Source organism: Pseudomonas entomophila, assembly GCF_013523165.1.
Lineage (GTDB): Bacteria > Pseudomonadota > Gammaproteobacteria > Pseudomonadales > Pseudomonadaceae > Aquipseudomonas > Aquipseudomonas entomophila_A.
Genome location: NZ_JAAMQI010000003.1, coordinates 1 through 56,829, shown reverse-complemented (window position 1 = coordinate 56,829; position 56,829 = coordinate 1). Strand labels below are relative to the sequence as shown.

Sequence of the window (56,829 nt, the reverse complement as noted above, 5' to 3'; positions counted from 1 at the left end):
AGGGCTTCAACAAGGCCGGCGACCGTGACCGTGCGCCCGACCCGGCACGGCTGCGGCGCATCATCCGCCACCTGGGGCTGCTGCAGATCGACAGCGTCAACGTCCTGGCCCGCGCCCACTACCTGCCGCTGTACGCGCGCCTGGGCGCCTACGAACGCGCCGACCTGGACCGGCTCATGGTCGAGCGGCCCAAGCGCTTCTTCGAGTACTGGGGGCACGAGGCGTCGCTCCTGCCGGTCGACTGCCACCCCCTGCTGCGCTGGCGGATGGCACGCGCACGTGCCGGCCAGGGCATCTGGCGACCGCTCCGGCCCTTCGCCACCGAGCGCCGCGGCGAGGCCGAGGCCCTGCTCGCCCACATCGCGGCGCACGGGCCACTTGCCGCGTCGGACCTGGCCAGCGCTCCACGCCCCACGGGCATGTGGGCCTGGAGCGCCACCAAGCATGCGCTGGAGTGGCTGTTCTGGGCCGGGCTGGTGGCCGCCTCCCACCGTCGCAGCAGTTTCGAGCGGGTCTATGACCTCCCCGAACGCGTGCTGCCCCGGGCGATCCTCGAGACGCCGACGCCCCCTGCCGAAGCGGCGCACCGCACCCTGCTCGCACGGGCGGCCCAGGCCCTGGGCGTGGCGACCGCGGGTGACCTGCGTGATTACTACCGCCTGCCCGCCGCCGACGTGCCCGTGCCGCTTGCGCAGCTGGTCGAGGACGGCACCCTGACCCCGGTTCGCGTCCAGGGTTGGCGCCAACCGGCCTACCTTCACCGCGACGCCCGCGCGGGCCGGCGGCTGAGCGGTGCGACGCTGCTGTCGCCGTTCGATCCGCTGATCTGGCACCGCGACCGCACCGAACGTCTGTTCGACTTCCGCTACCGGCTCGAGATCTACACGCCTGCGCACCAGCGCGAGCATGGTTACTACGTCCTGCCGTTTCTGCTCGACGGGGCATTGGTGGCGAGGGTGGACCTGAAGGCGGAACGCCGGGAGGGTCGGTTGGTGGTGCGGCAGGCCAGCCTGGAGCCGGGGGCGGGCGAACAGGCTATGGAGGCGCTACAGGCCGAACTGCACCGAATGGCTGGATGGCTGGGGCTGGCGACGGTCGATTCGGCAGTGCTGGACATGCGGCGCTAGGGGCTTGAAACCCACCCTCCATCAAGCACCAGAACGTGCAAAGTATGTCGAGTGCGCCATGCGTGCCGATGGGCGCTGCACTGCGTTCGCCACATGCCTGTGAGACTAGATCGGTCTGGACGGCCCTGAACCCGTGGAAGCGTCGAGCGCTTCGGCCAACCGCACCTGCATCAGCTCCAGCAACGCCCGGACCCGCGCCGTCACGGAATGCCGGTGGCTGTAGGCACCGAGCAATTGCAGGGGCGCGGGGCGCAAGTCCAGGTGAACCTCCTGCAAACGCCCCGCCGCCAGGTCTTCCCGGCAGGGATGGGCCGCCACGATTGCGAAACCGAGCCCCTGCCGAGCACCGGCCACGGCCAGTTCCCCGCTGTTGACGCGGTAGCGACTGCGCACCGGCACCTTGACGATCTGGCCCGCCGCGTCCTGGAACTGCCAGGGCTGGCCCTTGAGCGCACTGAGGGTGGTGATGCACGGCAGCGTCTTCAGGTCGCGCAGATGGCGTGGCACGCCGGTCTTGGCCAGCAACGACGGGGCAGCCACCACGATGCTGGGCAGCGTGGCGAGTTCGCGGGTGATGAAGGCACTGTCCTCCTGGTGGCCGCGGTGGAAGACGATGGACAGGTCGACGTCCTCCCGCAGGACCTCCAGCCCGGTCATCCGCGTATCGCATTCAAGCTCGATGCCGGGGTGCAGGCTGCAGAATTCGGCGAGGATGGGCGCCAGCAGCCGGGGGGCTTCACCGGGCATGCATACCGTCAGACGACCCCGCAGCTCGCGCTGCACTGCGCCCAGTTCTTCCTGCGTGGAGAGCAGCGTGTCGAGCAAGGGTTTTGCCCGCTCGTAGAGCAGTCGACCGGCTTCCGTCATCCGCAGGTGCCGGGTGCTGCGCTCCAGCAGGCGCGTGCCGAGCCGGCGTTCCAGGGCAGCGACGTGGCGGCTGACGCTGGAGGACGGCATGGACAGAAGGCGCGAGGCGCCCGTGAAACTCTGCTCATCGACGACGGCCGCATAGACACGGACCGCGTTCAGATCGAGTGCATCGCGCATTGATTATCCCGCCTGAGGCATTAAAGCGTTCCATTTTTGCATGCTAGTGCGCGTCCTTGGCGAACTCTACCCTGTCCTTTACCCAAGGTGACACGTCGAACCCAGGCGTGCGCACCATCGACACGAGGAGAATTCCACCATGGACATTGGCATACTGGGCGGCGGCATCGCAGGCCTGAGCCTGGCGCTGGCCCTGCGCAAACAGGGTTACCACCCCCGGGTCTACGAGCGACAGGCAGGGCCGGCGACCTTGGGCGCAGGCGTGACGCTCTGGCCCAACGCGACCTTCGTGCTGGAGGAACTGGGCCTGCTGCACGACATCCAGGCCATTGCCGGCCGGCCGACCACCGTGCGCCGCCAGGATGCCGCAGGCCAGCCACTTGGCGGCCTCGACATCGGCCTGCTGAACCGGGCGATGGGGTACCCCACCTACACGGTGCTGCGCAGCGAGTTGCAGGCCGTGCTCCTGGCGCATGCGGCACGGGCGGGGATCGACGTGGCGTTCGGGCGCTGCGCGCTGGCCATCGAGCTGGACGCGACAGGCCGCGCCGTGGTCCAGTTCGACCAGGGCGCACGCATCCGCCCAGACCTGCTCATCGGTGCCGACGGCCGCATGGCCTCGGTGGCCCGTGCCTTCGTCGCGGGCGACAACACCCCCGTCTACCAGGGGTTCCTGAACTGGGTCGGCGTGGCGCAGGCGCCCCAGCCACTGGTGGACGACACGGTGATCCAGGACGTGTGGGGGATGGGCGAGCGCTTCGGTTGCGTGCCGATTCGACCCGAACGGGTGTATTGGGCGGCGGCGCAGGCACGCCCCCTGCAGGACGCCACGCCGGCTACCGGAGCGAGGGAAACGCTCGAGACGCTGTTCGCCTCGTGGCCTGAGCCGGTCTTGCACCTCATTCGGGCGACGCCCGAGTCTGCCATCCGGCTGATTGCGGTGCACGACCTGGAACCGTTGGCGAGCTGGAGCCGGGCGAACGTGCTGCTGGTCGGGGACGCTGCGCACGCGCCCTTGCCGACTTCGGGACAAGGCGCCTGCCAGGCACTGGAAGATGCGTGGCACTTGGCGCGGTGCCTGGCGCATGGCAACGGGGATCTGGAGACGGTTTTCCAGACGTTCGCGCACATCCGCGCGCCAAAGACCAGACGGCTGGCGGAACAAGGTCGGCGCTTTGCACAGGGGCTGTTCGCCACGGACCCGGAGCTGTGTCGACGGCGTAATGAGCAGGCCAAGGCGTCCGATCCTGTCGGTGATGTGCAGGCGTTGGCGGCCGGATGGGGACAGGGGCTGCCGATACTGGGTGGCATTGATGACGGGCCTGGGCAAGGAAGTAGCGTTGGCAGCCTGTATCGTCTGGGAGAATGAAGTGAATGCGGCAAGTTGGCCTGATCCGTCATACAGGGCTATACAAGGCCTCGTGAGCGCTTTCACGGCTTTTGCCACTACGATGTGGGTCCTGCGGGCCCACTTGCACTTGGCAAAAACCGCAGAACCTCACATGAAACACGACCGTCTACCCCACCGCGGCGGGTGTAGGAGCGGCCCCTGCGCCGCGATTGGGCCCGCAGGGCCCACAAAATCAGCCCCTCAAAACCTCAGACAAGCACGACCAATACCGCCCAGATGCCCTTCAAGTCACCAGGCAATGAAATCACCCCTCGAACAACCCGTTCCCGTCAGAACATTCCAGAAAGATCGACATCCACGCATCCATGATGTCCCACACATTCCTTTCCCGAGAAGGCTCATCCGGCTTTTCATGCCACCAGATAAAGACCTGGCCCGCCCAAGCCCCTTCGCCCAGCGCCAGGTAATCTCCAGCACCACTCGAGAAGAAACTCACCATGTCCGGAAGATCAGGATAATCGTCATCGCACAGATCCTTTATGGAAACGAAATCCTCGAGGTGCGAAGGCCCCATGGCACATCCGATATAAAATCCGAAGCCATCATGCAGGTCACGGTAAAAATCTCTCAACTGCTGTGGAAGATGGGCACACTTACCAAGTTCCGCATTGCCTGCCCCTAGCGGCGCCCCACCTATATAAAAGCTCAGCTCGTCTTCCTTGCTATAAACGTACATGAGATAAGGCTTGCCTTTTACCGCCACCACGGTCCCTAGCACGCATTGCTCGATCCAGGCGCACACCCAGGGCAGTTGCTCGGCATAATTGGCCCACTCGGCAGGCACACAGGATTTCTCGCCATCCGCAGGACCAAAATCACGCCACTGCCAGGGCGGTTCAAGCCCTGAAGGCAGGTCGGCAGGCGTGAAATAGACCTCGTATCCTTTCAACTCGTGGAGCATTTCCGACTTCTGTGACTCAGTCCACGTCATGCTGCATTCCTTACAAGGGTACGTTCTGCAAGCCTGGGGTCATGCACCTTGACCTGCTTCACGGATACACGCAGACCATCGTGCATCGCCCCATCGACACATCTCAAGCGACATCTCCACGCCAACGCATCTGCGCCCTCGCCTGCCCGTCGAAAACGAAGCGGTTCACGGCGTCCTTCAACTGTGGCAATGACACTGCCGTCTCCTCGCTGCGATGGCGAATCAGGGTGAACTGGTCTTGCCCAGGGAACAGCACTTCGATGACCTCGCCCGCGTAGTTCGTGATCTCGATAAAACCGCTGACGACCCCATTCAGGTTGTCGATTTCCGACAGCACAGTGGAGTACGTCATCAACGCACCTTCTTCATCCGTACCTGCACCCGTTGCCGGATTGTCGAAGTACACCCTGATCTTGGGAGATACGGGCCTGTTCCAGCGAAAGGGGTATACCGTGCGTCCGAGCATGGCCTTGAACTCATTCGCCGATTCGTCGCCCGAGAATTCGCAGCGGTGGATGGGCACGCAGAGGTACAGGCGTTCGCGCTTGGCGTCGAACCGACCTTTGAAGGTGCCGTGATAGGTATTGGGCAGCACCAACGCCTGCGTGAATCCATAGGGGTTTGCCGTCAGGTCGAACCTCGATACCCTGTCCTGACTGAAGTCGCCCGAGGCCTGACGGATCACGTCCATGGCGAACGCTCTGTCGACGATCGCTTCGGAGATCACCAGCAGGTCCCTCTCTGGCGTGCTTTTCAGGCAATGGTCATCGAATGTTTCGGCCAATCGTAATTGAAAGAAGTAATGACCCGCGTGCGTCTCTACATCTGAATAAGACTGCCGTATGTCCGCTTCATGGAACATGGTTCACCTCGCCTCCCTGCTGACCGGTTGCTGGATAAATCGACCAGTAGACCATTACGGTCAAGCGTGTCCACAGTCTGCTCGAAAGCGTGTCTGTGGATATTTTGGTCGAATGGATGATATAGCCGCCGAACCCCTTAAGCAATATTCGCATTTGTCGCCGGCAGCTTTAATCGAGCAAAGCTGCGCCTAGTGTTTTCACCCACGACACCAAGATAGTGCAAGAACATCACATTTAGAGCACACAATAATCGCTCTCACCTCGCGAATAAAGCGATGAATATCGCTTCCGGCCTTAGTGAATTATTTGCTTTTCAGCAATACCGCCAAATCAGAGAAGCTCATTTCAACATTCGGATACTCATCATCTTTAACAAAATATTCTAACAAAATAGTTTTGGATGAAAAATCGAATGTGAGGTAAACGAGGTTTAACCTAATGACCTTTCTATCAGTAGCTTTAATGTTATGCAGGATGAGACTCTTAATCCTCTGACTATTGGAGATTGACTCCTTCAAAGCGGCTATCAAATTTTCTTTCATGTTAAAACACTGACTCACAAAAACTATAGTTAGAAGGCAACTTCAAGCCACCCTCTTGCATCATTGAGTAACTTATGCTTTGCAGTTGACATTCCGCAAACGATCCTCCTACATCTTGGGAAGGCTTATATATCAGCCCTCTCTATTCTTGCAAGGGCTTACTAATCGGCGCGTATTGATAAAGGGTAACCCGTCGTTTAGCCCTATCTGATCCTGTGTGATGAATCGTACACCTCAGGTTCATTGTCTATCCTTCAATGAAGGATTATCCATACGCCCCCTCTTGCTGGGCTTTATCGATAAATAAGCTCTGTAGATCGCCCTGAATCTCCTCGCCATCGAGGAACAAAGCGAAATCCCCATCAAGGTCATTAGGAAAGTGAACGCCATCAAAAGCTCCAAAAATTGCAGAGGCGCTGTCTGCGATAACGACCTTCATAAAATTGATGATATCCATCTTCTGAGCATCGCTCAGCAAAGCCATCGCATTGCGCGCCAAACCGTAGGGATCTATGTTATTATCGGCAGGTTTGGTGAGCCAGTCTTTGTACTGGCGAAAATGCTCCCCAAACAACTCGGAAGAGATTGCGCTTATAAACTGCTCATCTTTACTCATAGCGGCTAGGCTCCTAGCTTTACATTTCTGGACACAGGAATTTGTTCATTTCGATCAAGTGCTTAACGCTGCATCTAAGTAAGCCTGGATAAACGCGACTTAGCCCTTTGATATCGCTCGCAAAATTTACTTATTAGTAAATATGCAATCTGGCATTACCATACACTCCACCAATGATTAAAACTCATTGATTCCACGATAACTATCATCGTACTTAACCATTGCATTGCCTGTAAGTTGAATTTTAACGCTGCATAGATCAGTGTTGCTGCAAGTAATTATCAACCAAAGCATAACCAGACACCCCCATTAACAGATGATCTTTATAACCGCTTATGTCTAAAGCCCGCACCGGAAACCCTTTTCGATAAAGAGTCCCAGCCATATTGAACTCTAATGCTTTATATTTTTCATCTGAAATAGTCCCACTCTGTAGTCGTGGCCAATCCCCTGACACCAAGCTCTCTACAGAAGTAAATATAACTGAAAACTCACCGTTGTAATCTTTGAATCTCAAATATTCTTTGCCTTCATAAACTCTAAAATCATTGCTTACTGATTTCACAGCAAAAGCAAAAATATTTCTAAACTTCTTACCTATGCCATCAGTGCCCAACCAGTATCTGAGCTACAGCAAATCGCCCATCCTTCACAGGAATTGCGAAATAGTCCCCTTGACAAAACCTGACATTATCTTCCATAAACCTATCCTTTTCATCTTGACCAGTGCACTTGGAAAGATAGCTTTACTCCAGCCAAGACTGTGACCTCCCATACCCTATAGTAGGTCTAAGTATCTAGCCCTATTCAAAACCCTTGCGCTTTCCTGCAGAATTCAACCTGCCATTTAGATCTACTTTTGAGCAAGAATCAGCCACATGAGCTTTTTGTATCTGAATGTCAGCTTTTTCGTTGCGACGGCCCCTTCGAACGTTGAGGACGCAAGCTTTAATTCCTTGTCTATTTCGGCATTCAAAATACAGCCTTTTGTTAAATTTATAAATCACCTACACTGAGGACAATTGCTTTTCTATTGGCAAACGGGTTTTAAAATTCTAGAAACGCGTCGTTTTCAATGAAGTATTTGAATGCTGTAAAATGGTCGTCGATGGTAGCGTCAGGGAGTTGCCGATTTGTATATTCAATCACGTCTTGTATCATGGAAGTCTCCAAGGTTTCAATCCACCCTTCACTTGCTACTTGAGGAGGAAGGTAATCCGTAGAGCCTGGTTCAAAATCACGGCTGTCTAAAGAAAAAGCGCCTTGTGTGTCCAGCGTCCAGCTCGAATTGGGCAGGAAGAACCAAGCCTCGGGTATCTTGTCAGGATTTTCGAGAACTTCCCTTATGCGATAGGTCTTCATGGTCACCTCAGCACCCTATGACTTGCAGTTCAAAATATTCAATCAGCCCAAGCTAACCGTAAAAATAATCCACGAACAGCCTTCTATTGTCATCACCTAAAATTGGAGTGATTTCGCTGTTCACTCTGGCCATGAAAGTATTGCTGATGCCGTCGTCATTCGAAATGTCGAAAATATCAAATTCGTCATAGACGATATCGATTAACTTTGTCAGTGCTGAAATAAAGTCAGCCAGTGAGGCAGCAATCTTGAATGGCTCCACGCAATCGTAGCTCGCCAGCACGGGGGTGTTTTTTACATGAGTAACCGCTATGATTGGCTTACCACCACCTATATCATCCATTATGACTACGTCTTGAGCTGGCCACTCATCGTTCAAGACCAGCCCGCCGGTGGTGTTAATCCATCGGTAGCCAGTCTGCGCTTTTTCAAGCGCTGTGATGTCAAATAGTTTCAAGGGCGTAAGGCCGGTTTCGATCTGAACCCCATGCGGCTCGCTTTGATTGTAAAGAGCCTCAAGCTCAACGAAACGGGGAAGCGCCGGAGGCCAGCGAGTCGATGCATCATCTGACGCTAAAAAACGTCCAGAAATTTTATGTTTGGCGTGTACAGCGCTCAGTACTTTCAATGTGTCGCTAATAGTGTCCATCGCAAGCGATACCTTATCCGCAAAAATTATTTTCTACGCTCTATCGACGATGTCTTCGGAGATCACCAGCAAGTTTCTCTCTGGCTTGTTTTTCAGGCAATGGTCGTCCGTACAAGCTTTTATGGATTTTGAAAGCTCTCACTTAACAGCCCATTCATCTCGGAGTCTTCCAGAAAGATCGACATCCATGTATCCATGATTCCCCACAGGTCGTCTTTTCGAACCGGGGCATCGGGCTTTTCGTGCCACCACATAAAGAAATCACCCTCCCACACTTTCCTACCTAACGCCAGGTAATCTCCGGCGCCGCTTGAGAAGAAGCTTACCATATCGGGAAAATCCGAATAATCTTCATCACACAGATCTTTTATGGGGGTAAAATCTTCGCTTTGGGAAGGCCCCATGGTACATCCTATATAAAACCCGAAACCATCATGTAGATCGCGGTAGAAGTCTTTCAATTTTTCTGGGAGGTGTGCATATTCATTGAGCTGTAGGTTACCTGTCCCCAAAGGCACCCCACCCATATAGAAACTCACCAACCCGTGGTCCCTATAAACATACATGAGGTAGGGCTTGTCCTTTACCGCAACCACGGTCCCAAGCACGCATTGCTCGATCCAGGCACACACCCAGGGCAGCAGGTCGGCATACTTGACCCACTCGGCAGGGACGCAAGATTTCTCGCCATCTGCAGGGCCAAAGTCACGCCATTGCGAGGGGAGCTCAAGTTCTGAAGGCAGGTCGGCAGGCGTGAAATAGACCTCGTACGCCTTCAACTCGCCGAGTATCTCCAGCTTCTGTGATTCGGTCCACGTCATGCTGTATTCCTTACAAGGGTGTGCTCTGCGGGCTTTGGCTCGTGCACCTTAGCCTGCTTCATGGATACACGCAGGCGGTTACGCATTGCGCCATCGCGTCATCAATACGTATCAAGCGACAGCTCCACGCCAACGCATCTGCGCCCTCGCCTGCCCGTCGAAAACGAAGCGGTTCACGGCGTCTATCAACTGTGGCAACGACACTGCTGTTTCCTCGCTGCGATGGCGAATCAGGGTGAACTGGTCCTGCCCAGGGAACAGCACTTCGATGACTTCGCCCGCGTAGTTCGTGATCTCGATAAAGCCGCTGACGACCCCGTTCAGGTTGCCGATCTCCAACAGCACGGTGGAGTACGTCATCAGTACGCCTTGTTCATCCGTGCCTGCGCCCGTTATCGGGTTGTCGAAGTACACCCTGATCTTGGGGGACACCGGCCTGTCCCAGCGAAACGGGTATACCGTGCGCTCAAGCATGGCCCTGAACTCATCCGCCGATTCATCACCCGAGAATTCACAGCGGTGGATGGGCACGCAGAGGTACAGGCGTTCGCGCTTGGCGTCGAACCGACCTTTGAAGGCGCCGTGATAGGTGTTGGGCAGCACCAACGCCTGCGTGAATCCATAGGGGTTTGCCGTCAGATCGAACCTCGATACCCTGCCCTGGCTGAAATCGCCCGAGGCCTGACGGATCACGTCCATGGCGAACGCTCTGTCGACGATCGCTTCGGAGATCACCAGCAGGTCCACGTTTGCGGTGCTCTTCAAGCAATACTCATAAAAAGTTTTAGCCAAATGCAGCTGAAAAAAGTAGTGACCCGCGTGCGTCTCCACATCATCTGAATAAGACTGCCGTATGTCCGCTTCATCGAACATGGTTCACCTTGCCTCCTTGCGCATCTGCAGTTAAAAAACGACCGGCAAGTGATTGCGATCGAACGTGTTCACGTGCTGGGCGGAAATTTGCTCGAGGGGATGATGTCCTCACCGAACACAGAGACTCAACGCCCCAATCCGCCACCGAAGTAATTCCACAGGCTTTGAGAAATCTCAAAGCCCAAAATTAAGCCTAAGGCTCCAATTGCCTCGCAAGTAGAATCTGACGCATTGAACAAAAAGTAAATTTAAGTTTATAAAGTATTCATGTTCTTCCCGACCAAGAAACTCACTGCAAAAAGCCAGAAAGCAAAGGGATATCATAGGATTTACTTTTAATTATCCTCTTAGAATTGATGGCTTTTTCAATTTGTTTGCTATAATCAAAAGAGATACCCAAGCGCGCTGCGCAGCTTATAAAAACCGCAGGATATGCATAGTCATCAGGAGATGATAGTACTTCATTAACTGTTTGCTCTGTAGGTATAATGCATGAAAAAATCTTTGGGATGTAAATTTTCTCTAACACCGATTTAATATGGGTGCATATGTCCCCCGCTTTTTCGGGTGACGGCACCTCTATAGCACCCATCATATTTCCGCTGAAATTCCTGCCTTGCTCGCCCGACGTTATAAAAGAAAAGCAAGCTTCTTGAAAGAGATTGCTTTTATATGGAGGACTGTAAGCGAGCATGCATTCATATAGTTCACCCCCATAGACCCCCCCTCCAAGAATGTATGCATCGGAGCGTCGGATGTAAGTAAAATAAATATCGGCCACATATTTTTTTTTATATTTGAATTTAAGCTTGTTTTTCGTTGCAACTACGCCGTCAAATTTAGAAGAAATGATTTTCAGCTCTTTAAGTAATTCGGCCTCAAAGTGCAGTTTGTTATTAGAGGTCATGAGTCACCTATATTTAAGAACATTAAATGTGGCTTCGTGTATAGCGCCTTTACCGCCTAGCCTTTTGCCAAGATCACTTTTTGTATCCACTTTTAGCTTGCTTCTACTCCCAAGCGATGGCTTTATTACACCCCCACCTAAATGATGCGTCGTATTTGCCGGGTTATTCATATCAAAAACACCAGCAGCCTTTTGATTTTTAGTAAGTGCCCCTGCACGATGCTTGACTTCAAATACATGTAAATTTCCTTGCTTGTCACGTGCTACAAAGTCTGCTCGCATACGACTTCCATTTACTTTCATAGTCAGTTCTTCAGCGACAATTGTATAGCCATTCTGTTCAAGGTCGTGCTCAGCTTTTTTGGTTCCCTTCTTACCACTAGCAGCGCTTTTACACCATCCAAATGGATCAATCCACGTAAGCGGATTAGGTGCATACACATATAGATTGTAATCACCCTCCAGACCTATAGGATCCTGCGTTATAAATCTTCCAGCACACGGGTCATAATATCTAAAAACATTGCAATGCAGTTCAGTCTCGCAGTCAAAGTACTGCCCTTGAAAACGAAAGTTTTGCTCAATTCTTTCAATATGAACGCGCTCGATTTCACCCCACGAGCGGTACGTAGCCTGCCAAACAATTTCACCTTTACTGTCCGTTAGCTCCAGCGGCGTCCCAACCTGGTCATTATGAAAGTAATAAACCTTCTGTTCTTCTCCTTCAGCCTGATCGACCCGAGCCAACGGCGCGTAGCTATCCGGCTCGTAGAGATACAAAATAGTTTGCTCAGGCGTTTCCTCTCGCAGCATCCTCAAGCCCTGCCAGAGAAAACGCTTCAGCTCGACCCGGCCATCGACTTCGGCCCGTTTGGCCACTCGCCGCCCAAGACTGTCATACGAATAGTGCCCGGCCGCCGTGAGCTTACCCGCCACAAACGTCTCGGCCTTGACCAACCGATTCTCACAATCGTACTCAAATCGCTGCTCCGTAGCAGGCCCCGCGAACTTCTCGATCAGGTTGCCCCACGCATCGTACCGGTACTCGCAATTACGCCACTTGGCGATCCGGTTGTCCGCCACCCTGGCAAACTGCCGTGCATTGAAATCCAGTCGGTTGCCTGCCGCATCGTAGCGAAACTCTTCACTGCTGAGAATCGAACCTGTATCACGACTGTGCAACTGCCCATTGGCTTGATAGGTATACCGCGTCTCACCCCGCAGCTTATCCAGCGTACGCACCAACTCCCCCGCTGGATCGTACTCGTAACGGCGATGAATCGGGTTGTAGCGGTGCTCCACATACAGCTCCGTATGGATCCCCGCATTGTGCACCTGCGACAGCTTGTCGGCAGGCAGCGTCGAGGCGTACTGCCAGGCCTTGCGGCCCATGGCGTCGTAGCCGAAGCAACTGGTGAGCTTGCCTTGGGTGCGATACACCTCGCGGTGCAGGTCGTCACGCTCGATGTCGCTGATGACCTGCCCATCCAGATTGATCTGGTGCAGATGACCACTGCCGTAATACAGGTGATTGATCTTGCGTCCATCGGGCAGGGTCAGTGTGGTCAGGTTGTCCAGCGGATCGTACTCATAGCCCAGGATGCCGTCGGGCGTGATCTCCCGGGTCAGTCGCCCCAGGATGTCGTACGCGTACTCGAGCTTCTCCGGCAAGATGCCCATCGTGCGCTTGGCACGGCCTGTGGGCTGACGTTCGATGCTCAGCAGGCGGTCGCTGTCATCGTAGGTGTAGAAGTGCTGGCCGTCCGTATTGGTCCTGCTGATCAACCGGCCGATCGTGTCGCGCTCGAATTCGGTGTGTCGCTCCGGACGCTCGCCATTTTCGCCATAACCGATCTCATCCAACCGGATAAGGTGGCCGCTCACGTTATAGGCAAAACGCCGCGTCAGGTCGTCTACCCGCACCTCTTCGCTTAGGCGATCCGAGGCGTCGTAGGCGAAGCGGTAGCTGGCATTGTTTTCGTTGACCAGCGCTGTCAGGCGGAGGGCCTTGTCGTACTCATAGCGTACCCATTCACCATTGGCATCCTGGCGTGCGCTGGGCAGGCCGCGGGCAGTGCGCTGAAGGCAGGTGGTCTGGCCCTTGCCGTCGGTGTGGGTGAGCACCTGGCCCAATGCGTTGTAGGTGAAGGTTTCCTTGCTTCCATCAGGGTGCGCGATCCGCAGCACCTCACCATCGGGCTTGCGCTCAAGGCGAGTGACGTTCTGCAGCGCATCGATGACTTCGACCAGATGCTGGCGCTCGTCATAGCGATACCAGGTGCTCTTGCCCGAGCAGTCCTGGAAGCGCTCGACCTGAGCGTAGCTGTTCCACCACAGGTATTTGGATTTGTGGGTAGGGTCGATGATGGTGTGCGGCAAACCGTCCGGACTGTTCAGGTATTCGGTGACCTGCCCGAGTGGGTCGGTCTCGGACAGCAGCGTGCCTTCGTCGTCGTACTGCGCTTTCCATACGCTGCCGTCGGGGAAGCGGGTTTCGATGACCAGAGGCGTTCCCAGATGATGCTTGTAGCGGATGCTGCGCCCCAGCGGATCGGTTTCTTCGACCAGGCGGGAATACTCGTCGTACTTGAAGGCCAATCGATTGTCGTCAGGCAGGGTGATGCCGATCAGGTTGCCAAACTCATCGAAATCCATGGCGTAACGCTCGCCGCCAAAGTCGCGGCTGGCAATGACACGATTATCCTTGTTGTACTGGACCTCCAGCTCACGCCCCAGTGCGTCAGTCGCCCAGCGTGTACGCGTGGCAAAGTCATAGCGGAACTGGTAGTGCTCGCCGTCCCCGGTCCAGTGCTCGACGACGCGGGGTTTGCCGTCCAGGACTTCCCAGCGGTAGTCGCAGGTCAGGTCCAGCGCATTGGTGTGCTGGGTCATGAGCCCGTCGGTGTAGCTGAAGCGCCGCACCGTGTCGCCGTTGCGGTTGATCACGGCGTTCAGTTGACCGCGGTCATCGTAGCGGTACCGCACTAAGGTCTCGACAGCCACGTTGTCGACCACACGCTTCACGTCGGTCAGACGGCCCAGGGGATGATCGTAGTGCAGGTGCACCCGGTGCGGCCCGGGCGCGACGATGTCGGTCAGGCGGCCATCGGCACTGCGCATGAAGTGCAGGTAATGGCCAAAGACGTTTTCCATGCGCTGCAAGGGCACAGGTGTGTCGTCGTTCGGCACTTCGCCGAAGTAGAACAACAGGTTGTCCATTGTTTGTAGCAGGTAGTGCCCACCCTGGGTGCGCACCAGATGAATGCTTTCGTGGGGGTTGTAGATGCTTTGCCCAGGCTCAAGATCAACGAACGGAACAAGCCGACCCTGGTTGTCGGTGAGGTAGACGAATCCGCCGCAGCGGCTCAGGCTCTGCTCCCAAGGCAAAACCCAACCTTTACCCAGCACGCTGTCGACGGTCAGGTCGCTGGCGTAGAAGCGCGTCCACTCCAAAGGCATCAAGCCTGGCAGAGAAAAGTCGATTTCGTCGGTCAGTACCTTGCGGCCAATGGACAAGTCCACCGGGTTGCCAATGAACCCACCCAGGGCCCGGTCGATGGCAGGGCCGATCACGTACATGCCGGCGAAGTAACCCGTGATGATGGAAAGCCCTGTCGTCAAGGCGCACGGCATCATTGCCTTGAGACCGCCTTGTAGTCCCAGTCTTCCCATAGCAGCAAGCGGACGCCCCATCGAGGCGGCCAGGATCAGAAGATCGGCGCCTATCCGCATCTTGTCGGTGACTTCTTCATCCACCGGCAGATAGCGTTCAGTGCCGCCCCCGATGAATACATTGTTCGAGCCGGAAGAGATCCGTCCGCCGCAGGTCAGCTTGTCACCTTTGCGCGCGGCGGGCTTTCCATTGATGAAGACGTTGGTGGAGCCTTCGGCAACCCTTACCGTCGCCGGGTGTTTCTCGCACTTGGCCGTGCTGTCGACGGCGACGGCTGCGTTGCGGTTGTTGATGAACACGTTCGGTGAACAGCCCGGCCTGTCGATCTGTCCTGCAGGTGATCCTTGCGAGGCCCCCCACGACTCGAGTAGTTGCGACGGCACGCTGGCCGTCAAGCCTATGATGGCGCCCAGCAAAAAACCGCCCAGCCCACCTGTACACATCATGAACGAGCCGACCAGTGCCAGCCCTATTCCGATGGCTGCCCCAAGCAGAAATCCTGACAAGGCACTGGTGTGCTCGATTTCATCATGCAAGCGCGCTGCTTCGAACATTGGATCAGCCCTGGGTCGAATGTTCTGGAATATCTGTCTGCCGAGGCACGAAGCTGCTCAACAGCGCCTGCCAATGCTCGTCTTGCTCGGCAGTAAAGGCGTTTTGACTTGTCGTCGAGAACACCAGAACTCGTTCCGGACCGACTTCGACCGCTGCTTGACGCTGATGGATAGGCTTTGCGTCCTTCAGGTAGTGCGCCGTGATCTGTATCCCGGTCAAAGGCTGTGTGGACGATAGAGCCACAGGCGACTGATCGATGACCGTATACCCGCGCAGTTGAGCACCAATGAGCTGGACCTGGCGTGCCACGTAGGTGTCGAGGTCTTCCCCCGGCAGCATCGTATCGCGTCCAACACTGATGCTCAGCGCCGCAGGCAGGGCGTTGTCCTGGACGAACATGTTGACCGTGCGGTCCTGAAAGCCGGTCGGCAACGTGATGGAGCCTTCGTGCATCTGATAATCCATAGGCGATACGTCCTTGAAAACGTGAAAGGTCATGGGTGCTGATACATCGTCATGTTCGCCAACATGGCGTCGAATTCGGGCAGCCAGTCGGCCAATGCCGATTCGTTGGGATCGATGAGCGTGGACACCTCGAGCCATTGGCAGCCCTTATCCTCGGCCGTCATCAAGAGTGCGCCGACCGTGCGGCCATAGCGGCGCTGTTGTCCGACCACGAAGGCATAGTCCAGGCTGATCGCGGGGTGGCCAGCCAGTACGTAGTCCGCTTGCTGCACCATGTCCAGGCCTGGATGGCGTTCATGCAAACGCTGTTTGAGCTGGTCCACGACCTCAGCGAGTTCAGCGACTTTCGGCACACTCGTGATGTACGCTGAAAACGAAACAGGACGGTAACCCCGCTCGAGCGTGGCTTCCACTTTCTGGAAGGTCATGTCACCGGGCAGGCGTAGCGTCAGCCCGGCAATGCACAGCGCATTGAGACGGACGTCAGGCGTCAGTACCGGAGGAGGCGCCACGCGTGCGGCTTGCGCTTGCGCATCAAGACGCGTTTGTTCGGCCTGCTGCAGCGCCAGTGCTTCGGCAGCCTGTCGCTTTTGGTATAACCGGTCGTAGAGATTGGGTCTGGACATCAGAAGAGCGCCTCAATCTTCGTTGATATCAACGCGACCACCCTTGACCAACGTATGGTTGTTACCAGTGACGTTGACGTTGTCTGCCTGAAGCGTGATCTCCGTCGGCGTCAACTTGATCTTGCTGGTACCCACGACCAGTTCGATACTCTGTTGGGCGCTGACGTGAATGAGGTTCTCGTCGACTTTCAGCGTGTAGCTGCCTTTGGTGACATTCACCAAGGTGTCGCCCTGGATCTGCTCTTTATGCTGACCGCTCACTTTGATCGTGCGGTTATTACCCACCTCATGGCGCTCATCCAGCTCGATCTCCGTGTCCATGTTGCGCTCGGCATGCATGATGATCTGCTCGGCGCCCGCCTTGTCCTCGAAGCGAAAGAAGTTGGCCGTCGCGCCATCCCCTTTCATTGATCGCGTCAAAAACCCGCTCTGGGTCTTGTTCGCCGGCAGCGACCACGGCGGCGTGTTGTTGCTGTTGTACAGGCTGCCCATGATCAACGGCCGATCCGGGTTGCCATCGAGGAACACCACCACGACCTCATCCCCAACGCGCGGGATCAGGATGCTGCCGAACCCGCCACTGGCACCAGACTGCGCCACCCGCACCCAGCACGAACTCTGGTCGTTGAACTCGCCGTTGCGGTCCCAGTGGAACTGCAACTTCACCCGGCCCAGTTCGTCGGTGTAGATCTCCTCACCCGGTGGGCCGACGACGATGGCGGTCTGGGGGCCACTGATGACACCGCGAGGGGTTTGCTGGACAGGACGGAAGGTGATCTTGCGGCGGATACAGGTGAAGGCGTTACGGTAACCGGCTTCACCTTCATTGGAGTAGTTGTTGCGGCCCCAGTGGTTGACCGACAACAGCAGAAACGCCCGATCTTCCGGGGCATCGTTGTCATGGTCATAGTGCTGGGTGAGCTGGAAGTGGCGCCCAGGCTCCATGGCCCGGCAGTTGCTCTCGCCGCTGAAGGTCTTGCCGTGCACTTCCATCGCTTCGAGGCGATGACGGGCCTTGCGCGTCCCTTCGTCGAGGTCGGAATAGCCGTACAGCCCTTCGTACTCGAACATCTCGTACTGGCCGATCTCGCCTTGCTGGTTGATCGAGTCGAGCTGCACCAGGTGCGGGTTGCGCGGCTGCTTGTAGTCGTAGGACTTGAGGGTCAGTCGGGTCGGCTGCAGGCGGCGGCTGGACGACCACGCCGTAATGGAGTCGGCGGTCTCGGTGACCGAGGCGCTGTGGTAGCGGATCACCGGCTGGCGCTCCAGCGGCGGCAGCTCGCTGCTGTCGTCGCTGATGATCATCCGGTGGCCCTCCTGGCTGTGCTCGAAGGTGAAGAACAGCCCTTCCTGCTCCAGCAGGCGCAGCACGAAGTTGAGGTCCGATTCCTGGTACTGGGTGCAGTAGCTGATGGGCTTGAGCGGCTTGCTCAGGCGGAACTCGTGCTCGGCGAGGGTCAGGTAGTACGCGAAGACTTCCTTGATGATCTGCTCGGTGGTCTTGTCCTGGAAGATGCGCGAGTCGCGGCGTCGGCTGAGGATCCAGATCCACGGCACCAGCTGGGCGGTGTAGTTGGCGATGCCGCCATCGGCCCCGGTGTGCACGAAATCGGAGACGTGCGCGCTGATGTAGCGTGTGCTGCCATCGGCCAGGGCGATGCCCAAGGTGACCTTCTTGCCGATCAGCTTCTTGAGCTCGATGCGCGCGTCCTGGGAGATCAGGTGCACCTGGAAGCTGAATAGCTCGGAAATGGCTTCGCGGCCGGAGAAACTCAGGAGTTGCAGCTCCTGTTCGGGCGGGAGTGGCGAGTCGAAGGTGAACAGCCGTTTGTGCTGGGAAAACATCGACTCCAGCGCGTCCATCAACATATCACTGCATCCTGCGTCAAGTGGGAAACCGTCCTATGAGAGCGTGTCGAAACGCACGTGTCAACAGGTTGGATCCCATTCAAAGAGGACCGTTCAATCTCGATGCAGTGGGAAACCCTTATTCAATCTGGCCTGCGAAAGAAGAGCTCGAAATTGTATCTAATTACATCAGGAGATCAGGCTTCGCAAAACACGAGCTCCACATTTTTATCCCACACAAAGTGTGAAGCTATATACAGGTGCATTGCAAAAAGAAAAACAATATGTTATTGCTTAAACTCATCTATCAGGACCTCCAATGCTTGTTGTTATTCATCGATCGCCGATACATCCCTCCCGTGAGCGCATACACCCATCCTAGTAGCGCTTTTGGCGTCACCACTAATACTTTCTGCTTTGAACATTGCTGACTGTTCAAGTAAATTAGTTTATGCCTACCCACAAAAAAGAGGCGTACCGCTCAATTGTATCGTGCTCGAATTCGGCATGTCGTTCTGGCCACTCGCCACGCTTGCCGTAACCGATCGCCAGCTATAGCAAGGCTCTTGAAATGCTCAGTTGATCAGCACAGCCCCTTTCTCTCCCCGCTCCTGCTGCACGATTTTCACAACCAGTTGCCAACCACCCTCTTCCAAAAAATGTTTCCCGAAGAAAACGTAATTGACGAGCCCGCCATATCCCTCGGCGTTGCCTTCGGACACTTCAAACTGGTGCATAAACGTCATTGGCTCAGCGCCTATGAACCGCCAGCTAGGCTCGTCAACCCAGACTGGAAATGCGCCATTATATTTGAATTTCTCTGTCAGCTTTTTTGCTACCCATAGGACAGAGGGTTTCGGACGGGGCTAGGGACGAAGTCGCATATTCGTCTGGTGTCGATCATGCGGGGGTGTCAGATCGCCTGATCCTTGTCTCGAGTCGTGGAGCACGTGGCCTGGACATTTGACGCGCACCGGATGCGCAAACGGCCTTGCTCTGGCCCAGAACTGTTTGCAACCGCATCGACAGCGCCGAGTGAATGCCGAGCAGACAGCACGCTCATGAAGACTGACAGCCCATACGGAAGACTGCGTAACAGCAACATCGCACTCCAACACAGCGCTGATACCGTAAAGGGTGCATGCACGATGGTTGTACCTGCCGAACTCATCAAGCCTACGAAGATCAATGCTTCTCCGGTACTTGCGCTCAAACGCTGTCGAAACGATCGAAGCAGCGTTTGTTTGGGCGTGACGTTGAAGCGCACTGACCGTGAACGCAACGCATGCCAAACTGCACAGGCGACGGCATGGTTCAGCGCTTGGCTTGCAAGTACTGACAACCAGGCGTTGTGGTTGCCATCGGGGCTGTAGCGTACGTAGAAGACAGCCTGCATCAACAACGTGAGCAGACACGCTGTGCTCAGCGAGACAGAAACGAGCAGTGGATACTCAGATTGCGGTAGCACTGACGTTGCTGCTAGCAACGACCATGCGATAAGGCCTACGGTCAACAGCAGACCACCGGCCTGGGCAATCCAGTGCATCCACCCCATGACAAATTGATAACGCTGTGCAAGCGATAACGTTGCTTGGCCCAAAAACAGCGCTCGTGCATGTTCGATGAGGATCTGAATGGCTCCGGTCACCCACCGCGCGCGTTGTCGCTTGTAGTCGCTGAAACTGTCAGGCATCAGGCCCTTGCCATAAGACACGGGCAGGTATTTCATCTTATGTCCCTGCTGAAGAATTCTTACGCCCAGCTCCGCATCTTCGCATACGCACCGTTCCGACCAGCGCAGCGTCTTCAGCACACTGGCACGGATGAGCGTCATGGTCCCATGCAAGATGATGGCATTGAAATTATTGCGGATGAGCATGCCCGTATTGAAAAAACTCTTGTACTCGAAATAGCACAGCCGTTTGAACAAGGACGTTTGATCTCGATAATCCTGGGGGGATTGCACCACCGCCACGTGAGGGTCATGGAAAAAATAAACCAGGTTGAGCCAGTCTGGCTCAATCTGGTAATCCGAATCGATGACCGCAATGAGGTCGACATCATCGGAGGTTTTATCGAGTAAGAAATTCAGCGCGCCGCCCTTGAAACCGCTGAGCTCATCCACGTGCCAGAAATTGAATTTGCTGCCCAGTGCCTGGCAATGCGCCTGGACCGGCCGCCAAAGCGCTGCCTGCTTCGTATTGTTATCGAGGACATGAACCTCATAGTCGCCATAGTCCAGACGGCTTAAAGACGAGAGCGTGTGGATGACCATGTCGGCAGGTTCGTTTCTGCAGGCGACATGGATGGCCACCTTGTAGGCGGTCGATTCAGTCTCTTGGCTCGGCGTGGAGAACCGAGGTTGCCGGGGCATGAGATAGCGCTCGACCATCTCGTGTAGGGAGATTGCCAATACCGTAGTGCACCAGATTACCCACACCACGAGCAGAAAGCCTCCCAACGACACAGGTAACGCAGACAATGCATGCCATCCTTGCTCGGCAAGCATGCCAACGTGGGTGATCGCAGTGATGAGCATCAGTGCTTTACCTGCAGTGCTTCTGAAGAAGTCGTAAAGAAAGACTCGAACGCCCGTGCAGGGGATAGACGTCCCTCCTGTCAGTATGAACTTGGCCGTTCCATTACGTTTGAACAGGCCCCAGTACGCGCCTACCGTGCCCTCGGAACGCTTCCAACGTTGGTCGAAGGCTTCGATAACATTGTAGTCGACGTTTTTCTCCGTCAACCGTGTGGTCAAAGACCTGAGGTATTCCGCCTGCTGATACGCATCGGCGGGCACGGTATTGATCGCATGGCCGCTCGACGGCCAGCCTACTTCGCCTACGAAGACCTTATGTTCAGGAAACGCCACATGCACTTCGTTCAAGGCGCTCAAGGTATGATCCACTGCCTCTGTAAGGTCGACACCTTCCCAAAAGGGCAGTATGTGGAGGGTGATTTCATCCGTGCACTTGGCCAACGCGGGATAGCTCAGCCATGTGTGCCAGAGTTCCGCCGTCGTGACAGGCAGCGTTGTCATCGCTTTGACTTCAGTGATGTACGCCTGGAGGCGATCAATCGACACGTCATGCCTGAACAGTGTTTCATTCCCGACGATCACGCGCACGATGTTCTTATGCTTGCGCAACAGTACCCGTGCCCGCGCGATCTCCCTGGCATTTGCCTGTTCGTCCGAGCCTATCCAAATGCCAAGACTTACCCGGAGGTTCATCGACTCGGCAATCCGAGGTACCCAGGCCTGCGCACCCGAAACGGAGTACGTCCGGATATGCGAGACGTGCCGACACAAGCTAGACAACTCGCGCCTGATCTGTTCGATCGTCACACGCTTGCGCTTTTCGATAGACGTTCTATTCGAATAAGGCGTATAGGACACGCTAGCGATCGTGTGTGTCAAAGGCGCTATAGACGTTGACCGACGTCGCTGAATGCACCTCAGCACCACCGGAATCAAAAACATCGATAGCCCACTGACCAGGGCCGCCCATTGCAGTAGGCTCATTGGCATACCTCGATCTCGACGATAGGCATGGCAGGCGAACACCGCACATGACTGCAGCGGCGGCAGGTATCACCTCACTGCGCCCATCATGACAAAGGGCTTACCGGTTAAGCAGCTGTCAATATTGTCAGTTCGCGATTCGAGTACGACTGCTGCCAGCCTCTCTTTTCCCCTTCCATAAAAAAGGGGCGCATCGCTCACACGATACGCCCCTCCCCTTCGCAGCCCCCGGCTCACCCCACACCGCTGACTACGTGCAACGTGCAGCTAGCCACTAGCCACTCACTCCTTGTCACTCGGCTTGAGCACCTTGTCCCCATGGGTATCCAGCGTCGCCCGCACCTTGGCCACGGCCTCGGCACTCACCACCGACGCTTCGTTCGACCAACCCTGACGCAGGAAGCTGGCCAGCTCCGCCACCTCCTGATCGCTCAACCGCTGGGCAAAGCCCGGCATCGGCAGCACCGAAGGCGCACGCTCGGTCGATGGCGTTTGCGCACCGGCCAGGATCACGTGGATCAATGCAGTAGCGTTCTCGGCGTTGATGATGGTGGCGCCGTCCAGGCGTGGGAACACCTGGGAGGCGCCTTCACCCGAGACGAAGTGGCAGGCGTTGCAGTTGTCCAGGTACAGCCGCTGGCCCAGGGTCAGGTCCTTGGCGGCGGTCAGCTTGGCGGTGGTGGCCTCGCTGCGCGCCGGCTCATGACGGTACCGGTGGCCTTCGCCGTCGATCGACTTGAGGTAGGCCGCGATGGCCTGCAGGTCGTCGTCGGTCATGTGCGAGGTGCTGTTGGCGACCACGTCGGTCATCTCGCCGGCCACCGAAGCCTTGGCATTACGGCCAGTGCCCAGGTAGTCGACGATCTCTTCGTCGGTCCAGTGCTTCATGCCGCGCAGTGCCGGGACGGCCCAGCCGTTGAGTTCGGCACCGGCGAGGTAGTCGCTGGCGCTGTCGTCCAGGCCCTTCTCCTGCATGGTCAGGGCCCGCGGGGTGTGGCACGAGCCGCAGTGGCCAAGGCCTTGCACCAGGTAGGCGCCACGCGCCAGCTGGGCATCGTCGGCCACGCCCGGCGAGGGCTTGGCCGCTTCGTCGACGCTCGGCGAGAACAGCGCGCGCCAGTAGGCCAGCGGCCAGCGGATCGACAGGGGCCAGGGGATGTCGTTGGCGACGTTCTCCTGGGCCACCGGCGCGACGCCGTGCATGAAGTAGGCGTACAGGGCTTCGAGGTCCTGGTCGTCGACCTTGGCGTAGGACGGGAACGGCATGGCCGGGTACAGCGCACTGCCGTCGTGGCCGATGCCGCGGCGCAGGGCGCGCTCGAACTCGCCGTAGGTCCAGTCGCCGATGCCGGTGGCCTTGTCCGGGGTGATGTTGGTGGAGTAGATGGTGCCGATCGGCGAGGCGATGCCCAGGCCGCCAGCGAACGGCTTGCCGCCGTCGTGGGAGGTGTGGCAGGCCACGCAGTCGCCGGCACGGGCCAGGTAGGCGCCCTTGTCGATCAGTTCAGGCGTCACCGGCTGGGTCATCTGCGCGGTGGCATCGCCGGAGCGGTTGAGCAGCAGGCTCACCGCCCAGCCCAGCAGCACCGCCAGCAGGCCGAGGATCACCAGCACCAGCAGGATGGAGCGGAATCGAGTCTTCATCGTCGCGCGCCTCATGCCTGCACCAGTGGCCCAGGGTTCTTCAGGTACTGGTCCTTGATCGCCTGGGCGGCGAACAGGGTCAGGGCGCCAATCAGCGCGGTGGGGTTGGCCTGGAAGTTCTGCGGGAAGGCATTGCCCCCGGGCACGAAGACGTTGTGCACGTCCCAGCTCTGCAGGTAGCGGTTCAGCGCGCTGGTCTTGGGCGATTCACCCATGATCGCGCCGCCGACGTTGTGGGTGGAGACGTACTGGGTGATGTCCCAATGCGATTCCATCGTCAGGTAGCTTTCGCTGAAGCTGTCCGGGTTCAGCTCCTTGGTGATGTCGCCGACGATGCCGCGCAGGTACTGCTGCAGCTTCAGCTCGTTGGGCTTCCAGTCGAAGGTGATGCGCAGCAGCGGCTGGCCCCACGGATCCTTGTAGTTGGGATCGAGGTCGAGGAAGTGCTCGCGGTAGGACATGCAGCCGGTGGAGATGCTGACCTTCATGGAGTGGCCGTACCAGTCCTGCAGGCCTTCCTTCCAGCCATCGCCCCAGTCCGGGGTGCCGGCCGGCAGTGCCGTGCCGATGGGCGCGCCGGTGGCCTGGGAGCTGTGGATCTTGGCGCCGCCGATCACGCCCAGGGCCGGGCCGTCGAAGTTGCCCGGCGAGATGTCGTTGAACATCTGCCCCGTGGCGCCGGCGGTGGCGAACGGGTTGAAGCGCTTGTCCTTGAAGAACAGCGTGCTGCCACCGACGCTGAGGTAGGCATAGTTGCGCCCGATCACGCCTTCGTTGGTCATCGGGTCATACGGCTTGCCGATGCCCGACAGCAGCATCAGGCGCACGTTGACGAACTGGAACCCGGCCAGCACGACGAGCTTGGCCGGCTGGAAGACTTCGTTGCCGTCGTTGTCGGCATAGGTCACGCCACGGGCGGTCTTGCCGTCCGGGTGCAGGTCGACCCGCAGCACGTTGGCGCCGGTGCGGTAGGAGAAGTTCTCCATGCGCTTGAGCGAATCCATCACCGCCGTCTGCGGCGAGGCCTTGGAGTAGTTCAGGCACGGGTACTTGCTGCAGAAGCCGCAGTAGTTGCACGGGGCGATCTGGTTGCCGTAGGGGTTCTTCCAGGCCCGCGACACGTTGGCCGAGGGGTTGGGGAACGGGTGATAGCCGAGGTTGCGGGCGGCCTGGGCGAACATCGTGTTGTTCAGCGTGTCCTGCAGCGGCGGCAGCGGGGCCGGGTTGGAGCGCGGGCCCTCGAACGGGTCGCCGCCTTCGATGATGCGGCCCTGGAGGTTGCCGGTGTTGGCCGACAAGCCGCAGATCTTGTCGAACTTGTCCAGGTACGGCTCCATCTCTTCCCAGGTGAAGGGGAAGTCGCCGATCTCCATGTTCTCGGGCAACTGGCCGGGCTTGTAGGCCTGGTCGGCGTAGGTCTTGAGCTTGAGGTCGGTGGGCGTCGGGCGAATCAGCACGCCGGTCCAGTGCAGGCCCGAACCGCCGACGCCGGTGCCAGGCACGAAGGCGCCCCACTGACGAGTGGGCAGGGCCACGGTGTTCATGTTGTGACGCACGGTCAGGGCCGCCGCCTTGGGCGTGACCATGATCTTGTTGCGCAGCCCGTAGGCGTACTGGTCCGCCGGCTTGGGGTAGGCGAACTCGGCGTTGGTGCGGTCTTCGCCGCGCTCGAGGGCGCGGACTTTCAAGCCGGCCTGGGCCAGCTCGATGCTCATCAGCGAGCCGGTCCAGCCGAGGCCGACGACGACGACGTCGACTTCGTCATTGGTGATCTGTGCCATTTCTGCAATCCTTCAATGCTACTGCTTGTCCAGGGTTCAACCGCGCGCGCCGCTGAGGCTGACCGGCCCGAGTGGGTACGGGACGTTGTGCTGGGCGACCCATTCCAGGTAGCTGGCGCGGGCACCGGGGAAGCCGATGGCGATCCACGCCTTCATGCCGCGGTTGCCGCCGTAGATCGGGTCGGCCAGGTAGCCCTGCTTGGTGTTTGTCAGCAGTTCGGTGAAGAACAGCTTGGATTTGAGCGCGGTTTCGCCGGCGGCGGTGAAGTCCACCTGCCCGGCCTGCAGCTGCTTGAGCACGGCGGTCTGGGTGGCCGCGTCCAGTGCCGTGAAGCCACGGCCATGGGTGGACTGGCACCAGGCGTCGGTGCAAGCGATGCCCTTGCGGTAGATCTCCTGCGGCGTGTAGGGCAGCTGGTAGCCCAGGGTGGGCGGCGCGTTCACGTCGAACGGCCCTTCCAGGTACAGTTCGCTGCCCAGGTCGCCGGCCAGTTGCTGGTCGAGGAACACCGGCACGTTGGCCTCCAGACCGCCCGGGCCACGCCCGCCAGCGGGGATCAGGCGGTCGCAGGCCGCCATGACGAAGGCCCATTCGGTGGCACTGAAGAAGGTCGGACGGTAGGCATCGAGCTGCGGCGCGATCATCTCGGCGGCATCGGCGGCGCTCAGGCCCTGGATCGTCACGCCGATGGCAGGTAACGCGATGAGCGAAGAAAGCAGAAACTTCCTCCGTGAGGTTTGCTTCGACAACATTGTGGATTCACCTATGGCTGATCACTAGGGACCGGGAGTACGCGCTGACTTCTGTCGGTCAGCTGATGCAGATGAACACCGCGGCGATCTGCCACACATCCCTGGGGTCAGGCAGTCGACTGTTTGCGCGCAAGATGGTTCATAGCTGGCTAACATCTTGTCATAGGTGGGTGCTTGACAGGTAATTCGAATGTCGTCGAGGGGGTTTCGATGTGGTTGATGTGAAAGGGGTTTGGGAGAGGTGGGTGAGCTTTAGCAAGCGGTTTGAGCCTGTCAGGTAGAGGGTCGGTTCGAGGGCTGGGCTGATCGGGCGGGTTTTTGCGGGAGGGTTCGGCGGGGCGGATTTCATGGGCCCTGCGGGCCCAATCGCGGCACGGGGGCCGCTCCCACAGGTGACCGCGATAGCCTGCGACCCCGCGATGGGGCTATGAGTGAGCGGCCCCAGCCGGGGCGCCGGACCGGCCGCGATGGGCCGCAAAGCGGTCCTGAAATCGGTTAGCAATGAAGCTCCGGATCCTGTTAGCTATCGCCATGTTCTCTGCGCGACAGCGCGGCGCCAAGGCGGCCGGCGGACTCCCACATGAGACCGCGATTGCCTGTACCACTGCGGCGGGTGTAGGAGCGGCCCCTGTGCCGCGATTGGGCCTGCAAGGCCCACAAAGTCCGCCCCTCGATCTTTCCGGCACACCTCGCGCTCGCAGCGCCGACCAGCGTCCCGACCGTGAGCCCTGACTCTCCCTCACAACCAACTAGCGCCCACCGTCCGACCGCGCATTCTCATCTAACGACGTGGCAGGCCGTGGCTTCACATGGTCATGCCCGGTCGGGTCGGGAATTTGCACCACGTTGCCGTTCTGCCAGGCATCGGCGCCGCGCTCCACCGGTGCCGGTCGAATCTTGGCCCGGGCCTGGCGGTGTTCCTGCGTATCGACCTGCATGCGCAGATCACGCTGGCGCACCATTTCGGCATCGGCCTGGCCGTCGGCGGTGAAGCCCATCATCAGTTGCGGCACGCCCAGGGGCAGCGCCTTGTCCTGATCGGTGTGCCAGGTGTGCCAGGTCTTGCCGTAGGTGTCGGCCAGCTTGGCCATCAGCCGGGTCTCGGCAGCCAACGGCACGCCCGGGGCGATCAGCTGGCCGGAGGTGACTTCGTGGGCATGGCTGTGCCACAGGGCCTTTTCCTTGGCCGGCAACTGCGCGAACAGGCGCTTGCTGATGATGTACTCCACCCCCATCAGGCGCGCATCACGCTGGTTGCCGTCGTAGATCACGCACTGGATGAGCTCTTCGTTGACGATGGCGCAGTAGTGATGCGCCTCCATCTGCACGTGCGGGTGACCGTTGTAGAAGTGGAAGCCATCGAGGTAGGTGTTGAGCTGATCGATGGGCGCCTGGCTTTGCAGGGTCTGCGCCCCCAGCTCCAGCGCACGCGTGTCGGCCTGCTTGGGCGCGCCTGGCACGTCGACGGGCGAGGCGGTGTCGCGTCCGGCGCAGCCTTGCAGCGCCAGGCACAGCAACCCCAGGCTGGCGATGACGGTGCGGTTCGAGGGTCTGGCGATGGGCATGGTGTCCTCCTTGAGCGGTAATGAGCGCGACGGATCGTCGCCTGTGCTAGAGCAGAGGCCGTGGCGACGCGAAAGTTTGATCGGGCTGCGCCTGCAACTGCTTGCGCACCTCGAGCGCATTGCCCAGGGCGGCCCCAGCGGCCGTGTTGTCGAAGATGCACCAGGTAGGGACCCCAGCGGCCGCCGACTCGAGCAGCCGCTGGGTGAACGCGTCCAGCCAGGCGGGCGTGTAGTCGCTGTAGTACACACGCGGTGTGCCGTGCAGTCGCCAGTACACCAGCCCGGGCCATCCTGAAGGCCGGTCGTCGCCGTCGAACCGTGACGGATCGGCTGCCACGCGGGCAACCTGCAGATCGTCGAGCAGGGGCTGTGCCTGCTGCCAGGAGGCGTGACGCGGCTCGATGGCCAGCCCGCCGTGATAACGCTGGCGCAGTGCCCGCAGGAAGCGCTCGACGAGTACCGGGTCGAACGCCAGCGAGGGCGGCAACTGGATCAACAGGCAGCCCAGGCGTTGCCCCAGCTCGCCACAGGCGGCGAGAAACGCCTCCAGTTCGGCTTCGCACGCCACCAACCGTCGCTCGTGGGTGATCACCTTGGGCAGCTTGGCGCAGAAGCGAAAGTCGCAGGGCACCGTCTCGGCCCACCGCGCATAGGTGGTCGGGCGATGGGGGCGGTAGAACGAGCTGTTGATTTCCACGGCATTGAGGCCCGATGCGTAACGCTCGAGCTGGCTGCCGTCACGCGGGAAGCGTTCGGCATGCGGCTGCGACAAGGCCCAGCCTGCAGTCCCCAGATAGATCATCGGCGGTCTCCCGTATCCTTCAAGGTGGAGCGGCCTGCCAAGCGGTTGGTTCCCGTCAGCCTGTACCGCTCAGGCCACGGCCAGAGCGTCGATGAGCAGCGGCGATTGAACTACTCCCCTGCGTTTTCGATCTCAAGCGGCAGTGGTACCCCCATTGGCTCCAGGCTCTCGGAGAATACGTCATGCGCCATCTATTGCTGGTCCCTTCGCTGCTGCTGTGCCTGCCGGTCGGCACGGCCCTGGCCGACAACACCGTTCGTCACGTGGCGACGTCGGCAGGCCTCTCGGCTTCCCTGTATTCGACCTTCAAGGACGACAAACGCATCATCCCGGCTCAGGACGAGCTCTCCGCGTTCGTGGCCAGCGATGGCGCCATCCGCGGTGCCTACGTCGAATCGGCCCTGCAACAGGTTCGTCAGTCCAACCCTGGCCTGCAGGCCAGCGACGCTGATCTGGCCAAGGCGATCCTGGCGCACGACGAAAGCGTCGCCAGCCGCTAAGACCCTGCAGGTCGGTCTGCCAGTCGTTCATCGGCTGGCGGACCGGCATCTGCCCTCGCTTCCTTGCCCCCGCCTGCTGCCGCCTCCCCTCTCACCACCCTTGCCTGCCTGAGCACACCGGCGCCCGCCGCCCCTCCCTTCGACCGTCCGTCCGTTAGAGGGCACGCCTGCGCCTGAACGTTGCCCCATCTTCAGTAGGTCAATCCCATCCAGGAGACTCACCATGAAGCGAATTCGTCCACAACACATCGCTCTTGCACTCTGCCTTGGCATTGCAGCCCCCATGGCCATGGCGGCCACCACCGGTGCTCAGACGCCCGGCAGCCCCGCCACCCAGCAGGGCCATAACGGTTCTGCCGCCGGTGCCGGCAACGGCGGCGGCGTCGACAACTCCAGCTCCGGCAGCATGAACGGCGGCACCGGCTCGACCGGCAGCGGCATCAGCCATGACACCGGCAACACCGGTGCCGAAGGCGCCACCGGTTCCGGCGCGGGCATGGACTCCGACACCTCGGGCGGCGCAGGCACCATGCCTGGCTCGAACTCGGGCGTCGGCGGCAAGACCGACGGCGGCAAAGGCATCGGCAACCCGACCGGCGACGGTGTCGGCACCGGCAGCGGCGGCAGCGGCTCCGGCATGGGCAGCGGTTCGGGCGGCGCTGGCAGCTGAGCCCGCCCACGCCTGCGCGTCGGCGCCTTCATGCCGACGCGCGATGACCGACCTGAGGGGCGTGCACGTCCTGTGACGCGCCTCGGTCGGCCTTGATGCCCTGCCATCCGCTTGTCCCCCTGCTCCACCCCGCCCCCGCGATCCAGTCGAACTCCAAAATCCCTTGCCCAGTCACACGGTCAGTGCCTCTGCACTGGACACCCGTGCCTTACAAGGAGATTGGACATGCGTTTCTCACTACCCCTGCTGCGTCTGCATGCGCGCCCGCTCGCGCTGGCAGGCCTGCTGCTTGGCGGCATCCCCCTGGCGCACGCCGATGACGTGCTGCTGGTCGGCAACAAGGCTGGCGCCACGGTCTCGGCCTTGAACACCGAAGACGGTCATCCGGTGTTGACCTTCCCGGTCGGTACCGGGCCTCACGAAGTGGCCGTGTCGGGCGACCGACGACTGGCCGTGGTGGGCAACTACGGCGCCCCGAACCAGGCCAACAACAGCCTGAGCGTGCTGGACTGGCCAGGGCGCAAGGTGGCACGCACCATCGACCTGGGCGAGAACGCACGCCCCCATGGCATCCGCTTCCTGCCCGACGGCCAGCGTGTGGTGGTGACCACCGAAGACAGCCAGCGCCTATTGGTGGTGGACGTCGTCCAGGGCAAGGTGCTGGACTCGATCGACGTCGGCGACGGCAAACCGCACATGGTCGCGCTGTCCCCGGATGGCCAGCGTGCCTACGTGACCCATGTCGAGAACGGCACGCTGTCGGTGGTCGACCTGCAGGCCAAGCGCAAGATCGCCACCGTGCCCACCGGCAATGGCACCGAAGGGATCGCCATCAACCCGGCCGGGACGCAGATCTGGGTCAGTAACCGCGACGGCAACGACGTGGCCATCGTCGATGCCAAGCGCCTGGAAGTCACCGAGCGAATCCGCACCGGCGTGTTCCCCATCCGCATCGCGATGACCCCGGACGGCAAATACGCCCTGGTGACCTGTGCCAAGTCGGCCGAACTGGCGGTGATGGACGTGGCAGCACAGCGCGAGATCAAGCGCATCGGCCTGACCAAGGAAGGTGCTCAATACCGTCGTACCCAACTGGGCGCCGAGGCCTTGCCGATCGGGGCGACGGTGTCGACCGATGGCAAGCATGCCTATGTGGCCATCAGTGGCGGGGACGAGATCGCGGTGATCGACACGTCCAACTGGACGGTGTCCACGCGCTGGCCAGCCGGGCCGGAGCCGGATGCACTGGCGATCGTCGACGCTCAGAAGGAGTGAGACGGTCAGGGTCAGGGCCGTGCACCTGACCCTGCCAAGCTGGCCATGCGCCGCCTCATCCGTCCAGGCACTGCGCCCTGCCCGGTCGATGCGGCGACCCTCAGATCACCCCTTGCAACCACCGGATGGCCACCAGGTGCACAGGGTAGAACCCATAGGCCCAGCGCCCCACCGGCCAGACCCTGATGCCTTCCTGACGCAGCAACGCCAGCCCTATCGGAACGGAACAGGCAGCGGCCGCCAGCACCAGCGCCCCCTGTGGCTCCAGTGCATGGGCCCGCAGCCCATCGCTGGTTAGGTTGCCTGCGACCACCAGGACAACCGGCACCGCCGTGCCCACCCCACCTGAGCGCAGTGCCAGCAGCCAACCGGCAGGCAACAGCACGCCGGGCAGGCCGTACATCAAGCTGGAGCTGGTCAGCAAGGCGATCAGCAGCGCCAGGGCTGCACCGAGTCGTGCCAGGCGGTCCTCGACGTGAACGCCATAGGCCACCAGCACGCCCAGGGTCAGCGTCGGCATCACGTTGAGCGTCGGCGAGCCGGTGTCCAGCCAGCGGTAGGCCGGCTCGGAGACGAGGCTGAAGACCACCATCCATGCCAGGTAGCGACCATGCCGCGCCGTGCGGAACGTACCCGGCCCCGTTCGCCCGACGTGCCAGGCGATGGCCAGGCAGAACAGCGGAAAGGCCAGGCGGCCCGGCAGTGCCAGGCCTTGCAGGCCGGGCCAGAGGTAGCGCAGGTGATCGCACAGCATGCTCAGCAAGGCCACCCACTTGACCAGGTCGAGCCCTGCGGCGCGGGCACTCAACCGCCCTGCTCCTGCCCCTGGGAGGCCCAGCGGGCCAGGGGCAAGGGCGGGCGCTGGTCGAAGATGCGGTGCCAGACCTGCCCCAGCACGTCCGAACGCAACAGCGAACGCGTGCCACCGCCGGGCGCGCGCGTCGGCACGATCGGCTGCCAGGCGCCTTGTGCGTCGCGCCGGGCCATGATGAAGCGGAAGGTGTAATGGCCTGGCATGCCCATGCGCAGGTCCGTCACCACCAGTTGATCATCGATCACGTCGTAGCGCAGCCAGTCGCCGGTGAACCAGCGAAGTCGCTCATGCAAGGGCACCCCCTGCAGGGCGGCGGCCAGTTCCAGATGGCGGGGCTGGCGCAGTTGCTCGGGCGGGTCGCGATCGAACACGCTGCCGACCCCTTCGTAGTAGTGACCGTCGGCCGTCTTGGCCAAGACGCGAAACACCAGCGACGTGAACGCCAGCGGCATGGCCTTGACCTCGGTGACCTCCACGCCCTGACGCTGCAACGAGGCGGCGAACCGGTGCTCGGCCCCTGCCCGCGCTGCCGTGCCTGCGCCCAGGTAGGCCGCGCCGAACAGCACGGTGCCCAGCAGCCAGGCCATGCTGCGCGCCGTCATCCCCTTGCACGCGGCATAGACCACCGCCGCCAGCATGGGCAAGGTATAGACCGGATCGACGATGAACACGCCCGACCAGCTCTGCGGCGTGACGGTGAGCGGCCACAGCAGTTGCGTGCCGTACACGGTGAAGGCATCGAGCACAGGGTGGGTGATCAGGACCAGCCAGAAGGCCAGGAACAGTCGGGGCCAGTGATACGGTTTGTCCGGCCAGTAGCGCTGCCCGAGCCAGGCCACCAGCCAGGCGAGCAGCAGCGCGACGGCCGTGAGCATGAAGAGCGAATGCGAGAAACCACGGTGATACGTCATGCTCGAGACAGGATCGGCGTAGCGGATCATCACGTCTAGGTCCGGCAAGGTGCCCAGCGCGGCGCCATAGACCAGCGAGCGTCGCCCCTGTATCCGCCCGAGTACCGTCCCCTGGAGCGCGGCGCCGAGTACGGCTTGTGTCAATGAATCCACTGTCGATCCTCTGCTGGGAAGTGGGAGGCTGCAAGCTGCAAGCTACAGTCAGTTGTGTGGTCGGGCGCAGGAAAGTTCCGGTGCCATCGAATCGCCCTTGAGGCTACCCTACGGTGACGTCCCCCGATACGGCACGTGCCGTGACTCGCCGGTACGCGCCGCTACCATGAACCGCTTGCACCGTGTCGCGTGCCGCTCGACACTCCTCCCCTCACTGAAAAAGGACCTTCGACATGATCTACCGTGCACTGGGCCAAAGTGGCCTGCAGGTGTCCGCCCTGACCCTGGGCAGCATGATGTTCGGCGAACAGACGGGGGACGACGAGGCCCTGCGCATCATCGACAAGGCCTGGGACCAGGGCGTGAATTTCATCGACACCGCCGACGTCTACAACGGCGGGCGCTCCGAAACGCTCGTCGGCCAGGCGGTGGCACGCAGGCGCGACGACTGGGTGGTGGCCTCCAAGGTCGGCTATGGCGCTGCCGACCGGCCCAATGCCAGCGGCCTGTCGCGCAAGCACGTGTTCAATGCCATCGACGCCTCGCTGTCGCGCCTGGGCACCGATTACCTGGACATCTACTACCTGCACCGCGAGGACCACCAGGTGCCACTGGAAGAAACCGTGCGCGCCATGGGCGACCTGCTGCGCCAGGGCAAGATCCGCTACTGGGGCGTCTCCAACTTCCGTGGGTGGCGCATCGCCGAGCTGTGCCACGTGGCCGAGCGCCTGGGCGTGGAGAAGCCGGTGGTCAGCCAGCCGTTGTACAACATCGTCAACCGCCAGGCCGAGCCGGAGCAACTCACCGCCGCCGCCTTCCACGGGCTGGGCATCGTCCCGTTCAGCCCGCTGGCCCGTGGCGTGCTGAGCGGCAAGTACGCCCCCGGCAGCACGCCCGAGGCCGGCAGCCGCGCAGGCCGCCAGGACAAGCGCATCCTGGAGGTCGAATGGCGCCAGGAGTCGCTGACCGTCGCCCAGCGCATCCAGGCCCACGTGGAGGCCAAGGGCGTGGGCATCGTCGAGTTCGCCATCGCCTGGGTGCTGAACAACCGCCTGGTCAGCTCGGCCATCGTCGGCCCACGTACCGAGGCGCAGTGGGACACCTATGCCGGCGCCCTGGAGGTGACCCTTACCGCCGAGGATGAAGCGTTCATCGATTCGCTGGTCACGCCCGGGCACGCGTCGACCCCTGGCTTCAACGACATCGCGCACTTCGTCAGCGGGCGCAAGGCACGCTGAGGTCGCTGGCGGTGGAGCCTGGACCTCGGCGCCCTGACCCAGTCGGTGTTTCGAGGTGAGCGAATACCTCAAGTGTGAGAGACACTGGATACAACCTGACGGGCGCCCCTCGCCGGAAAACCCGCCGGCGCTGCCCTTGACTCTCACATACCTTGCCAACCTGCTGATCGACTAAGCATTAGCGCGTCCGCTGTTGTCCGACCTTATGAGCGTCCGCGCGCCCTGCGCCGGATGTCTCGTAGAAGGAACGTGATCAGACGACAGGGAGACAATAATGAGCGCTGCCGTTTCTGCGCTGCATGCAGGCAATGTATCGATCGATGTTCGCAATGGCATCGGCCACCTCACCCTCAACCGCCCCCAAGGGCTCAACGCCCTGACCCTGAGCATGGTGCGCACGCTGCGGCGCCAGCTTGACACCTGGGCGGACGACCCCGACATCGTTGCCGTGATGCTGCGCGGCGCAGGCAGCAAGGGCTTCTGCGCCGGAGGCGACCTGCGCATGCTCTGCGACAGCTACACGGCCGGCGACAGCGTGCACCGTGATTTCTTTCGCGAAGAATACGCCCTGGACCTGGCCCTTCACCGCTACCGCAAACCGGTGGTGGTGCTCATGGACGGTTACACCCTGGGCGCCGGCATGGCCCTGGCCCAGGCGGCCGACCTGCGCATCGTCACCGAACGCAGCCGGATCGGCATGCCGGAGGTGACACTGGGCGGCTTCCCGGATGCCGGCTCGAGCTACTTCCTGTCGCGCCTGCCGGGCGAACTGGGTACCTACCTGGCCGTCAGCGGCCACTCGATCGGTGCGGCCGACGCCCTGTTCTGCGGGTTGGCCGACTGGTACCTGGACAGCCGCAAGCTGGCCGCGCTGGACGACCGCCTGGACCGACTGACCTTCGGCACCGTACCGCTCAAAGACCTGCAAGGCGTGCTGGCCCGCTTCGGTACCCAGATCCTGCCCGACGCACCGCTCAAGGGGCTGCGCCCGGTGATCGATCACTATTTCGGGCTGTCTGACGTGCCGAGCATGCTCGAGCAACTGCGCGCGGTCAGCATCGGCGACAGCCACGACTGGGCCCTGGCGACCGCTCGGCACCTGGAGGCGTGCTCACCCACGGCCATGGCAGTGGCGCTCGAGCTGATCCGCTACGGACGTGAGCTGCCGCTGGAAACCTGCTTCGCGCTGGAGCTGCACCTGATCGAGCAATGGTTCGAGCAGGGCGATGCGCTCGAGGGGGTGCGCGCTCTGCTGGTGGACAAGGACCGCACGCCGCACTGGAACCCGCCCACCCTGGCCGATCTGCCCCGACAGCGCGCGCAACGCTTCTTCGAGGGGTTCTCCCCGGAGAGCCGGCCCTGGGCGCGGCACGGTGGCTGCTGGTAGGCGCTACAGCAACCAGGCCAGGATCACCGGCAGCAGCACGAACGACAGGGCGGTGGAACACATCACCAGGTTGGCCACCTGCTCCGGCGACTGATTGGCGCGAATCGCCAGCAGGTAGTTGAACACCGCCACGGGCATGGCCGACTGCATCACCAGCACGGCCTGTTCGAGCGGTTGCAGCGCCAGTGCATGCCCCACGCCCCACCCCACCGCCGCGCCCAGGACGATCCGCAGCCCGCCCAGTGCCAGCCCGCTGCCGACCTGACGCAACCGCAGGCTGGCCAGCGACACGCCCAGCGTCAGCAGCATCAGCGGGATGGTCATGCCGCCGAGCAGGTCGACGGTGTTGGCCAGCCAGCGTGGCAGGTGCAGATCGAAAAAGATCACCGGCAGGGCCAGCACCAGGCTGATCACGATGGGGTTGCGCACCAGCGACCTGAACGACGCGGCGCCGCCCGACAGCACGATCCCCAGGGTGAACTGGAAGGTCGACAAGGTGAGAAAGAACGCCACGGCCAGGGCCAGGCCTGAATCGCCGAAGGCATACAGGCTGATCGGCAAGCCCATGTTGCCGGTGTTCGGGAACATGAAGGCCGGCACCAGCACCCGCCAGTGCCGGCCCGTCAGGCGGCTGATCGCCCAACCGAGCACGCCCATGATCGCCAGCCCTGCGGTACAGGCCAATGCCATGCTGGTGAAGGCCTGAGGGTCGAGGTGCGTGCGGCTGAGGGTGGACAGCACCAGGCAGGGCGTGCCGATGTTCATCACCAGCCGGGCGACGAACGCCGTGGGGTAGTCGGCCCCACTGCGGATCCAGGCGAAGCCCAGCCCGGCGACGATGAACACGGGCGACAGAATGGCGATCAGCGAAGCCAGCATGGCAGAGTCTCTTCCTGGAAACCGTTCATCCTAGGGGGTGGCCACCTGCCTCGGCAACCGGTTCGCACATCAGGCAGGGCATGGCGCTACCTGCGGCATCCGGTCGCACCAGGGAGGTGCGAAAAAGACCGCTCGCCCCATCCCCTTGCCGAGGCGATTTGGCTAGAATCCGCGCACCTTTCCAGCGGCTCCCTACAGCCTCGATCGGCCCCTTCTTGGTCTTCGTCCTGAAGACGCCGGGTGCTTCTGGACGGGCGTCCGTCTGCCTATTTCTCTTGAGGTCTGTATGTCTCCGCATCTGCTGGCGATGGCGCTGGCACCGCTGCTCGGGTTGTTCATCGTCGGTCTCGGCTATGGCTTCCTGTCGTCCCTCACCACCTTGCGCCTGGATGCCGCGGGTGAATCGGCCACCATGATCGGTATCGTCTCGTCGGCCTATTTCATCGGCCTGACGTTGGGCGCGCTGTTCAACGATCGGCTGATCCTGCGCATCGGCCACATCCGCGCCTACAGCAGCTTCGCCTCGCTGATCGCCGTGACCATCCTGCTGCAAAGCCTGCTCTACGATCCCTGGGCCTGGGCCGTGCTGCGCCTGATCGGCGGCTGGGCCACGGTCGGGGTGTTCCTGGTGATCGAAAGCTGGCTGCTGCTGGCGGCGGCCCCGAAGGTGCGCGGGCGCCTGCTGGCGCTGTACATGATCGCATTGTACGGTTCGGGCATGCTGGGCCAGCTCAAGCTGGGCGAGCTGGCCGGCTGGGGCGACACCGCCCCGTTCATGGTCGCGGCCATGCTGGCGTCGCTCTCGGTGGTGCCGATCGTGATCCTGCCACGCGCCTCGCCGCTGCTGGAGAAGGTCGAGCCGCTCAAGCCGCGCCAGCTGCTGGGCGTGACCCCGACCGGCCTGATCGGCTGCTTCGGCTCAGGCGTGGCCATCGCGGCGGTCTATACCCTGCTGCCGCTGTACCTGCAACGCATCGGCATGGACATCACCGAGGTCGGGCACATGATGGCCTGTGCCATCCTGGGCGCCATGGTGCTGCAATACCCGGTCGGACGCTGGTCCGATCGTCGCGACCGGCAGACCGTACTGATTGCCCTGGGCAGCCTGTGCGTGGTCCTGTCGCTGGCGATCCTGGTCATGCCGTCCTCGCCTTACCTGCTGATGGGCGCACTGTTCCTGCTCGGTGGTGGCATCTTCGCGATCTACCCGGTGGCCGTGAGCCATGCGGCCGACCGTGCACCGGCCGAGGAGCTGGTGCCGATGATCCAGGGCCTGCTGCTGATCAACTCGCTGGGCTCGGCGATGAGCCCGCTGGCGATCTCCTCGGTCATGAACCGGTTCGGCGAGGCCGGGTTGTTCTGGGCCTTCGCGGCGATCAATGCGGCGATGGTCGCGTTCTTCCTCTGGCGCCGTACCGAGCGGCCCGCACCCGTGGCCTCGTCGCCGTTCACGCCGGCGACCACCTCCTCGTTCACCGGCGCCGAACTGCGGGTGACCGAAGACCTGATGCACGCGGCCATGGAGCACGGCGAGCCGGTCGAACTGGACGCGCCAGCGTCTGCAGACCTGCACGGCGCCGAGCACGAGACACGCCGCAAGCAAGCCGACCTCGTCAGCTAGCGCCTCGCTCACGGCCGAACGCTTGCAGGTGGGGCCAGGACGCGCGGTGAATATCGCAGGGCAGACGGCGGACCGCGCGAAAACTGTCTACCGTATGAGTAACGTGGACAGGCGCTCGCCGCCTGATCCGCCCTACGATCGCCATCGGAGACGTCGCCCTCATGAAATCACTCTTGCCTGCCTGCGTGATCGCCTTGACCTTCGCCGCCAGCCCCGTCGTCCACGCCGATTCGCTGAAGATCGAGTCGGACTCGTTCGACAGCGGCAAGGCACTGCCCCTGGAACTGGTCGGCAAGGGGCCATCGTGCGGCGACGGTGGCAAGGACTGGTCGCCTGCCGTTCGCTGGTACGACCTGCCCAAGGGCACGCGCTCGGTCGCGCTGGTGATGGTCGACCCCGACGGCAACAAAGGCCTGGGGGTCGTGCACTGGGTGGCCTACAACATCGATGCACGCATGCGCAAACTGGATGCCGGCGCGGCGCGGTTCCGCTCGAACTGGCTGACCGTCGGGCGCAACTCCACCGGCGCCGAGACCTACAAAGGCCCCTGCCCGCCCCAGGACGACAACCCGCATCACTACGTGCTGACCCTGATCGCCAGCGACCTGCCGCCGACCCAGCTACCCTCCGGCCTGGACCGGGATGGCCTGATGAAGGCGCTGAACGGGCATGCACTGGGGGCGCAGACCTTGGTGGGCACCTACGGCCAGTGAGCCGCTGCACAGGCCACAGGCCCAGCCCGTGGCCGCTTTCGTCTTCTGACTGACCCTGTCGGCGGCACGCCTCGCGCCGAACACCGCCCTTCCCCGCTCGACCCCGTCCTTGCGCTCGCGTAGGCTGCGCTGTCTTTTCCTCCCCACGCACAAGGAATGCCCATGGCCAACCTCACGTTCAAGCCCGACGCCGACCCTGAATCGATCTCCTCCGACGTGGCCGGCTTCGGCGACCTGCTGGTGACCACCCAGATCCCGACCCGCGCCGATGGCAGCCTCGAGCTGGGCAGCATCACCGCGCAGAGCGAATGCACCTTGCAGGCCCTGAAGGACGCCCTCGAGCAAGCCGGCAGCTCCTTGGGCCGTGTCCTGCACCTGACCATCTACCTCACCGACATGGCCGATCGCGCCGCCTTCAACGAGGTGTACCAGCGCTTCTTCAAGAAGCCCTGGCCCGTTCGTGCCGCCGTCGGCGTCGCCGAGCTGGCCGTGCCGGGCATGCGCGTGGAAGTCACGGCGATGGCGGCCAAGGGTTGAACGCACCGGTCTGCGCAGCACGTCGACTCGACGCGATTTCATCCAGGGCCTCACCCTTGTCCTCCCTGCTGCTGTGCAGCCTGGCGAGTTGTCTTCAGGCCCAGGCGGCCCCGGTCAGCGAGCTGGAACCCCTGGTGGTCACCGGCAGCGCTGCGCCGGCCAGCGGCTTCGACCTGCCCTTTTCGGTCGATACCGTGGAGCGCGCCCAGTTCGCCGACGGGCAACTGGGCGTCAACCTGTCCGAAGCCCTATCGCGCGTACCGGGGCTGGTGGTGCAGAACCGGCAGAACTACGCCCAGGATTTGCAGATCTCCTCGCGCGGCTATGGCGCGCGCTCGGCCTTCGGCATCCGCGGGCTGAAACTGATCAGCGACGGGATTCCGGCCAGCACCCCCGACGGCCAGGGGCAGGCCGCGTCGCTCAACCTGGACGTGGCCGAGCGCATCGAAGTCCTGCGCGGCCCGGCCTCGACGTTGTATGGCAGCAATGCAGGCGGCGTGATCCAGATGTTCTCCCGTGACGGCGCCGGCCCCGGCACCCTCGGTGCCGAGACCCTGATGGGCAGCGACGGGTTCGCCAAGCAGCATGTACAGGCCGAAGGTGGCAGCGAGCAGGCCGGGTTCCTGCTGGACGCCTCGCGCATGGACACCGATGGCTACCGCGACCACAGTGCCGCGCGCCGTGATCAGACCTTCGCCAAGGGGCATTTCAAGCCGGACGCCGACAGCCGCGTGGCGCTGATCTTCAGCAGTCTCGAACAGCACGGCACCCAGGACCCCCTGGGACAGACTTGGTCCGGCTACCGAAACGACCCACGTTCGGTCGCCGACAATGTGCGCCGCTACGACACGCGCAAAAGCATCGACCAGCAGCAACTGGGCCTCAACTACGAGCGCTACCTCGGCGACGCCACCTTGCAAGTCAACCTGTACAGCGGCCGACGTCAGGTGGTTCAGTATCTGTCGATCCCGTCGGCTGCGCCGGCCAACCGACGTGGCGGTGGCGTCGTGGACTTCGACCGGGCCTACCACGGCGGCACGCTGCGCTGGATCCAGCCGATCGCGGCAGCGCCTGGCGCCCTGACCCTCACCGCCGGCCTGGACTACGACCGTAGCCAGGATGACCGCCGCGGCTACCAGAACTTCGTCGGCAGCACCCTGGGCGTCAAGGGTGAGCTACGCCGTGACGAGGTGGACACCGCCACCCGTCTCGACCCCTACGTGCAGGCCCACTGGGAGTGGCAGCGCTGGACGCTGGAAGCTGGCGTGCGCTACAGCAGCCTGGACATGGACGTGGCCGATCACTACCTGGCCAATGGCGATGCCAGCGGCTCGCGCCGCTATCGACGGGCGACCCCCTCGTTGTCGGCGCTGTATGCCTTCACCCCTGACCTACACGGTTACCTGAGCGTCGGCTCGGCCTTCGAAACGCCGACCCAGGCCGAGATGGCCTATGCACCGGGCCAGGTCGAGGGGTTCAACTTCGACCTGCAACCGGCCACCAGCCTGCAATACGAGGCCGGCCTCAAGGCGCGTCTGGGGAGCGCTACACGGGTCAATGCGGCACTGTTCGAGATTCGCACCCAGGACGAGGTGGTGGTCGACAGCGCGAAGGATGGACGCACCAGCTACACGAATGCCGGCAAGACCTTGCGTCGGGGCCTGGAACTCAGCGTGCAGAGCGATCTGAACGCACAGTGGCAGGCGCGGCTGGCCTACACCCTGCTGCAGGCCACGTACCAGGACGACGTGCTCACCGGCAGCAGCCGGATCGAGCGCGGCAATCGACTGCCTGGGGTACCGCGCAGCAGCCTGTTCGGCGAACTGGTCTGGAAGCCGGCGTCTGGCATGAGCCTGGGCATGGAAGGCCAATACCGCAGCCGTGTATTCGTCGAAGACAGCAACACCGAACGCGCAGCGCCAGGCTACACGGTGTTCAACGGACGCGTGCGGCTGGATCAGCACGTGGGCCCTTGGGCTTTCCACCAGACCGTGCGCCTGGACAACCTGCTGGACCGTCAGTACGTCGGCTCGGTGATCGTGGGGGACGGCAATGGCCGTTACTACGAGGCGGCGCCAGGGCGTTCCTGGTACGCCGGCGCAGGTGTGGCCTACCAGTTCTGAAGCCGGGCACGGGGGCGTTCCCCCGTGCCTGCGGGCGTTGGGCTACCCTTCCAGCACTTTGTCCAAGGTCAGCGGGAAGTCACGCAACCGCTTGCCGGTCGCATGGCAGATGGCGTTGGCCACCGCCGCGGCGACACCGACGATGCCGATTTCGCCAACACCCTTGGACCCCAGCGCGTTGACGATCTCGTCAGGCTCGTCGACGAAGATCACCTCGATGTCACCGATGTCGGCGTTCACCGGAATGTGGTACTCGGCCAGGTTGTGGTTCATGTACCGTCCCAGCGCATGGTCGGTGTGCGTCTCCTCCTGCAACGCCATGCCCAGCCCCCACACGACCCCGCCCAGGATCTGGCTGCGAGCGGTCTTGGGGTTGATCACCCGGCCGGCGGCGATGGCGCTGACCACCCGCGTGACGCGGATCGTGCCCAGGTCTTCGTCGATCTGCACCTCGACGAACACGGCCGAGTGGCTTGCCGTGGAGAAGCTTTCACGGCGTGCGCCGGGCTCGCTCTCGATCAACGCCTCACGGGCGTCCTCCGGCGTCTGTCGAAGGATCTCGGTAAGGGCGAAGCGGTGTTCGCCCACGCACACCTGCGGGCCGTCGATGACGAACGCCTCGACGCCGAAGGCCTTCAGTTCCGGGTGCTGGTCGCGCACGGCCTGAATCAGCTTGGCGCGCAGCACTTCGCACACCTGGCGCACCGCCGAACCGACCGACGAGACGGTGAACGAGCCGCCTTGCAGGGGCGCGGTCGGCAGCGAGGAGTCGCCCAGCTTGAACGTGACCTGCTCGGGGGCCAGGCCCATGGCATCGGCGGCGATCTGGGTCATCACGGTGTAGGTGCCCGTGCCGATGTCGGTGGTGGCGCTGCTGACCGTCAGGTGGCCGTCGAGGTCCAGGCAGGCCTTGGCGCTGGCCTTCATCTGCATGGCCTCCCATACGCCGCCGGCCATGCCCCAGCCGATGCGTTGGCCGTTTTCGAGACGGCTGGCCGGTCGAGGATCACGCCGGGCCCACCCGAAGGCCTCGGCACCTTGGCGATAGCAGTCCAGCAGGGCCTTGCTCGTGTAGGGCTTGCCCTCGTTGGCGTTGGTGTCGGTGAAGTTGGCGATCCGCAGCGCGACAGGGTCCATGTCGACCGCACTGGCCAGTTCGTCCATGGCGCACTCCAGGCCGATCAGCCCCAGCGCGGCGCCCGGCGCACGCATGTCCAGCGGTGTGTAGACGTCCAGCGGCGCCAGCTTGTAACCGAAGCGCACGTTGTCGCAGCGGTAGAGCATGCCGCTCCACTCCACGACGTGCTCGGAGAAGTCCTCGAAACGCGACGTCTGCCCTACCGCATCATGGGAGATGGCCTGCAGGTGCCCCTCAGCATCGGCGGCCAGGCGCAGACGCTGTTGGGTACGGGGCCGGTAGCCGAAGGTGAACATCTGCTGGCGCGTCAGCACCACGCGCACCGAGCGCTTGAGCTGCAGCGCCGCCATCACGGCCAGGGGCAGCTGGTACTGAGGTCGCAATCCGGAACCGAACGCACCACCGACGTAGGCGGCCAGCACGCGCAGCTTGTCCTCGGGGATGCCGAACACGGTGTGCAGGTAAGTGCGACAGTTCTGGGTGCCCTGCGTCTTGTCATGCACCTCCAGGCTGCCGTCGGGCTTGTAGATCACCGTCGACGCATGGGGCTCCATGGGATTGTGGTGTTCGATCGGGGTGGTATAGGTCGCGTCCACCTTGAACGGTGCGCTGGCGTAGGCCTGCTCGAAGTGGCCACGCGCCTCGGGAAGCTCGGCTGGCGCATCATGGGCACGTTCCAGAGACGACAGCAGGTCCGTCTCGTGAGGCTCGGCATCGATCTCGATGCGGATCAGCGAACCGGCGTACCGCGCCAGTTCCTGGCTTTCGGCTACCACCAGTGCCAACGGTTGACCGCTGTAGAGCACACGGCTGTTGTACAAGGGCCGGAACGGCGAGCCGTCGGCGGCATCGTCGTCGCTGTACTGCTCGTCCTCGCCGGCCAGCCGGGGCCGGTTGCGGTGGTGCAGCACGTCGATCACACCCGGGACGTTCAAGGCCGCTTCGCAATCGATGTGTCGTACCCGGCCACGGGCCACGTGGCTGGACACGACACTGCCGTAGAGCAGGCCTTCTTGCGGGAATTCGGCGGCATACCGTGCCTTGCCGGTGACTTTCGCAGGGCCGTCGACGCGGTCCATGGGGCGGCCGCAGGCCAGTTCGACAGGTTTCATTGGGCGCTCCCCTGGGCGGCGGTGGTCAGTGCGCGGACGATGGCGTTGTGCGCCAGTTCGACCTTGAAGGCGTTCTGCGACAGCGGCTGAGCCCCTGCCAGGACCTGATCGGCCAATGCCGCGTAGGTCTGCGCATTGGCCGGTTGACCGCGCACGGCGCTTTCCGCCGTGGCCTGACGCCAGGGTTTGTGTGCCACGCCGCCCAAGGCCACGCGGACCTCGTCGATCTTGCCGTCCTTCACCTCAAGCGCCGCCGCCACGGCGATCAGGGCGAAGGCATAGGACGCGCGGTCGCGCACCTTGACGTAGCTGACGTGTTGGCCGAATGCCGCCGGCGGCAGCTCGATGCCGGTGATCAGTTCGCCGGCCTTCAAGTGGTTGTCGTGGTGCGGCGTGTCGCCAGGCAGGCGGTGGAAGTCGGCGAAGGCGATCTGCCGCTCACCGTCCGGGCCGTGCACATGGACGACGGCCGCCAGTGCGGCCAGGGCCACGCACATGTCGGACGGATGAACCGCCACGCAGGCCTCGCTGGCACCGAGGATGGCGTGGGCGCGGTTCAGGCCGTCGCGGGCCGGGCAGCCACTGCCAGGCTCACGCTTGTTGCATGGCACGGCAGTGTCGTAGAAGTAATAGCAGCGGGTGCGCTGCAGCAGGTTGCCGCCGGTGCTGGCCATGTTGCGCAGCTGCGGCGAGGCCCCGGCCAGGATCGCCTGGGACAGCAACGGGTAGCGTTGCTCGATCAGCGGGTGCCAGGCCAGGTCAGCATTGCTTTCCAGCGCACCGACCCAGACGCCGCCCTGCTCGGTCTCGCGCACGCCTCGCAACGCGGTCAGGCCGTTGATGTCGACCAGCCGCTCGGGGCGCTCGACGTTTTCCTTCATCAGGTCGACCAGGTTGGTACCGCCGGCGATGTAGCGGCTGTTGGCGTCCGCCAGGCGAACCGCTTGCTCGATGCTGGTGGGTTTCTCGTAGGCGAACGGAATCATGCGCTGCGCCCTCCGTGAATCAGCGGCAAGGCCTCGGCCACGGCATCGACGATGTTGCTGTAGGCGCCGCAGCGGCACAGGTTGCCGCTCATGTGTTCCTGGATCTCGGCGCGGGTGCGGACCTTGCCTTCGTGGGCCAGCCCCAGGGCCGAACAGATCTGTCCGGGGGTGCAGTAGCCGCACTGGAAAGCGTCGTGGCGGATGAACGCCTCTTGCAGCGGGTGCAGCTGGTCACCCTCGGCCAGCCCTTCGATGGTGGTCAGCTGGTCGCCGTCGCACATCACCGCCAAGGTCAGGCAGGCGTTGACCCGCTTGCCATTGCGCAGCACCGTGCACGCGCCGCATTGGCCGTGGTCGCAGCCTTTCTTGCTGCCGACCAAGTCCAGTCGATCGCGTAGCAGGTCCAGTAGCGTGATCCAGGGGTGCACCTGCACGTGGTGGGCCTGGCCATTGATGGTCAGGCTGATCGCCTGGCCCGGTGAAGCGGCGTGCGACGCCGGATTGAACTCGCTCATGGGAAACAGTCTCACGGTGGATAGGCGAATGTGCAGTCAGCTGCATCTTCCAGATACGACCGGAGCGTTTGGCCATGTGTTCAGAGCAAATCATCCCCCGGACCGGCGGCTGCGCCGGGCTGGTCCTGGCCGCCGGGTTCGGCCGTCGCTTCGGGGCCGACAAGCGCCGTGCACGCCTGAACGATGCGCACACCTTGTTGGCAGCGACGCTGGCCCGGACGGGAACGGCCTTCGAGGCGCTGTGGGTCGTGCTGCGCGAGGACGACGACGCTCGCACGCTAGGGGTGCCCGACGACGTCTCGGTGATTCGCAGCCCGCAGGCCGAGCGCGGCATGGGCGCCAGCCTGGCGGCAGGTATCGGGCATTTGCTGGCGGCCTCGGAGGCGGACAGCGTGGCGATTCTGCTGGGCGACATGCCCTGGATCACCCAGGCGACCTTGCGTGAACTACGCAGTCATGCTCACCCCTTGCGCATCGTGCTGCCCTGGTACGCCGGCGAGCGCGGGCAACCGGTCATCTTCGGGCGCGCGTTCTGGCCAGCCCTGGCCACGTTGACCGGCGATCAGGGTGGCAAGGCGGTAATTGCCGCGCATGGGCAGGCCTGCGTGCACGTGACGGTGAATGATTCGGGGATCGTGCGTGATGTCGATGTGGCGGGCGATCTGGCCTGTCCCAGTCATCCAGACGAGCGCACTCTTCTGTAGGAACGGCCCCTGCCGGGGCGCTGGACGGGCTGCAGTGGTACAGGCAGTCGCGGTCCACGTGGGCGGGCTTGCCCGCGATAGCGTCTGGTCCGTCACCGCCTGCATCGCGGGCAAGCACGCCCTCACAGAACATAAAATAACTTGTTGATTTAAAAGGAATTAACTATAGACCTTCGTGGGCCCTGCGGGCCCAATCGCGGCACAGGGGCCGCTCCCACAGGGGACTGCGATTGCCTGCGATGCCGTGGTGCGGCTACGGGTGTAGGAGCGGCCCCTGCCGGGGCGCCGGACCGGCCGCGATTGGGCCCACAGGGCCCACATCACACTTGGTAGAAACCATAGAATCTCCCACAGGGGACCGCGATGTCCTGCACTGCTGCGGTGCAGCGACGGGTGAGCGCGTTCGTCTGCCAATGGGTGTCGGCTCGCAGTCTGGCGATCAGGGCGCGAAGCCTTCGACGATGATCACCTCGGCCTTGGCCACGCCCTGACGATACTGGCAAGCCTCCTGGTAGGCCTCGGAGCGGTAGCACGCCAGCGCCTGTTCGTAACTGTCAAACTCGATCACCACGCTGCGCTGGGGCGTCGGCCGGCCCTCCAGCGCTTCGCTGCGCCCGCCGCGGGCCAGGAAGCGTCCGCCATGGGCGGCGAACGCAGCCGGCGCGCGCTGGGTGTACTGCTGGTACTGCTGCGGGTCGGTCACGTCGACGTGGGCGATCCAGTAGGCTTTCATGGGTGACGCTCCTGTAGGCAGTGTATTTGTGTATGATGGTATACCACAAAAACAACCCTGTGACAGGTGAGCGTGCCCATGGCTTTCAACCGCATCGAAGAACTGCTCGACGACTACCGCCAAGGCAAGATGGTCCTGCTGGTGGACGACGAAGACCGGGAGAACGAGGGCGATCTGCTGATCGCCGCCGAGCGCTGTGACGCCTCGGTGATCAATTTCATGGCGCGCGAGGCCCGTGGGCTGATCTGCCTGACCCTGACCGACGAGCATTGCCAGCGGCTGGGCCTGGAGCAGATGGTGCCGAGCAACGGCAGCGCGTTCAGCACGGCCTTCACCGTGTCGATCGAAGCGGCGCAGGGGGTCACCACGGGGATCTCCGCCGCCGACCGGGCCCGTACCGTGGCCGCCGCCATGGCACCCGATGCACGGCCCGAGGACCTGGTGCAGCCAGGGCACATCTTCCCGTTGCGCGCCCGTGAAGGCGGTGTGCTGACCCGGGCCGGGCACACCGAGGCCGGCTGTGACCTGGCCCGCCTGGCCGGGTTCAGCCCGGCGTCGGTCATCGTCGAGGTGCTCAACGACGACGGCAGCATGGCGCGTCGCCCGGACCTGGAAGTGTTCGCCGCGCGACACGGCATCAAGATCGGCACCATCGCCGACCTCATCCATCACCGCCTGAGCACCGAGCACACCATCGCACGCATCGGCGAGCGCGAGCTGCCGACCGTGCATGGCACCTTCCGCCTGGTGACCTACGAGGACCGTATCGAAGGCGGCGTGCACATGGCCATGGTGATGGGCGAGATCCGCCGCGACCAGCCGACCCTGGTGCGCGTACACGCCATCGACCCCTTGCGCGACCTGGTCGGGGCGGAGTACACCGGGCCTGCGAACTGGACGCTGTGGGCCGCCCTGGAGCGCGTGGCGGCCGAGGGCGCCGGGGTGGTGGTCGTGCTGGCCAACCACGAGTCGTCGCAAGCGCTGCTCGAACGCGTGCCCCAGTTGACCCAGCCGCCTCGCCCCTACCGCCGTGGCCAGGTACAGACCTATTCCGAAGTCGGCACCGGTGCGCAGATCCTGCAGGACCTGGGGGTCGGCAAGCTCCGTCACCTGGGCCCGCCGCTCAAGTACGCAGGGTTGGCGGGCTACGAACTGGAGGTGGTGCAAAGCATTCCCTTCGCCTGACGCGCCCGCCGGTGGGCCGACCGGTCGGCAGAGTGATGGCCGGTCGCCAACAATGCTTGCGAAAAGTTTGGAATACCATAATATGATATCCCGTAGACCTTGAAAGCCCAGGCCGCGCTCACGTCCCACCACGGCCCTGCGACACGGTATCTAGCCACTCCCCGCATACAGGGCGAGTCACATCGGAACACTCGCCTCGAATAACAAAAGTCACGAGGGTGTAACCATGCAGTTGAGCAAACGTGTAAGCGCAGTGCTGTCCGCCAGCCTGCTGACCCTGGCCTGCCATACCGCCATCGCGGCCGACAGCCTGAACGTCGTCAGCTGGGGCGGGACCACCCAGGACGCCCAGAAGCAAGCCTGGGCCGAACCCTTCTCCAAGGCCACCGGCATCAAGGTCGTGCAGGACGGCCCGACCGACTACGGCAAGCTCAAGGCCATGGTCGAAAGCGGCAACGTGCAGTGGGACGTGGTCGACGTCGAAGCCGATTTCGCCCTGCGAGCGGCCAGTGAAGGCCTGCTCGAGCCGCTGGACTTCACCACCATCCAGCGCGACCGCATCGACCCGCGCTTCGTCTCCGACCATGGCGTCGGCTCGTTCTTCTTCTCCTTCGTGCTCGGCTACAACGAAGGCAAGCTGGGCGCCAGCAAGCCGGTCGACTGGTCGGCGCTGTTCGACACCAAGACCTACCCTGGCAAGCGGGCCCTGTACAAGTGGCCGAGCCCTGGCGTGCTCGAACTGGCCCTGCTGGCCGACGGCGTGCCGGCCGACAAGCTCTACCCGCTGGACCTGGACCGTGCGTTCAAGAAGCTCGACACCATCAAGAAGGACATCGTCTGGTGGGGCGGCGGCGCGCAATCCCAGCAGCTGCTGGCCTCCGGCGAAGCGTCGCTCGGGCAGTTCTGGAACGGCCGTGTCTATGCCTTGCAGCAGGACGGTGCCCCGGTCGGCGTGAGCTGGAAGCAGAACCTGGTCATGGCCGACTTCCTGGTCGTGCCCAAGGGCGCCAAGAACAAGGACGCCGCCATGAAGTTCCTGGCCAACGCCAGCGGCGCCGAAGGCCAGGCCGAGTTCGCCAACCTGACCGCTTACGCCCCGGTCAACCTCGACAGCGTCGAAAAACTCAAGCCGGCGCTGGCTCCCAACCTGCCGACCGCCCACGTCAGTGATCAGATCACCCTGGACTTCGCCTACTGGGCCAAGAACGGCCAGGCCATCGCCGCCCGCTGGAACGAGTGGCTGGTCAAATGAAAGTCGCCATCAATGCCTTGCAGAGCGCGCAGGGTGCCGACCCTGGTGCGTCGCCGGCGGCCTCGCGCCGCCCGCCCCTGGGCCAGCGCTGGCGCGGCAGCCGCAACCTGCTGCCGGCCCTGCTGTTTCTCGGCCTGTTCTTCTTCGCCCCGCTGATCGGCCTGCTGCTGCGCGGCGTGCTGGAGCCAGTGCCAGGCCTGGGCAACTATGAGCAGCTGTTCGCCAACTCGGCGTATGCGCGGGTGCTGTTCAACACCTTCTCGGTGGCGGGCCTGGTGACGGTGATCAGCGTGCTGCTGGGCTTCCCTCTGGCCTGGGCCATCACCCTGGTGCCCAAGGGCTGGGGTCGCTGGCTGCTGAACATCGTCCTGCTGTCGATGTGGACCAGCCTGCTGGCGCGCACCTACTCCTGGCTGGTGCTGCTGCAGGCCTCGGGCGTGATCAACAAGGCCTTGATGGCTCTGGGCATCATCGATGCCCCGCTGGAGATGGTGCACAACCTCACGGGCGTGGTGATCGGCATGAGCTACATCATGATCCCGTTCATCGTGCTGCCCCTGCAGGCGACCATGCACGCCATCGACCCGATGGTGCTGCAGGCCGGCTCGATCTGCGGCGCCAGCCCGTGGACCAACTTCTTCCGGGTGTTCCTGCCGCTGTGCCGGTCGGGGCTGTTCTCGGGGGCGCTGATGGTCTTCGTGATGTCGCTGGGCTACTACGTGACCCCGGCCCTGCTCGGCGGCGCGCAGAACATGATGCTGCCCGAGTTCATCATCCAGCAGGTGCAGTCGTTCCTCAACTGGGGTCTGGCCAGCGCCGCTGCGGCACTGCTGGTGTTGATCACCCTGGTGCTGTTCTTCTTCTTCCTGAAGCTGCAACCGGAGTCCCCGGTCGGCAACGCGAGGTAAGCCATCATGCTGCTGTCCCCCAACGCCATGAGCCGTCCTCTGCGGGTGGGTCTGTACACCACCACGGGCCTGATCGCGGCCTTCCTGCTGCTGCCGATCGTGTTCATCGTGCTGCTGTCGTTCGGCTCCTCGCAGTGGCTGGTCTTCCCGCCGCCTGGCTGGACGCTCAAGTGGTACGGCCAGTTCTTTTCCAACCCCGAGTGGATGGACGCGGCCCTGGCCAGCCTGAAGGTCGCGATCCTCACCACCGTCTGCGCGGTACTGCTCGGCCTGCCGACGGCGTTCGCCCTGGTGCGCGGGCGTTTCCCAGGGCGCGAGATGCTCTACGGCCTGTTCACCCTGCCGATGATCGTGCCGCTGGTGATCATCGCGGTGGCGGTCTATGCGCTGTTCCTCAAGCTCGGCTACACCGGCACGCTGGTGTCGTTCGTGGTCAGCCATGTGATCGTCGCCTTGCCGTTCACCATCATCTCGATCATCAACTCGCTCAAGCTGTTCGACCAGTCGATCGAGGACGCCGCGGTGATCTGCGGCGCCTCGCGCGTGCAGGCGATCGTCAAGGTGACGTTCCCGGCGATTCGTCCTGGGATGATCGCCGGTGCGCTGTTCGCCTTCCTGGTCTCCTGGGACGAGGTGGTGCTCAGCGTGATGATGGCCAGCCCCAACCTGCAGACCCTGCCGGTGAAGATGTGGACCACCCTGCGCCAGGACCTGACCCCGGTGATCGCCGTCGCCTCGACGCTGCTGATCGGCCTGTCGGTCCTGGTCATGGTCATCGCCGCTGCCTTGCGCCGGCGCAACGAAGTCAGCGCCTGAGCGCCCGGAGACAATCACAATGAGTGCAGTCCGCAACCCATCCGCGCAGCCCAAGACCCTGGTCAGCCTGCGCAACCTGAACAAGCATTACGGCGACTTCACCGCCGTGGACAACCTCGACCTGGAGATCCAGGACGGTGAGTTCCTGACCTTCCTCGGCTCCAGCGGCTCGGGCAAGTCCACCACGCTGTCGATGCTGGCCGGCTTCGAGACGCCCAGCAGCGGCGAGATCCTGGTCGAAGGCCAGTCGCTGGTAAAGGTGCCGCCGCACAAGCGCGACATCGGCATGGTGTTCCAGCGCTACTCGCTGTTTCCGCACCTGTCGGTGCGCGACAACATCGCCTTCCCGCTGGCGATCCGCAAGCTGAGCGCCAGCGAGACGGCCAAGCGGGTCGACGCGATGCTCAAGCTGGTGCAGCTGGACAGCTTCGCCCACCGGCGCCCGGCCCAGCTGTCGGGGGGTCAGCAGCAACGGGTGGCGATCGCCCGTGCGCTGGTGTACGAGCCGCGCATCCTGCTGATGGACGAGCCGCTGGGCGCGCTGGACAAGAAGCTGCGCGAAGACCTGCAGGACGAGCTGCGCCAGCTGCACCGGCGCCTGGGCATCACCATCGTCTACGTGACCCACGACCAGGAAGAAGCCATGCGCCTGTCCCAGCGCATCGCGATCTTCAGCCACGGCAAGATCGTCGGGCTGGGCAGCGGCTACGACCTGTACCAGAACCCGCCGAACGCATTCGTCGCCTCGTTCCTGGGCAACTCCAACTTCCTCAAGATCACTACCCACGGCGAGGGTGCAGGCAGCTTCGAGGGCCAACCGCTGGCGATGCGCCTGACGCCGGGGCTGGCGTCAGGCCAGGAGGCGCTGGTGATGGTGCGGCCGGAAAAGGCCCTGGCGCTGAGCGACGAACAGGCTCGCCGAGAGCCCCTGCCCGGGGGCTGGAACGAGGTACAGGCCAAGGTGACGGAAGTGCTGTTCCTGGGCGAGAGCCAGACCTGCCACGTGGTCACGGCCGGCGGCACGGAACTGACAGTCAAGGCGCTGTCTGCCGCCGGCATGCCGATGAAGCCGGGCGACACGGTGAAGGTGCGCTGGGCGGTGGCCGATGCCTGCGTGTACACGCAGTGGTCGCCCAGCGACCTGAGCAAGTCCGCCGGCGCGCACTGACGCCGGCGTCTGGCGCGTGCCCGTCGGTGGCTCGCGTGCGGGGACAGGTCAGGACTTGGCCTGCCCCACCCCGCTGTCGATCACTCGGTCAGACCGACGTAGACGTTCTGCACGTCGTCGTGGTTGTCGATGTTCTCGAGGAACGCTTCGACTTCGGCCAGGGCCTCGGCGCTGAGGCTGGCGGCGCTGATCGGATTCTTCGGGGTGTAGCCGATCTTCGCCGAGGTCACGGTGAAGCCGTGCTCGGGCAAGGCCTTCTGCACGGCGTCGAGGTCGGTGGTGTCGGTGATGAACAGGGTCGAGCCCTCTTCCTCACCGGCTTCGAAGTCCTGGGCACCGGCTTCGATCGCCGCCATTTCCGGGTCGGCGTCCGCGCTGTCGGGGGTGGCTTCGAGCAGGCCGACATGGTTGAAGTCCCAGGCGACCGAACCACTGGCGCCAAGCTGACCCTTGCGGAAGGCCACGCGGATCTCGGCGACGGTGCGGTTGACGTTGTCGGTCAGGCACTCGACGATCAGCGGCACACGGTGCGGTGCGAAGCCTTCGTAGGTGACCGCGGTGTACTGCACGGTATCGCCGTCCAGGCCGGCGCCTTTGCGGATGGCGCGCTCGAGGGTCTCGCGGGTCATCGAGGCCTTCTTGGCCTGCTCCACGGCCAGGCGCAGGCGCGGGTTCATGTCCGGGTCGGCGCCGTTCTTGGCGGCGATCTGAAGTTCCTTGGCCAGCTTGCCCATGATCTTGCCTTTGGCATTGGCTGCGGCTTCTTTATGTTTGGCTTTCCACTGTGCGCCCATGTCGACTCTCTTCGGTTCAACGGCCGGTTCAGGAAGCGACCGGCAAAGGGGTGCAGTTTATACGCCGTTGGCGGGAGATCGACAAGGAACGGGTGACGGTTGCAGGCCACGCCCATGGGGCGGCCTCTCCGACGGGAACGCTCGGCACGCGGCGTTTCATAGGTGCAGCCTGCCCGTCAGGCGCCAGCGCCCGGCCCTGTCAGCCCCATGGGGCGCGCCTGCCCGCCCACCACTGATCGACGGCCCTCACATCCGGTGAAACCAGTCCTCCTGCACGCCGGTCGGCATGCATAAGCACGCCCCCAGCCCAGGCCACGCCGTGGCCATGGAACACCCTCGCGAGGACGCCCCATGACCTGTAAAACCCCGGAACTCAACCGCCGCAGCCTGTGCAAGTGGATGGCCGTCGGCGCCTCGACCGCTGCTCTTGCGCCCCAGGTCATGGCCCAGGGCTATGCCTCCCCGACGGCAGTGGACGTCGGCACGGTCGAAGGCGGCAAGGTGACGTTCCCGGCCTGGCGCGGGCCTGCCGACTCGCCCTCCTCGCCACCGCCTGCGCCCTTGCCACCCGAGCAGCGGGTCGGGTTCGCCATCGTCGGACTGGGCCGGCTGTCGCTCGAGCAGATCCTCCCCGCCTTCGCCCAGTCGCTCTACGCCAAGCCGGTGGCGCTGGTCTCCGGCACCCCGGACAAGCTGCAGGCGGTGGCCCGCCAGTACGGCATCGCGCCCGAGGCCTGCTACAGCTACGACGACTTCGACCGCATCCGCGACAACCCCGACGTGCAGGTGGTGTACATCGTCCTGCCCAATGCCATGCACCTCGAGTTCTGCGAGCGGGCGGCCAAGGCCGGCAAGCACGTACTCACCGAAAAACCGATGGCGATCAGCTCCCAGCAGGGCCAGGCGATGGTCGAAGTGTGCCGGCAGGCCAAGGTCAAGCTGATGGTCGCCTACCGGATCCAGTACGAGCCCTACAACCTGCACGTCAAGCAGCTGGTGCGTGACAAGAAGCAGGGGCGCCTGGTGGCCTACCACGGCATCAACACGCAGACCGTGGCCGAGGATGGCGAGCGCCAGTGGCGCCACAAGAAGGACATGGCCGGCGGCGGCTCGCTGGTCGACATCGGCCTGTACTGCCTCAACACGGCGCGCTTCATCACCGGCGAGGAGCCGGTCGAGGTCTACGCCAGTGTCTATTCGCCAGCTGGCGACCCGCGTTTCGCCGAGGTCGAGGAGACCGTGCAGTTCACCCTGCGCTTCCCTTCGCACACGGTCGCCAACTGCCTGACCAGCTATGGCGGGCGCGATGACAAGTACCAGCGTTTGAACCTGGAAAGCGCCGCGATCGACATGCCCAATGCCTTCGCCTACACAGGCCAGCGCCTGTCGATCATCGAGCGCGCGGACGACGCCACGCGCAACGGCGAGATCACCCTGCAGCCGAAGAACCAATTCACCCAGGAGCTCGATCACATGGCCGACTGCGTGCTGCACGATCGCCAACCCCACACCCCCGGCGAAGAAGGCGTGCAGGATCACAAGCTGATGGAAGCCATCTACGAAAGCGCCCGCACCGGCCAACCGGTCAAGCTGCCCGTGGTGGAAGGCCTCGATCGGTTCCGGGGCAAGGCGTGATGCGCCTTGCCGAGGGGAGGAGACCTGCATGAACCGGGTCGAAGCAGGCGTGCTGAGCGTCGCCTACCGTGACGAAGGCCCCAGGGATGCCCCTGTGGCCGTCCTGCTGCATGGCTTCCCCTACGACGTGCACGCCTTCGACGAGGTGGTGCCTCGCCTGGCCGCGCAGGGCCTGCGCTGCGTGGTGCCGTTCCTGCGTGGCTATGGCGGTACGCGGTTCCTGGACCCTGCCACGCCTCGCTCCGGCGAGCAGGCCGCGCTGGGGGCCGACCTGCTGGCCCTGCTCGACGCCCTGGCGATCGAGCGCGCGGTGCTGGCCGGTTACGACTGGGGCGGTCGGGCGGCCTGTGTGGTCGCTGCCCTGTGGCCTGAGCGAGTCATGGGCCTGGTCAGCGCCGAGCCGGGTTACAACATCCAGCACATCGCCACGGCAGGCCGCCCGGTCGCGCCTGAGGCCGAGCATCGCCTGTGGTACCAGTACTACCTGCATGGCGAGCGCGGCAAGGCTGGGCTGCATGCCCATCGCCATGCCTTCTGCCAGCTGCTGTGGCGTCAGTGGTCGCCGTCGTGGGCCTTCGATGAGCAGACCTACGCCGCCACGGCACAGGCCTTCGATCATCCAGACTTCGTGGAGGTGGTCGCCCATTCCTACCGTCACCGGTTCGGCCTGGTGGCGGGTGACCCTGCCTACCAGTCGATCGAGGCGCACCTGGCGCTGCAGCCGACGATCGAGGTGCCCAGCGTCCTGCTGGCGGGCGCCGACGATGGCGTGGCCCCACCCCGGCCCGACGCGGATGCACGCCGCGGCTTTCGCCAGGTATTGCGACGCCAGGTGCTGCCGGGGATTGGCCACAACGTGCCGCAGGAGGCACCTGCGGCCTTTGCCGAAGCGGTCACCGCCCTTTTCACCCACACGGGGGTCGTTCTGCCATGGACCCGATAAGCACCTTGGATGACAACCTGGCCCGCATCGCGCGCCTGGCCGAACAGTTGCAACACCAGCTGGCGCCCTGCCCGGTCTCGCAGATGCGCCTGTATGCCTGGATTGCCCAATGGACCCGTACCGCCGATGGCTTGCGCGCGGCCGACCAGCTGCTGCCCAAGCTGCCGGAGGCGCTGTGCGACGACTACCTGGCCTGGGTGCATGGTGGCGCTCACTGACGAAGGTACCGTGGCGTGCTGCAGGCGCGCTTGAACTCTGCCGCGTGTGCGCTTCTCTAACGCTGACCGAACACAGGAGAGGCTAGCATGAGCGATTACAAAGACGTCCCGGAACGCCCGAACGATGCCGTTCCTACCGATGCCGAGGGCAAAGAGGTCAATGTGGCCGAGCGCGTGATGCGCGAGGAAGACGGCCCGGCCAAGGTGGCGGGTGAAGTGGTGCCACCGGTGGGCACCAAGGTGATGGAGCAGAACGTCGAGACGCTGAAAGAAAAGTCGGCCGAAGTGGAGCGCAAGCTCAACCGCTGAGTCCTGCCCGGCGCACGCCACGGCTTCGTACAGGTCGTGGCGCAACTGTCGACCAGGTCACTCGAGCAGGCCCGGTGGCCAGCCGTATCGGCGCCTGCCGTTGGCTGGCCCCACCCTCCCTTCAGGGCTCCGGGTCGTCGACGATGTCGTCGTCCTCACGCTCCTGTTCATCGACCTGCCGACGCGAGGCCGGTTTTTCCGGGTCATTGATGAACGGCACGCCGCTTGGGCCTTGCTCTTCCGTACCGGCTGTCTCAGGGTTCATGGTGCGTCCTCTTCGAAGGGTGTCGCCTGGTTGGAGTGTGGCCAGGCCGAATGGGTTCGATGCACTGCATGTACGACACCCCCGGACAATGGCGACGCCAGGCTGCCATGCCCGCTGAACCGTTGGTTATCACCATAGGCCTGATCGGTATTTTACAAAGTGTTTCGAATCACCCTAAGGTGCGTTCCATGTTCCCGCGACCCGGCCTCTGGCCTGGCCCCCCACCCCGATTTGCGAGTGCTCCATGACCGTCCACGCCCTTGAACGACCGACCGCCCCGCTGCTCGACGCTGCCGCCTTCAAGCAAGCCATGCGCAACACCGCAGCGTCGGTGAACGTGATCACCTGCGCTGGTGACGACGGCGACTATGGGATGACCGCGACGGCCTTCACCTCGATCACCGCCGACCCACCGACGGTGCTGATCGCCATCAATCAGTCGGCCAGCCTGCATGCCCAGCTCGTGGCGCAGCGGCGCTTCTGCGTCAACGTGCTGCGGGCCGACGCCCAGGAACTGGCCAGCGATTTCGCCGGACGCCTGCTGCCCGAGCAGCGTTTCGGCGAGCACGCCTGGCACCGCCTGCCTAGCGGCAACCCGGCGCTGGAAGCGAGCAGCGCAGGGTTCGATTGCGAGGTGCGCGAGCTGTCCCAGGTCGGTTCGCACCTGGTGATCATCGCCGAGGTGCTGCACTGCTGGCACTCGGCGCATGCGTCGTTGCTGTATTCGAATGGGCGGTATGGGCAGTTTGCGTGAGTGCTTACCAGGACGTACCGCGGCGCCATGGTGCGGTCCCTAGCGGGCCCGATCGCGGCACGGGGGCCGCTTGTATGGTAGGACTTGAAGGGAGGAGGAGGGACTAGATCCGCTTCTGACTGTTCGCGCAGTACAGACCGTGGGAGATTTCGCCCCTCCTCCCTTCACCCAAGCGCCGATAAGGAATGC

The 56,829-nt window shown here is 62.6% G+C and carries 52 protein-coding genes (1 of these 52 only partly in view); 22 read left to right on the top strand and 30 right to left on the bottom strand.

Features of this window, described 5'->3' with window-relative positions:
* On the top strand, nt 1–1,127 hold the 3' portion of the coding sequence (locus tag G7Z99_RS03285; protein WP_181092287.1) for a winged helix-turn-helix domain-containing protein. It extends 49 nt beyond the left edge of the window; the window shows 1,127 of its 1,176 coding nt (coding positions 50–1,176); its start codon lies off the left edge, out of view; the stop codon is at nt 1,125–1,127.
* Between the two features lie 105 nt (nt 1,128–1,232).
* Here the strand turns inward: G7Z99_RS03285 and G7Z99_RS03280 are convergent, their stop codons facing one another.
* Nucleotides 1,233–2,174: a LysR family transcriptional regulator gene (locus tag G7Z99_RS03280; protein WP_181092002.1), complete on the bottom strand. Its 942-nt coding sequence runs from the start codon at nt 2,172–2,174 to the stop codon at nt 1,233–1,235.
* A gap of 139 nt (nt 2,175–2,313) precedes the next feature.
* Between G7Z99_RS03280 and G7Z99_RS03275 the strand changes: the two genes are divergently transcribed.
* Nucleotides 2,314–3,543, top strand: a complete 1,230-nt coding sequence (locus G7Z99_RS03275; protein ID WP_181092000.1) for an FAD-dependent monooxygenase — start codon at nt 2,314–2,316, stop codon at nt 3,541–3,543.
* Between the two features lie 286 nt (nt 3,544–3,829).
* Here G7Z99_RS03275 and G7Z99_RS03270 read toward each other — a convergent pair whose 3' ends face one another.
* The 20 genes from G7Z99_RS03270 to G7Z99_RS03175 form a co-directional block, all read right to left on the bottom strand.
* Complete coding sequence (locus G7Z99_RS03270) at nt 3,830–4,516, bottom strand: SMI1/KNR4 family protein (RefSeq protein WP_181091998.1); 687 nt, start codon at nt 4,514–4,516, stop codon at nt 3,830–3,832.
* A gap of 103 nt (nt 4,517–4,619) precedes the next feature.
* Complete coding sequence (locus tag G7Z99_RS03265) at nt 4,620–5,378, bottom strand: hypothetical protein (protein WP_181091996.1); 759 nt, start codon at nt 5,376–5,378, stop codon at nt 4,620–4,622.
* Between the two features lie 808 nt (nt 5,379–6,186).
* On the bottom strand, nt 6,187–6,537 hold the full coding sequence (locus G7Z99_RS03260) for a hypothetical protein (protein WP_181091994.1): 351 nt from the start codon (nt 6,535–6,537) through the stop codon (nt 6,187–6,189).
* A gap of 259 nt (nt 6,538–6,796) precedes the next feature.
* The gene (locus G7Z99_RS03255) at nt 6,797–7,153 is read right to left on the bottom strand and encodes a hypothetical protein (protein ID WP_181091992.1); all 357 of its coding nucleotides are present in this window, start codon (nt 7,151–7,153) and stop codon (nt 6,797–6,799) included.
* A gap of 431 nt (nt 7,154–7,584) precedes the next feature.
* Nucleotides 7,585–7,899, bottom strand: coding sequence for a DUF7716 domain-containing protein (locus tag G7Z99_RS03250; RefSeq protein WP_181091990.1), 315 nt, complete (start codon nt 7,897–7,899; stop codon nt 7,585–7,587).
* A 52-nt stretch (nt 7,900–7,951) separates the two neighbouring features.
* Complete coding sequence (locus G7Z99_RS03245) at nt 7,952–8,548, bottom strand: hypothetical protein (protein WP_258196939.1); 597 nt, start codon at nt 8,546–8,548, stop codon at nt 7,952–7,954.
* 119 nt (nt 8,549–8,667) lie between these two features.
* Nucleotides 8,668–9,369, bottom strand: coding sequence for a hypothetical protein (locus G7Z99_RS03240; RefSeq protein WP_181091988.1), 702 nt, complete (start codon nt 9,367–9,369; stop codon nt 8,668–8,670).
* A gap of 111 nt (nt 9,370–9,480) precedes the next feature.
* Nucleotides 9,481–10,242, bottom strand: coding sequence for a hypothetical protein (locus G7Z99_RS03235; RefSeq protein ID WP_181091986.1), 762 nt, complete (start codon nt 10,240–10,242; stop codon nt 9,481–9,483).
* 289 nt (nt 10,243–10,531) lie between these two features.
* A complete protein-coding gene (locus G7Z99_RS03230) occupies nt 10,532–11,149 on the bottom strand; it encodes a hypothetical protein (RefSeq protein ID WP_181091984.1) in 618 nt (205 codons plus the stop codon).
* 3 nt (nt 11,150–11,152) lie between these two features.
* Nucleotides 11,153–15,376 (bottom strand): RHS repeat-associated core domain-containing protein, encoded by a 4,224-nt coding sequence (locus G7Z99_RS03225; RefSeq protein ID WP_181091982.1) that lies wholly within the window; start codon nt 15,374–15,376, stop codon nt 11,153–11,155.
* A 4-nt stretch (nt 15,377–15,380) separates the two neighbouring features.
* The gene (locus G7Z99_RS03220) at nt 15,381–15,842 is read right to left on the bottom strand and encodes a DcrB-related protein (RefSeq protein WP_181091980.1); all 462 of its coding nucleotides are present in this window, start codon (nt 15,840–15,842) and stop codon (nt 15,381–15,383) included.
* Nucleotides 15,843–15,871: 29 nt separating this feature from the next.
* Nucleotides 15,872–16,468, bottom strand: a complete 597-nt coding sequence (locus tag G7Z99_RS03215) for a hypothetical protein (RefSeq protein ID WP_181091978.1) — start codon at nt 16,466–16,468, stop codon at nt 15,872–15,874.
* A 12-nt stretch (nt 16,469–16,480) separates the two neighbouring features.
* Entirely contained in the window at nt 16,481–18,337 is a 1,857-nt protein-coding gene (locus tag G7Z99_RS03210; protein WP_181091976.1) for a type VI secretion system Vgr family protein, read from the bottom strand.
* Nucleotides 18,338–18,891: 554 nt separating this feature from the next.
* A complete protein-coding gene (locus G7Z99_RS03205) occupies nt 18,892–19,053 on the bottom strand; it encodes a hypothetical protein (RefSeq protein WP_181091974.1) in 162 nt (53 codons plus the stop codon).
* A gap of 176 nt (nt 19,054–19,229) precedes the next feature.
* Nucleotides 19,230–21,713 (bottom strand): glycosyltransferase, encoded by a 2,484-nt coding sequence (locus G7Z99_RS19985; RefSeq protein ID WP_181091972.1) that lies wholly within the window; start codon nt 21,711–21,713, stop codon nt 19,230–19,232.
* 408 nt (nt 21,714–22,121) lie between these two features.
* A complete protein-coding gene (locus G7Z99_RS03195) occupies nt 22,122–23,483 on the bottom strand; it encodes a c-type cytochrome (RefSeq protein ID WP_181091970.1) in 1,362 nt (453 codons plus the stop codon).
* An 11-nt stretch (nt 23,484–23,494) separates the two neighbouring features.
* The gene (locus G7Z99_RS03190; protein ID WP_181091968.1) at nt 23,495–25,264 is read right to left on the bottom strand and encodes a GMC family oxidoreductase; all 1,770 of its coding nucleotides are present in this window, start codon (nt 25,262–25,264) and stop codon (nt 23,495–23,497) included.
* Nucleotides 25,265–25,300: 36 nt separating this feature from the next.
* Complete coding sequence (locus tag G7Z99_RS03185) at nt 25,301–26,017, bottom strand: gluconate 2-dehydrogenase subunit 3 family protein (RefSeq protein WP_181091966.1); 717 nt, start codon at nt 26,015–26,017, stop codon at nt 25,301–25,303.
* A 749-nt stretch (nt 26,018–26,766) separates the two neighbouring features.
* Nucleotides 26,767–27,582 carry an OBAP family protein gene (locus G7Z99_RS03180; RefSeq protein WP_181091964.1) on the bottom strand — a complete coding sequence of 272 codons (816 nt, stop codon included), beginning with the start codon at nt 27,580–27,582 and terminating at the stop codon, nt 26,767–26,769.
* Nucleotides 27,583–27,628: 46 nt separating this feature from the next.
* Nucleotides 27,629–28,384 (bottom strand): DUF72 domain-containing protein, encoded by a 756-nt coding sequence (locus tag G7Z99_RS03175; protein WP_181091962.1) that lies wholly within the window; start codon nt 28,382–28,384, stop codon nt 27,629–27,631.
* Nucleotides 28,385–28,566: 182 nt separating this feature from the next.
* On the opposite strand from G7Z99_RS03175, the gene G7Z99_RS03170 reads away from it, so the two are divergent.
* From G7Z99_RS03170 to G7Z99_RS03160, 3 genes are all read left to right on the top strand, one after another.
* Nucleotides 28,567–28,884 carry a DUF2388 domain-containing protein gene (locus G7Z99_RS03170; protein WP_181091960.1) on the top strand — a complete coding sequence of 106 codons (318 nt, stop codon included), beginning with the start codon at nt 28,567–28,569 and terminating at the stop codon, nt 28,882–28,884.
* Nucleotides 28,885–29,107: 223 nt separating this feature from the next.
* Nucleotides 29,108–29,554, top strand: coding sequence for a hypothetical protein (locus tag G7Z99_RS03165; protein WP_181091958.1), 447 nt, complete (start codon nt 29,108–29,110; stop codon nt 29,552–29,554).
* A gap of 225 nt (nt 29,555–29,779) precedes the next feature.
* Nucleotides 29,780–30,829: a YVTN family beta-propeller repeat protein gene (locus G7Z99_RS03160; RefSeq protein WP_181091956.1), complete on the top strand. Its 1,050-nt coding sequence runs from the start codon at nt 29,780–29,782 to the stop codon at nt 30,827–30,829.
* A gap of 100 nt (nt 30,830–30,929) precedes the next feature.
* On the opposite strand, the gene G7Z99_RS03155 is transcribed toward G7Z99_RS03160, so the two are convergent.
* Together G7Z99_RS03155 and G7Z99_RS03150 are read right to left on the bottom strand one after the other, a co-directional pair.
* Nucleotides 30,930–31,637: a conjugal transfer protein TraX gene (locus G7Z99_RS03155; protein ID WP_258196938.1), complete on the bottom strand. Its 708-nt coding sequence runs from the start codon at nt 31,635–31,637 to the stop codon at nt 30,930–30,932.
* Entirely contained in the window at nt 31,634–32,707 is a 1,074-nt protein-coding gene (locus G7Z99_RS03150; RefSeq protein ID WP_181091954.1) for a metal-dependent hydrolase, read from the bottom strand. Before G7Z99_RS03150 ends, G7Z99_RS03155 begins: the two co-directional genes overlap by 4 nt.
* A 233-nt stretch (nt 32,708–32,940) precedes the next feature.
* Here G7Z99_RS03150 and G7Z99_RS03145 point away from each other — a divergent pair, with 233 nt between their 5' ends.
* A complete protein-coding gene (locus tag G7Z99_RS03145; RefSeq protein ID WP_181091952.1) occupies nt 32,941–33,945 on the top strand; it encodes an aldo/keto reductase in 1,005 nt (334 codons plus the stop codon).
* 274 nt (nt 33,946–34,219) lie between these two features.
* Nucleotides 34,220–35,332: an enoyl-CoA hydratase/isomerase family protein gene (locus G7Z99_RS03140; protein ID WP_181091950.1), complete on the top strand. Its 1,113-nt coding sequence runs from the start codon at nt 34,220–34,222 to the stop codon at nt 35,330–35,332.
* 3 nt (nt 35,333–35,335) lie between these two features.
* Here G7Z99_RS03140 and G7Z99_RS03135 read toward each other — a convergent pair whose 3' ends face one another.
* Complete coding sequence (locus G7Z99_RS03135; protein WP_181091949.1) at nt 35,336–36,211, bottom strand: AEC family transporter; 876 nt, start codon at nt 36,209–36,211, stop codon at nt 35,336–35,338.
* Nucleotides 36,212–36,497: 286 nt separating this feature from the next.
* Here G7Z99_RS03135 and G7Z99_RS03130 point away from each other — a divergent pair, with 286 nt between their 5' ends.
* The 4 genes from G7Z99_RS03130 (at nt 36,498) to G7Z99_RS03115 (ending at nt 41,205) form a co-directional block, all read left to right on the top strand.
* Nucleotides 36,498–37,832, top strand: a complete 1,335-nt coding sequence (locus tag G7Z99_RS03130; RefSeq protein ID WP_181091947.1) for an MFS transporter — start codon at nt 36,498–36,500, stop codon at nt 37,830–37,832.
* 161 nt (nt 37,833–37,993) lie between these two features.
* The gene (locus G7Z99_RS03125; protein WP_181091945.1) at nt 37,994–38,545 is read left to right on the top strand and encodes a YbhB/YbcL family Raf kinase inhibitor-like protein; all 552 of its coding nucleotides are present in this window, start codon (nt 37,994–37,996) and stop codon (nt 38,543–38,545) included.
* Nucleotides 38,546–38,707: 162 nt separating this feature from the next.
* Nucleotides 38,708–39,082, top strand: a complete 375-nt coding sequence (locus G7Z99_RS03120) for a RidA family protein (RefSeq protein WP_181091943.1) — start codon at nt 38,708–38,710, stop codon at nt 39,080–39,082.
* Between the two features lie 65 nt (nt 39,083–39,147).
* Entirely contained in the window at nt 39,148–41,205 is a 2,058-nt protein-coding gene (locus tag G7Z99_RS03115; protein WP_258196945.1) for a TonB-dependent receptor family protein, read from the top strand.
* Nucleotides 41,206–41,247: 42 nt separating this feature from the next.
* On the opposite strand, the gene G7Z99_RS03110 is transcribed toward G7Z99_RS03115, so the two are convergent.
* From G7Z99_RS03110 to G7Z99_RS03100, 3 genes are read right to left on the bottom strand one after another with little or no spacing between them, the layout of a single operon-like run.
* On the bottom strand, nt 41,248–43,455 hold the full coding sequence (locus tag G7Z99_RS03110; RefSeq protein WP_181091941.1) for a xanthine dehydrogenase family protein molybdopterin-binding subunit: 2,208 nt from the start codon (nt 43,453–43,455) through the stop codon (nt 41,248–41,250).
* Nucleotides 43,452–44,441, bottom strand: coding sequence for an FAD binding domain-containing protein (locus tag G7Z99_RS03105; RefSeq protein ID WP_181091939.1), 990 nt, complete (start codon nt 44,439–44,441; stop codon nt 43,452–43,454). Before G7Z99_RS03105 ends, G7Z99_RS03110 begins: the two co-directional genes overlap by 4 nt.
* Entirely contained in the window at nt 44,438–44,956 is a 519-nt protein-coding gene (locus G7Z99_RS03100; RefSeq protein WP_181091937.1) for a (2Fe-2S)-binding protein, read from the bottom strand. Before G7Z99_RS03100 ends, G7Z99_RS03105 begins: the two co-directional genes overlap by 4 nt.
* A 74-nt stretch (nt 44,957–45,030) precedes the next feature.
* Between G7Z99_RS03100 and G7Z99_RS03095 the strand changes: the two genes are divergently transcribed.
* Nucleotides 45,031–45,660: a nucleotidyltransferase family protein gene (locus G7Z99_RS03095; RefSeq protein ID WP_181091935.1), complete on the top strand. Its 630-nt coding sequence runs from the start codon at nt 45,031–45,033 to the stop codon at nt 45,658–45,660.
* A 439-nt stretch (nt 45,661–46,099) separates the two neighbouring features.
* On the opposite strand, the gene G7Z99_RS03090 is transcribed toward G7Z99_RS03095, so the two are convergent.
* A complete protein-coding gene (locus tag G7Z99_RS03090; RefSeq protein ID WP_181091934.1) occupies nt 46,100–46,393 on the bottom strand; it encodes a DUF1330 domain-containing protein in 294 nt (97 codons plus the stop codon).
* A 78-nt stretch (nt 46,394–46,471) separates the two neighbouring features.
* Between G7Z99_RS03090 and ribBA the strand changes: the two genes are divergently transcribed.
* The 5 genes from ribBA (at nt 46,472) to G7Z99_RS03065 (ending at nt 51,722) form a co-directional block, all read left to right on the top strand.
* Nucleotides 46,472–47,578 carry a bifunctional 3,4-dihydroxy-2-butanone-4-phosphate synthase/GTP cyclohydrolase II gene (gene ribBA, locus G7Z99_RS03085; protein WP_181091932.1) on the top strand — a complete coding sequence of 369 codons (1,107 nt, stop codon included), beginning with the start codon at nt 46,472–46,474 and terminating at the stop codon, nt 47,576–47,578.
* A gap of 226 nt (nt 47,579–47,804) precedes the next feature.
* Nucleotides 47,805–48,830, top strand: a complete 1,026-nt coding sequence (locus tag G7Z99_RS03080) for an ABC transporter substrate-binding protein (protein WP_181091930.1) — start codon at nt 47,805–47,807, stop codon at nt 48,828–48,830.
* On the top strand, nt 48,827–49,738 hold the full coding sequence (locus G7Z99_RS03075; RefSeq protein WP_181091928.1) for an ABC transporter permease: 912 nt from the start codon (nt 48,827–48,829) through the stop codon (nt 49,736–49,738). Before G7Z99_RS03080 ends, G7Z99_RS03075 begins: the two co-directional genes overlap by 4 nt.
* Before the next feature lie 6 nt (nt 49,739–49,744).
* On the top strand, nt 49,745–50,554 hold the full coding sequence (locus G7Z99_RS03070) for an ABC transporter permease (protein ID WP_181091926.1): 810 nt from the start codon (nt 49,745–49,747) through the stop codon (nt 50,552–50,554).
* A gap of 19 nt (nt 50,555–50,573) precedes the next feature.
* Entirely contained in the window at nt 50,574–51,722 is a 1,149-nt protein-coding gene (locus tag G7Z99_RS03065) for an ABC transporter ATP-binding protein (protein WP_181091924.1), read from the top strand.
* A gap of 80 nt (nt 51,723–51,802) precedes the next feature.
* Here G7Z99_RS03065 and G7Z99_RS03060 read toward each other — a convergent pair whose 3' ends face one another.
* Nucleotides 51,803–52,516, bottom strand: coding sequence for a YebC/PmpR family DNA-binding transcriptional regulator (locus G7Z99_RS03060; protein WP_181091922.1), 714 nt, complete (start codon nt 52,514–52,516; stop codon nt 51,803–51,805).
* Nucleotides 52,517–52,867: 351 nt separating this feature from the next.
* On the opposite strand from G7Z99_RS03060, the gene G7Z99_RS03055 reads away from it, so the two are divergent.
* The 4 genes from G7Z99_RS03055 to G7Z99_RS03040 all read left to right on the top strand — a co-directional run bounded on the left by G7Z99_RS03055 (nt 52,868) and on the right by G7Z99_RS03040 (nt 55,621).
* Nucleotides 52,868–54,151 carry a Gfo/Idh/MocA family protein gene (locus tag G7Z99_RS03055; RefSeq protein WP_181091920.1) on the top strand — a complete coding sequence of 428 codons (1,284 nt, stop codon included), beginning with the start codon at nt 52,868–52,870 and terminating at the stop codon, nt 54,149–54,151.
* Nucleotides 54,152–54,179: 28 nt separating this feature from the next.
* A complete protein-coding gene (locus G7Z99_RS03050; protein ID WP_181091918.1) occupies nt 54,180–55,094 on the top strand; it encodes an alpha/beta fold hydrolase in 915 nt (304 codons plus the stop codon).
* Nucleotides 55,082–55,312 carry a hypothetical protein gene (locus G7Z99_RS03045; RefSeq protein ID WP_181091916.1) on the top strand — a complete coding sequence of 77 codons (231 nt, stop codon included), beginning with the start codon at nt 55,082–55,084 and terminating at the stop codon, nt 55,310–55,312. The genes G7Z99_RS03050 and G7Z99_RS03045 overlap by 13 nt, the downstream gene beginning before the upstream one ends.
* Nucleotides 55,313–55,399: 87 nt before the next feature.
* On the top strand, nt 55,400–55,621 hold the full coding sequence (locus G7Z99_RS03040; protein ID WP_181091914.1) for a hypothetical protein: 222 nt from the start codon (nt 55,400–55,402) through the stop codon (nt 55,619–55,621).
* 121 nt (nt 55,622–55,742) lie between these two features.
* Here G7Z99_RS03040 and G7Z99_RS03035 read toward each other — a convergent pair whose 3' ends face one another.
* Nucleotides 55,743–55,886: a hypothetical protein gene (locus G7Z99_RS03035; protein ID WP_181092299.1), complete on the bottom strand. Its 144-nt coding sequence runs from the start codon at nt 55,884–55,886 to the stop codon at nt 55,743–55,745.
* 244 nt (nt 55,887–56,130) lie between these two features.
* On the opposite strand from G7Z99_RS03035, the gene G7Z99_RS03030 reads away from it, so the two are divergent.
* Nucleotides 56,131–56,640, top strand: coding sequence for a flavin reductase family protein (locus tag G7Z99_RS03030; RefSeq protein ID WP_181091912.1), 510 nt, complete (start codon nt 56,131–56,133; stop codon nt 56,638–56,640).
* The last annotated feature ends 189 nt before the right edge of the window (nt 56,641–56,829 follow it).

Excerpts from the sequence above, each read along its gene's own strand:
- G7Z99_RS03185 (WP_181091966.1), bottom strand. The coding sequence starts at position 26,017 with ATGTTGTCGAAGCAAACCTCACGGAGGAAGTTTCTGCTTTCTTCGCTC.
- G7Z99_RS03260 (WP_181091994.1), bottom strand. The coding sequence starts at position 6,537 with ATGAGTAAAGATGAGCAGTTTATAAGCGCAATCTCTTCCGAGTTGTTT.
- G7Z99_RS03245 (WP_258196939.1), bottom strand. The coding sequence starts at position 8,548 with ATGGACACTATTAGCGACACATTGAAAGTACTGAGCGCTGTACACGCC.
- G7Z99_RS03095 (WP_181091935.1), top strand. The coding sequence starts at position 45,031 with ATGTGTTCAGAGCAAATCATCCCCCGGACCGGCGGCTGCGCCGGGCTG.
- G7Z99_RS03100 (WP_181091937.1), bottom strand. The coding sequence starts at position 44,956 with ATGAGCGAGTTCAATCCGGCGTCGCACGCCGCTTCACCGGGCCAGGCG.
- G7Z99_RS03105 (WP_181091939.1), bottom strand. The coding sequence starts at position 44,441 with ATGATTCCGTTCGCCTACGAGAAACCCACCAGCATCGAGCAAGCGGTT.
- G7Z99_RS03050 (WP_181091918.1), top strand. The coding sequence starts at position 54,180 with ATGAACCGGGTCGAAGCAGGCGTGCTGAGCGTCGCCTACCGTGACGAA.
- G7Z99_RS03195 (WP_181091970.1), bottom strand. The coding sequence starts at position 23,483 with ATGAAGACTCGATTCCGCTCCATCCTGCTGGTGCTGGTGATCCTCGGC.
- G7Z99_RS03270 (WP_181091998.1), bottom strand. The coding sequence starts at position 4,516 with ATGACGTGGACTGAGTCACAGAAGTCGGAAATGCTCCACGAGTTGAAA.
- G7Z99_RS03220 (WP_181091980.1), bottom strand. The coding sequence starts at position 15,842 with ATGGATTATCAGATGCACGAAGGCTCCATCACGTTGCCGACCGGCTTT.
- G7Z99_RS03125 (WP_181091945.1), top strand. The coding sequence starts at position 37,994 with ATGAAATCACTCTTGCCTGCCTGCGTGATCGCCTTGACCTTCGCCGCC.
- G7Z99_RS03035 (WP_181092299.1), bottom strand. The coding sequence starts at position 55,886 with ATGAACCCTGAGACAGCCGGTACGGAAGAGCAAGGCCCAAGCGGCGTG.
- G7Z99_RS03215 (WP_181091978.1), bottom strand. The coding sequence starts at position 16,468 with ATGTCCAGACCCAATCTCTACGACCGGTTATACCAAAAGCGACAGGCT.
- G7Z99_RS03250 (WP_181091990.1), bottom strand. The coding sequence starts at position 7,899 with ATGAAGACCTATCGCATAAGGGAAGTTCTCGAAAATCCTGACAAGATA.
- G7Z99_RS03120 (WP_181091943.1), top strand. The coding sequence starts at position 38,708 with ATGGCCAACCTCACGTTCAAGCCCGACGCCGACCCTGAATCGATCTCC.
- G7Z99_RS03135 (WP_181091949.1), bottom strand. The coding sequence starts at position 36,211 with ATGCTGGCTTCGCTGATCGCCATTCTGTCGCCCGTGTTCATCGTCGCC.
- G7Z99_RS03175 (WP_181091962.1), bottom strand. The coding sequence starts at position 28,384 with ATGATCTATCTGGGGACTGCAGGCTGGGCCTTGTCGCAGCCGCATGCC.
- G7Z99_RS03180 (WP_181091964.1), bottom strand. The coding sequence starts at position 27,582 with ATGCCCATCGCCAGACCCTCGAACCGCACCGTCATCGCCAGCCTGGGG.
- G7Z99_RS03070 (WP_181091926.1), top strand. The coding sequence starts at position 49,745 with ATGCTGCTGTCCCCCAACGCCATGAGCCGTCCTCTGCGGGTGGGTCTG.
- G7Z99_RS03040 (WP_181091914.1), top strand. The coding sequence starts at position 55,400 with ATGAGCGATTACAAAGACGTCCCGGAACGCCCGAACGATGCCGTTCCT.
- G7Z99_RS03265 (WP_181091996.1), bottom strand. The coding sequence starts at position 5,378 with ATGTTCCATGAAGCGGACATACGGCAGTCTTATTCAGATGTAGAGACG.
- G7Z99_RS03110 (WP_181091941.1), bottom strand. The coding sequence starts at position 43,455 with ATGAAACCTGTCGAACTGGCCTGCGGCCGCCCCATGGACCGCGTCGAC.
- G7Z99_RS03235 (WP_181091986.1), bottom strand. The coding sequence starts at position 10,242 with ATGTTCGATGAAGCGGACATACGGCAGTCTTATTCAGATGATGTGGAG.
- G7Z99_RS03190 (WP_181091968.1), bottom strand. The coding sequence starts at position 25,264 with ATGGCACAGATCACCAATGACGAAGTCGACGTCGTCGTCGTCGGCCTC.
- G7Z99_RS03090 (WP_181091934.1), bottom strand. The coding sequence starts at position 46,393 with ATGAAAGCCTACTGGATCGCCCACGTCGACGTGACCGACCCGCAGCAG.
- G7Z99_RS03065 (WP_181091924.1), top strand. The coding sequence starts at position 50,574 with ATGAGTGCAGTCCGCAACCCATCCGCGCAGCCCAAGACCCTGGTCAGC.
- G7Z99_RS03045 (WP_181091916.1), top strand. The coding sequence starts at position 55,082 with ATGGACCCGATAAGCACCTTGGATGACAACCTGGCCCGCATCGCGCGC.
- G7Z99_RS03170 (WP_181091960.1), top strand. The coding sequence starts at position 28,567 with ATGCGCCATCTATTGCTGGTCCCTTCGCTGCTGCTGTGCCTGCCGGTC.
- G7Z99_RS03030 (WP_181091912.1), top strand. The coding sequence starts at position 56,131 with ATGACCGTCCACGCCCTTGAACGACCGACCGCCCCGCTGCTCGACGCT.
- G7Z99_RS03205 (WP_181091974.1), bottom strand. The coding sequence starts at position 19,053 with ATGCACCAGTTTGAAGTGTCCGAAGGCAACGCCGAGGGATATGGCGGG.
- G7Z99_RS03165 (WP_181091958.1), top strand. The coding sequence starts at position 29,108 with ATGAAGCGAATTCGTCCACAACACATCGCTCTTGCACTCTGCCTTGGC.
- G7Z99_RS03055 (WP_181091920.1), top strand. The coding sequence starts at position 52,868 with ATGACCTGTAAAACCCCGGAACTCAACCGCCGCAGCCTGTGCAAGTGG.
- G7Z99_RS03210 (WP_181091976.1), bottom strand. The coding sequence starts at position 18,337 with ATGTTGATGGACGCGCTGGAGTCGATGTTTTCCCAGCACAAACGGCTG.
- G7Z99_RS03145 (WP_181091952.1), top strand. The coding sequence starts at position 32,941 with ATGATCTACCGTGCACTGGGCCAAAGTGGCCTGCAGGTGTCCGCCCTG.
- G7Z99_RS03080 (WP_181091930.1), top strand. The coding sequence starts at position 47,805 with ATGCAGTTGAGCAAACGTGTAAGCGCAGTGCTGTCCGCCAGCCTGCTG.
- G7Z99_RS03280 (WP_181092002.1), bottom strand. The coding sequence starts at position 2,174 with ATGCGCGATGCACTCGATCTGAACGCGGTCCGTGTCTATGCGGCCGTC.
- G7Z99_RS03240 (WP_181091988.1), bottom strand. The coding sequence starts at position 9,369 with ATGACGTGGACCGAATCACAGAAGCTGGAGATACTCGGCGAGTTGAAG.
- G7Z99_RS03160 (WP_181091956.1), top strand. The coding sequence starts at position 29,780 with ATGCGTTTCTCACTACCCCTGCTGCGTCTGCATGCGCGCCCGCTCGCG.
- G7Z99_RS03060 (WP_181091922.1), bottom strand. The coding sequence starts at position 52,516 with ATGGGCGCACAGTGGAAAGCCAAACATAAAGAAGCCGCAGCCAATGCC.
- G7Z99_RS03275 (WP_181092000.1), top strand. The coding sequence starts at position 2,314 with ATGGACATTGGCATACTGGGCGGCGGCATCGCAGGCCTGAGCCTGGCG.
- G7Z99_RS03140 (WP_181091950.1), top strand. The coding sequence starts at position 34,220 with ATGAGCGCTGCCGTTTCTGCGCTGCATGCAGGCAATGTATCGATCGAT.
- G7Z99_RS03075 (WP_181091928.1), top strand. The coding sequence starts at position 48,827 with ATGAAAGTCGCCATCAATGCCTTGCAGAGCGCGCAGGGTGCCGACCCT.
- G7Z99_RS03230 (WP_181091984.1), bottom strand. The coding sequence starts at position 11,149 with ATGACCTCTAATAACAAACTGCACTTTGAGGCCGAATTACTTAAAGAG.
- G7Z99_RS03225 (WP_181091982.1), bottom strand. The coding sequence starts at position 15,376 with ATGTTCGAAGCAGCGCGCTTGCATGATGAAATCGAGCACACCAGTGCC.
- G7Z99_RS03130 (WP_181091947.1), top strand. The coding sequence starts at position 36,498 with ATGTCTCCGCATCTGCTGGCGATGGCGCTGGCACCGCTGCTCGGGTTG.
- ribBA (WP_181091932.1), top strand. The coding sequence starts at position 46,472 with ATGGCTTTCAACCGCATCGAAGAACTGCTCGACGACTACCGCCAAGGC.